We start from the raw sequence: 54,447 nt of genomic DNA, 5'->3' as shown, positions 1-54,447 counted from the left end.
GTGCTCGAGTTCGTTGGGGCGCCACACGTTCAGCACGTCCGCGCCGTGCAGCGCGAGCGCCCGGCCCACCCCGGCGCCCGCGATGACGTGCCCCATCCCGAGCGCCCGCACCCCGGCCAGCGGGTCCTCCGCCGGGCCGAGCGGTTCCGGCGCGCTGTCGCCGATCTTCGTGATCTCCACCAGCGGCAGGTCCGCCAGCACCTCGCGGTAGTGCGGTTCGGCCATCAGCTCCGCGGGCGTGCGCAGCATCGGCAGCACCGCGCCCGCCGTGACCGCCGCGTTCTCCAGGTCCCGGCCCCGCCACTTCGCGATCGCCGCGGCGACCGCCTCGGTGTCGTCGGGCACGCCGAGCAGTTTCTGCGCCGCCAGTTTGATCTTCGGGTACGGGTTGAGCGGCATCACCCACTCGTCGTCCGCCGTGCGGTAGAAGCGGAAACCCAGCGCCTGCGACGGGTTCGCCGGGGCGCTCGCCGGGTGACCGTTGAGCAGCTCCCACTTCCGGTCGTAGAACGGGCACAGCCGGTGCGGCGCCACCCGCAGGTCGACCGCGATGTCCTGCCCGTCGCCGCCACGCGACCGCCACAGCTTCGCGATCGCGGCGGACTTCGCGGCCAGCGCGATCGCCGCCGACCCGCCCAGCCGCAGCGTGCTCGGCACCACCGGGTCCGCCCCGCGGAACGTGATCGCGCCGCCGGTGTCGGCCGGGCTCATCCCGATCCCGGCCAGCACCTCGGTCAGCTCGGCGTGCGGGTCGAACTCGTCGCTCGTGGCCGGCTCGGCCACGGCGGCGGTGATGCGGTCAGTGAGCGACATCGTCGAGCAGCTCCTCGGGGATCGGGACGTGCTTGGCGCGCAGGTACTCGCCGACGGCCTTGCCGACCTGGTCGGCACGCAGGTTCGCCGACCCGCCGGTGCCGAGCAGGCCGCGCAGGACGAAGTGGACGGCCCGCAGGTGCGGGAACTCGTGCCGGACGATGTCCAGTTCCGCCGCCTCCGGCAGCAGCTTCCGCAGCTCCGCCGTGGACAGCGCCTGCCGCAGCCACGGCCACGCGCGCTCGTCGGGCACCCACACCCCGACGTTGCTGTTGCCGCCCTTGTCGCCGCTGCGGGCGTAGGCGACCGTGCCCAGCGGCGCCTTCCGGACCCGGTCCGGCAGCGGCCGCTCCGCGGGTTCGGGATGCACCGGCTGCGGCTGGACCGGCGCGGACGGCGGCGGCCCGATCGGCAGCGTGCGGCCGTCGTCGAGGACGACGCGGTGCGCCACCTCCGACATCGGCAGCAGCGCGGGCCAGTAGTCGATGCGGGGCCTGCTGCGGCCGGTCAGCCCGGCGCCGCCGTCGTGGTAGAAGCCCGGGATGCTCTGCAGGTACAGCGATCCCAGCCGCGCGGGCAGGTTCAGCTTCGCCAGCGGCTCCGGGGTCGCGGCGACGGCCATCACCCGCAACGCGACCGTCGCGTCCCACTGCGTCTCGGGGTCGGTGGCCGCGGTGCCCAGGCGCGTGATGTCCAGCTCGACGCCCTCGGGCAGGTCCCGCGTGATCTGCGCGCGCAGCAGGGCGACCTTCGCGTCCACGTCCGGCGCGGTGACGTAGACGGTGTTGACGAGCGTGTGGCCGATCGCGGCGAACACCGCGACCTTCGTCGTCGGCGGGGGCGGGGAGCCGGTGGCGCCGGTGACCGCGACCCGGTCCGGGCGGGCCGCGGTCAGCCGCACGGTGTCCAGGTGCACCGTGACGTCCGGGTTGAGGTAACGCGGGCCCTGGATCTCGTAGACCAGTTGCGCCGTCACGGTGTCGACGGTGACCGCGCCGCCGTGCCCGGCGTGCTTGGTGATCACGCTGCTGCCGTCCGCGGCGACCTCGGCGATCGGGAAACCCGGCACCAGCATGTCCGGGATGCGGGTGAAGCCGGAGAAGTTGCCGCCCACGGCCTGCGAACCGCACTCGATGACGTGGCCGGCGGTGACCGCGCCGGCGAGCGCGTCCCAGTCGTCGACCGCCCAGCCGTGCCACCACGCGGCAGGCCCGGTGACCAGGGAGGCGTCCGCGACGCGACCGCACACCACGATGTCCGCGCCCTCGGCGAGCGCGGCCGCGATGCCCCAGCCGCCCAGGTAGGCGTTCGCGGCCAGCGGCTCGTGCCCCCAGGACGCCAGCGGCTCGCCGGTGTCCAGGTTCTCCAGCCGGTGCCCGGCGTGGGCGTACTCGCCCAGCCGGGACAGCACGTTGTCGCCTTCGACTTGCGCGATCCGCAGCGGCACCCCCTCGTCGGCGGCGACCTTGCGCAGCTTCTCCGCGAGCGCGGCGGGGTGGAAGCCGCCCGCGTTGGTCACGACCTTCACGCCACGCCGCGCGATCGCGGCCAGGTGCGGGCGGATCTGGTCGACGAAGTACTCGACGTAGCCGCGCTCGGGGTCGCGCCGGTAACCGGTCGCGAGGGCGGCCAGGGTGACCTCGGCGAGGTAGTCGCCGATCAGGACGTCGACCGGGTCACCGCTCATCGCCTCGTCGATCGCCGTGAAGCGGTCCCCGAGATAGCCGGAGAAGTTCGCGATCCGGACAGCGGTCATCGGCGGCACCTCCAGTGGTCCGGTCCCGACGATAGCTCATTAGCGATCGTTAGGTAACGGCCTCAGGCGATCTTCGACACGGCGAGGAAGACTTCGGTGCAGTGCTCCACCAGGTCCTCTTCGGACAGTTCGAGGTTGCCGTCCAGCCACGAGGTCAGTGCTTGGGACAGCCCGCCGACCAGCATCTCGGCGAGCAGGTCCAGCCGGGCCGTGGAAGGCATCCCGTAGAACTCGCGGGCCTGCAGGCCGAGCAGGCCGGCGAACCACCGCGCGGACGCGGCGCGCCGCTCGGCCAGCACGGTGTTGTTCAGGCTGGGGGAGAAGAGCAGGAAGCCCTTGCGTGGATCTTCGGCGATCGTGCGGACCAGGCGGCTCAGCCCGGCATGGGTCTTGGCGCGCGCGTTGCCGGGCGCGGACTGGACGGCCTGCAGGGTCGTGGCCGCGATGCCCTCGACCACGGAGTCGTACACCGCGACCGCCAGCGCGTCCCGGTCGGCGAAGTTCTCGTAGAAGTACCGCGCGGCCAGCCCCGCCTCGCGGCACACGCCCCGCACGGTCAGGTTCCGGTCGCCGTCGCGCGCGCCGAGGAGTTCCAGGCCGGCCTCGACGAGCTGGGCGCGGCGCTCGGCCTGCCGGTCCTCGCCCGCGACGCCGCCGTAGGTGCGCAGCGATGTCGATTCCACACCCCCATCTTGACAGGCGCGCGCCGGCCGCGCTGCAATATCTGCGAACATGCGTGAGCAGAATTGGAGACCGACGATGGCCCAGGCTGCCGCCACCCGCCTCGACGACGCGATGATCGGGGCCGGCCTGCTGGCCGGCGGCGCGAACGTGATCATGCAGCTCGCGCACCCCGCCGTCGGCTACGGCGTGTACGAGAGCCGCGTGGACAGCGGGAACCTGTTCAAGCACCCGATCAAGCGGAGCCGGACCACGGTCACCTACCTGGCCGTGGCCGCGCTGGGCACCGACGAGGAGCGCAAGGCCTACCGCAAGGCCGTGAACGCCTCGCACGCGCGGGTCCGCTCGACCCCGTCCAGCCCGGTGTCCTACAACGCCTTCGACCCGAAGCTGCAACTGTGGGTCGCCGCGTGCCTGTACCGCGGGTTCGAGGACGTCTACGAGGCGTTCATCGGGCCGCTGACGCCCGAGCAGACCGAGGAGATCTACCGGAACTCCGCGCGGCTGGGCACCACGCTGCAGGTCAAGGAGGACATGTGGCCCGCCGACCGGCGGGCCTTCGAGGAGTACTGGAACGAGGCGCTGGCCGAAATCTCGATCGACGACAAGGTGCGGCAGCACCTGCTCGACATCGCCGACCTGAAGTTCCTGCCCACCTTCGTGAGCCGCACGCTGGGGCCGGTCAACCGGTTCGTCACCACCGGGTTCCTGCCCGGCCGGTTCCGCGAGGAGATGAAGCTCGACTGGACGCCACGCGACCAGCGCCGGTTCGAGCGGGTGCTCAAGGCGGTCGGACTGGGGGTGCGGCTGTCCCCGAAGCTCCTGCGGGAGTTCCCGTTCAACGCCTACCTCTGGGACCTGCGCCGCCGCCTGCGTTCGGGACGACCGCTGGTCTGACTGCCGGCGGTCCGGCGGGACCGCGCGCGGGCAGCGTCCGCCGGTACACCACGCTCGTCGTCGTGCTCCCGAACTGCGCCAGCTGGTCCGCGACCTCCTCCAGGTGCTCCATCGAGGCCGCCGCGACCTTCAGCGTGTAGCAGTCGTCGCCGGTGGTGCGCAGGCACTCCAGGATCTCGCAGCGCTCGGCGAGCAGCCGGTGCAGCGGCTCGTGCCTGCTGCCCGGGTACTTCAGCCGCACCACGGCGAGCACCGGGTACCCGACCTTGCCGAGGTCGACCTCCGCGCGGTAGCCGGTGATCACGCCCGACGCTTCGAGCCGCTTGACCCGTTCGGTCGTCGCGGAGGCGCTGAGGTTGACCCGGCGGGCCAGCTCGGTCAGCGGCACCCGGCCGTCCCGCTGCAGCTCGGTGAGGATCGCCCAGTCGGTCGCGTCGAGAGTCTCGGTCATAAGCCGAAAATACCGGGAGATCCACGGTGGACGGCCGGGAAGACCGCAAGGAATCGGTGTGCGTGCCGGTGATCGCTGCCTAACCTGGATGCCGTGCGAATCGGTGTGAATGTTCCGAACTTCGGCCCCGGCACGGATCCGGGCGTGCTGCGCGACTGGGGCCGGACGGTGGAGGGCCTGGGTTACGACCTGCTGATGGTGTCCGACCACGTGGCGATCACGGCGGACGTGGCGGAGCAGTACCCGGCGCCGTTCTACGAGCCGTTCACGACGTTGTCCTGGCTGGCCGGTGTGACCGAGCGGATCCGGCTCGGCACCACGGTGCTCGTCCTGCCCTACCGGCACCCGCTGCTGACCGCGCGCATGGCGGCGAACCTGAACGCCCTCAGCGGTGGGCGGCTGGTGCTCGGCGTCGGGGTCGGCTGGGCGCGCCAGGAGTTCGCGGCGCTGGGCGTGCCGTTCGAGCGGCGCGGCGCGCTGACCGACGAGTACCTCGACGCGCTGCGCGAGGCGTGGGCCGATCCCGGTTACCGCACCGCGCAGATCCCGTTGTGGATCGGCGGGAACAGCCCCGCGGCGATGCGGCGGGCGGTGCGGCGAGGTGAGCCGTGGCACCCGCTGCGGTTCGCGCCCGAGTGGTTCCGGTCGGCGACCGGGAAGCTGAAGGCCTTGGCCGACGAAGCGGGCCAGCCGGTGCCGTCGCTGGTGCCGCGGATCGCGCTGCGCCTGACCGGCCGTCCGATCACCGGGGAGCGGCTGGCCGGTGAGGGCACCATCGAGCAGATCGTGGCCGACCTCGAAGAGTTGCGGGTGCTGGGCGCGGAGACCGTGGTGCTCGACCCGTTCAGTGGTGACCCGGCGGAAACGTTGCGGCCGCAGGCCGCGTGGCAGGCGCTGGCGACCGTCCGCGCCCATCTGGAGGGCTGATGTCCGACGACGAGAAGTACTTGCGGCGCGCGATCGAGCTGGCGGGGGAGGCCCGGGCGTCGGGCAACCCGCCGTTCGGGTCGCTGCTGGTCGGTCCCGACGGGCGGATCCTCGCCGAGGACCGCAACACGACGATCACCGACCGGGACATCTCCGCCCACCCCGAGCAGAAACTGGCCCGGTGGGCGGCGCGTGAGCTGGACCCGGAGACGGCGGCCGGCACCACGATGTACACCAGTTGCCAGCCGTGCGGGATGTGCGAGGGCGCGCTGGCGCGGTCCGGGCTGGGGCGCGTGGTGTTCGCGTTGTCCGGTGAGCAGCTGGAGAGCCTGAAGGAGCCGACCGCGCCCGTCGTGGCGAAGCCGGTGCCGCAGGAGGGCCCGTTCCTGTTCGAGGAGGCGCGCGTGCCGGTGGAGGGCTACTACCGCTGAGTGAGCTCGGCGTCCGGCCGGAAGGACCGGACCAGAGCGGAGTCCTGGTGCTCGGCGAGGGTGAGCGCGAAGCCGACCTCGTCGGCCCACTCGTCGCCCGAGCAGTCCTCGCCCGGCGGGGGCGCCGTGCGCGGGTGCGCGCCGCGTCGTTTGGCAGCTTCGGCCAGCGGGAGCCAGCAGGCCGTGGCGAGGGCTTCGGAGCCGGCGTGCGCGCGGGCCGCCGCGAGCGTGGCCGGGGCGACGTAGTCGCGCAGGACCAGGACCGCGTCGCGGATCTCGATGACCCGGCGGTACAGCCGCAGGTCGCTGGCCCAGCGGCCGTTCTCCGGCAGGTGGACCTGCGGCACCGCCGCGACCAGCCGCCGCCACAACGGTTCCAGCCTGCGCAAGGTGCGGCGGTCGTGCACGGACCGGTGCAGCCGCAGCAGTTGCGGCAGGGCCGTGCCGAGCGCCATCACCCACGCGGTGACCGCGACGTTGAGCGGGAACGTCGCGGCCACCCACGGTGAGCGCGTGACCAGGTAGGCGGGCGCGACCAGGCCCCAGAAGACGGTCGAGGACGCGAAGCCGGTGGCGAGCACGTACAGGCCGGCGCGCAGGGGACGGGTCGTGGCGCGGCGGCCGTAGCGGGCGCACAGGACCGCGGCGGGGCCGGTGCCCAGCACGTGCGCGAGGCAGAGCAGCAGCCAGAACAGGTCGAACCACGGCGCGTCCGCCTGGGTGACGCAGGCCGCCGCGGTGGCGCCGGTGTTGAGCAGCAGCAAGGCGGCGCTCACCAGCGCGGCGGCGCCGTAGACCAGCAGCGGGCGGCGGCGGGAGGTGGCGGCGAGGACGAAGTCGAGGATGAGCGCGGAGCTGACCACGCCCCAGACGTTGACCACGATGCCGCACGTGTCGCCGAGCCGGAGCGCGCGGTTGACCAGGCCGGTGACCGGATCGAGGGCGACCGTGATCGAGGTGGCGAGGCTGGCGATCGCGATGAGCATGCGCCGCCGCGGAGGCGAGCGCCGGGCGGCCGGGGCGCGGATCAGCAGCGAGACCCAGAGGAGCAGGGTGCCGGCGACGAGGAGGTCGGTGCTCGCGCTCTGCAGGACGGCCGGGTTCACGGATGGCCTCCACGGCGTGGCGCGGGGCAGTGGCGCGGATCCGGTGCGGTGCTGGGACCGGCGCGGTTGCTGGTAGCGCGACCGGTCGCGGCGCCAGGGACGCTTGCCGGAACCGCCGGGAGCCGGGCAATCCCGCGCAGCACACCGCCTGCTCCCACCGGCCCCGGCCGCGCGCCGGTCACTCCCACGTCCCGCGCAGGCCGAGCGCCGTTTCGAACTCGCGGAGTGCTCCGGTCGTCGTCCAGGTGGCGCGGGCCTGCGCGGCGGTCCGGATGAGGCTCGCGACCAGCTCGGCCTCCTGTTCCTCCTCCGTGGTGTACCCGGTGCGGGTCAGCAGCCGCTCGATCAGGTCCGGCGACAGGTCGGGCAGCACCCGCGCCAACGGGTGCGCCCCGCCGCCGGTGCCGCTGTGGTCGCACAGCAGGTGGCCGATCTCGTGCAGCACGATGTGGTCGCGGTGCACCCGGCTCGTCTTCTCCTCGACGTAGATCACGTCCGCCGTCGCCAGCCGGATCCACGCCCCGCACGCCAACCTGCCGGACCCGGGCGGCAGCGTGCGCACGTGGATCGGGCGGCCGCGCCGCGCCGCGAGGGCGTCCACCAGCGCGGGCACCGAAAACGGCTGGGGCAGCGGCAGGTCGGCCACCAGGGCCTGGCACCGTCGCAGGTCGCGTCGCGTCACCATCGCGCTGCCGTCACCTCCGCTCGCGCGTCGTCCGCGAGCCGGCGCGGCGCCTGCCCGGTCTACGCGCCCGGCTCGTCCTCCGGCTGCTCGGCAGGCGGCCCGAGCCGCTCGATCTTGCGGGCCTCGGTGACCATGGCCAGCAGCGCGTCCAGGGTATCGTCGGACAGCCCGTCCGCGCGCAGCGCGATGGACCGGACCTTGTGGTTGCGCAGCGCCTGCGCCAGCTCGAGCTGGGCGTCGACACGGGAGGTCACCGCGTCGTCCAGGAAGTACTCCGCGGGCACGCCGAAGAACGCCGCGAGCGTGCCCAGCGTGTCCTGCGTCAGGTTGCGCTTGCGGCCGCTGGCCAGCTCCCACAGGTAGGTGCTCGACAGCGTCGCCCCCGTGCGCTCGCGGATCTGCGCCGCGAGCTTCGCGTACCCGGGCCTGCCCTCGGGGTAGAGGGTGGTGATCAGGTGCGTGATCTTGGCGGCGAGTGAGCCGCCCTCCTGCCCGCCCTGGTCCATGAAGTTCCTCGTGCTCGAAGGGATCGTCCGCCTTGGCGGACGGCCGGTGGTCGGCAGCCATTCTGAGTCAGCCGGGAGCCGTTGACAAACTGAGGTGTCCAGCCCCTATTCTGGCCCACGTCATCCGCTGAAGCGGATGCGCGGCCGGCGGGGCCTGGGGGCTCGCCGGCCTTCTTCGTGTCCGGATCCGTTCACCCTGCACGCCCCGCCGGGAAGCGGCTATGATGGTGGAGGCGTCGTTCTCCCAGTGACCCCCAGGCTGGTCGAGGACGACGCCCCTTTTTGCGGCTTGACTTTTGTTCACGGTATGCATTAGATGATTTCAGTAGTGCAGAAGACCTGTCGACAGGGGGAGAAGTGAGCATGCCGTTGCGGGCCGGGATCATCGGCGCCGGATTCATCGGAGCCGTGCACGCCCGTGCGGTGCACACGCTGGGGCAGGACCTGGCCGCGGTGGCGGCGTCCACGCCCGCCCGCTCCCGCGAAGCCGCGGCGGAGCTGGGCGCGCGAACCGCCGTCGACAGCGCCGAGGAGCTGGCGGCCGCCCCGGACATCGACGTCGTCCACGTCTGCACCCCGAACGCCCTGCACGCACCGCTGACCCGCATCGCGCTCGACGCGGGCAAGCACGTCGTGCTGGAGAAGCCGGTCGGCACCAGCAGCGCCGAGGTCGCCGACCTCGTGCGGCGGTGGCGGGACACCGACCGGGTGGTCGCCGTCCCGTTCGCCTACCGCTTCTACCCGGTGGTGCGCGAGGTGCGGGACCGCGTGCGCGGCGGGCCGGTCCGGCTGATCCACGGCGTCTACCTGCAGGACTGGCTCTCCCGCGACAGCGACACGAACTGGCGCGTGCAGGCCGGGCTCGGCGGGCCGTCGCGCGCGTTCGGTGACATCGGGGTGCACTGGTGCGATCTGGCGGAGTTCGTCACCGGGCAGCGGATCGCGCGGGTGCACGCGGTGCTGCCGCGGGTCGTGCCGGTGCGGGCGGGCGTCGAGGTCGACACCGAGGACGCTGCGCTGCTGCAGTTCGAGACCGAGCAGGGCGTGTTCGGGTCGGCGGTGATCAGCCAGATCTCGCCGGGGCGGCGCAACCAGCTGCAGCTGCGGATCGACACGCCGGACACCGAGTACGCGTTCGACCAGCAGGATCCGGAGGTCCTGTGGATGGGCGGGCGCGAGGAGACGCGGATCCTGCACCGCGGCGACCCCGCCCTCGGCGCCGACGCGACCTCCCGCAACCTCGTCCCGGCCGGCCACCCGCAGGGCTACCTGGACTCCTTCACCGGCTTCATCGCCGACGCCTACGCCGCGATGCGCGGCGAAAAGCCCGACGGCCTCCCGACACTGGCCGACGGCGCCCGCGCGACGGCCATCACCGAGGCGGTCCTGAGCTCCGCCGCCCGCCGCGACTGGGTGGAGGTCACGCCCGGCTGAGCGCCGGGCCTGGTACGAATTTCCGGGTAGTGCGAGCGAAGGGACCCCCGTGACCGCAACCATCCCGTCCGACCAGCTCGACGATCTGGTCCTGGTGCTCGACCTGGTGCGCTCCGGCGCCGCGCGGACCCGGCCGGAGCTGGGCAGGCGGTCGGGCCTCGGGCGGACCGTCATCAGCCAGCGTGTCGGTCACCTGATGCGCGCCGGGCTGCTGGAGGACGGCGAGCTGGGGCCCTCCAGCGGCGGGCGCGCGCCGCGGGAGCTGCGGTTCCGCTCCGGCGCCGGGGTGATCCTCACCGCCGAGCTGGGCGCGACCAGCATCAGCGCCGGGCTCACCGACCTCGCCGGGAACCTGCTCGCGCAGCGCACCGAGGCCTCCGACGTCGCCCGCGGGCCGGAACCCGTGCTCGCCCAGGTCGGCGCCCTCTTCGACGACCTGCTGGCCGGCCGGCCGGACGCCGAGGTGTGGGGTGTGGGCATCGGGCTGCCCGGACCGGTCGAGTTCGCCACCGGGCGGCCCAGCGCCCCGCCGATCATGCCGGGCTGGGACGGCTACCCGGTGCGCGACCACTTCGCCCGGCGGCACAACGCACCGGTGTGGGTGGACAACGAGGTGAACGCGATGACGCTCGGCGAGTTCCGGGCGGGCGCGGCGGCCGGGGCGCGGGACTACCTCTACGTCAAGATCGGCACCGGGATCGGCGCCGGGCTCATCTCCGGCGGCCACCTGCACCGGGGCAGCCAGGGGTGCGCCGGCGACATCGGGCACACGGCGGCGCGCGCCGACACCTCGGTCGTGTGCCGGTGCGGCAACGTCGGCTGCTTGGAAGCGCTTGCCGGCGGCGCCGCGCTGGCCAGGGACGGCGAGGCCGCGGCGAAGGACGGCGGCAGCCCCATCCTGGCCGAGCGCCTCGCGGAGAACGGTGTGGTCACGGCGGAAGACGTGGCGTGGGCGGCGCAGAACGGCGACCGCGCGGCGCTGGAGCTGATCCAGCGCGCGGGACGGCTGATCGGCGACCAGCTGGCGATGCTGGTGAGCTTCTTCAACCCGTCGCTGCTGCTGATCGGCGGTGGCGTGGCCGGCGCGGGCGACCACCTGCTCGCCACGATCCGCGAGGTGATCTACGGACGGTCCCTGCCACTGGCGACGCGGGACCTGCGCATCGTGCGCTCGTCGCTGGGCGACCAGGCCGGGGTGGTGGGCGCCGCGTTCATGGTGCTGGACGAGCTGTTCACGCGCGACCGCCTGGCGAGGTGGATCGACGCGGGCACACCGGCCGGGCTGCCGGACCTGACGGCGGCCTGACGGTAGGGGCGGTGAGCCCGCCGGAAGCGGCGGCGGGCCGACGGAGTGGGTCTGGTGGCGGGCGGTGCTGCGCGAGCAGCGTTCCGGAGGCCCGTGCGCCTGCCCGGGGCGGGAGGCGGGTTTGGGGGGCGGCAGCAGATGGTCCGCTCGGGCGGGTGGGCTGTGGCACGCTAGTGGGTGCGCCTGCCTGGCCGCGGCGGGGTTGCTAGGCGGCGCTGGTGATCATTCTGCGTGAGCGGCAATGGACCGGCAGTGCCCGCGAACGGCAACGGGCCGGTCCCCCGTGGGGAACCGGCCCGTTGAACAGTCGCGCGAGGGTCAGACGATGCTGACGCGGCTCGCCTGCGGGCCCTTGGCGCCCTGCGTGATCTCGAAGGTCACCTGCTGGTTCTCTTCAAGGCTGCGGAAGCCGTTGCCGTCGATCTCCGAGTAGTGGACGAAGACGTCCGGTCCGCTCTCCTGCGCGATGAAGCCGAAGCCCTTTTCGGCGTTGAACCATTTGACGGTGCCCTGTGCCATGTGTTTCTCCTTGATATTTTCTCTAACAATCAGAGCGCGGAGGCCGCGCTCTTCGTGGTGAGCCCGAGCATGTCGAGCAGCTCGCGGCAGTCGTGGACGTCCAACGCGTGGTCGGCGACCGTGCGCGCCGCGCGGTGGTTGGCGATCGCCTCGTCCTGCGCCATCCGGGCCCGTGCCTCGGCGATCGGGCCGGTCTCGGGTTGCTGTTCGGAAGCGTGGCGAGCCCAGGTCATGACGATCCCTTCGACGGTGCGGACGACTTCACGGCCAGCCGGGCCAGCCGTTGCTCGGTGGGCCAGCGCACCTGCCAGGCCCAGCCGAGACGTTCGAACGCCCAGATCACCCGGGCGGACACGTCGATCTGCCCGCGGCGCACGCCGTGGCGGGCGCAGGTCGGGTCGGCGTGGTGGGAGTTGTGCCACGACTCGCCCATCGACAGGATCGCCAGCGGCCAGAAGTTGGCCGAGCGGTCGCGACTGGCGAACGGGCGGTCGCCGATCATGTGGCAGATCGAGTTCACCGACCAGGTCACGTGGTGCTGGAACGAAACCCGCGCCAGACCCGCCCACAGGAACCCGGTGAGCGCGCCCTGCCAGGACATCGTGGCCAGCCCGCCGATCAGCGCCGGCAGCAGCACGGACAACGAAACCCAGAGCGGGAACAACCGGTCCACCGCGCGGATGTCGGGGTCCGCGGCCAGATCCGGCGCGAAACGGTCCACATTGGTCCGGTCGCGGCCGAACAGCCAGCCCATGTGGGCGTGCCAGAAACCCTTGGCCAGCGCGGCAGGCGAGGTGCCGAACAGCCACGGCGAGTGCGGATCGCCCGCACGGTCGGAGAACGCGTGGTGGCGGCGGTGGTCGGCGACCCAGCCGATCACCGGTCCCTGCGCGGCCATGCTCCCCGCGATCGCCAGCGCGATCCGGAGTGGACGGTTCGCGCGGAACGCACCGTGCGTGAAGTAGCGGTGGTAGCCGATCGTGATGCCCAAAGTGGACACCGTGTAGAAAGCGGCGGCGACGGCGAGGTCGAGCCAGCTCAGTCCCCAGCCCCAGAACACGGGAACGGCCGCGATCAGCGCGACGAAGGGGATGATCAGGAACGCCCGGATGACCACCATCTCGGTCATCGACGCTTGTTCCGACAGCAACGGCTTGGGGCTCTTCCGGTCCGGGACGACGGAAGTGGGAGAGGTCAAAAAGGAAACTTCTCTCGTGGAGGATCAACCACGAAGGGCCAACCGAAGGGAACGAAACCGGCCCGGTTGCCAGCCTGCGAAAAACTCCCGACAAGAACGACCTTACCCCATCGGATCCGGTACGTCACGATTCCCGGGTGGGAAACTGTTCTTCATGATCATCGTCGGCCTGGTCGCGCTGGTGGCCTGGCTGTGGCTGGCCGCCACCCGGTTCTGGTGCACTGACCAGCGGTTACCGCCCCGCCGGACGCCCGCGGCGTGGCCCTCCGTGGCGGTCGTCGTACCCGCCCGCGACGAGGCCGGAATCCTGCCGGAAACACTGCCCGCGCTGCTCGCCCAGCGCTACCCGGGGCCGCTGAGGCTGATCCTCGTCGACGACGGCAGCGGCGACGGCACCGCCGGCGTCGCGCGCGCCCTGGGCGGCGGCCGCCTCACCGTCACCGCACCGGGTGACCGGCCGCCCGGCTGGACCGGCAAGCTGTGGGCGCTCGCCCACGGCGTCGAGCAGGCCGGCGAGCCGGACTTCCTGCTGTTCACCGACGCCGACATCGCGCACGGCCCGGACTCGGTCACCGCGCTGGTCGAGGCCGCGGGCGAGCGCGATCTCGTGTCCCAGATGGCGCGCCTGCGCACCCGCACCGGCTGGGAGCGGCTGGTCGTTCCCGCTTTCGTGTACTTCTTCGCGATGCTCTACCCGTTCCGCCGGGTGAACGGCCCCGGCCGCACGGCCGCGGCGGCCGGCGGGTGCTGCCTCGTCCGGCGCGTCGCGCTGGAGCGGGCGGGGGGAGTGGCCGCGATCCGGGACGCGGTGATCGACGACGTCGCCCTCGGCAGGCTGCTCAAACGCGCCGGGGGCCGGATCTGGCTCGGCCTGGCCGGCGACGTGCGCAGCGTCCGCCCGTACCCGTCCCTGCGCTCGCTGTGGGACATGGTCGCCCGCAGCGCCTACACCCAGCTGCGGCACTCCCCGGCGCTTCTGGCCGGCACCGTGCTCGGACTCGCGCTGGTGTTCCTCGCGCCCCCGGTCCTGACCCTCGCCTGCGCCGGCCCCGCACGCCTCCTCGCCCTCGCCGCGTGGCTCGTGATGACCCTCACCTACGTCCCGATGCTGCGCTACTACCGGCAGCCGTGGCCCGCGTCGCTGCTGCTGCCCGTCACGGCGACGCTGTACCTGCTGATGACCGTCGACTCGGCCGTGCGGCACTGGCGCGGGCGCGGCGCGGCCTGGAAGGGGCGCAGCTACTCGCGTGGACCGGGTTGATCGCGGGTAGGTTCGGACCCGGACACCGGAACGAGGAGAACACCATGGCCGACCAGGACATCATCGCCAACATCGACAAGCTGATCGCCGAGGAGCACGAGCTGCGGTCGCGTTCGGTCGGCGACGGCCTGAGCGACGAGGACCGCACCCGGATGCGCCGGGTCGAGGAGCAGCTGGACCAGTGCTGGGACCTGCTCCGCCAGCGCCGGGCCGCGCGCGAGTTCGGGGAGGACCCGGACCAGGCGCAGGCCCGCCCGGTCAGCGAGGTCGAGTCCTACCGCCAGTGATGGCGAGGGCGCCGCCGGAACGCCGGTGGCGCCCCACTGTCAGTGCGGGACCTTCTCGTCCCACTCGATGCGGGGATCCCACCTGAACCGGTTCGGTTCGTCGGACCCGATGGGAAAGTGCCGGACCACGCGACCGACCGGTCCGGCCGCTGTCGCGTCGCCGCTCCGCTTGCTCTGCTTGGCCAGCGCCTCGCCCCGGCCTCGGCGCAGGCGCTCGTAGGTCTGGGGTGATCACGCACGAGTCGGCGGCGCGTGCCGAGCACCCGTGACCGCCGGAATATCCGACCCTTCCCAGCCGTTGGCGTATCTAGTTGAACGCACAACTACCTGAGCAGGGTGAGGTCCATGTCCCGCACACTCGTGGTCGTTTCGGCCGGCCTGAGCAGCCCTTCCTCGACGCGGCTGCTGGGTGACCGCCTGGCGCAGGCCGCCGCACGCGAGACCGGCGCCGCGGTCGAGGTCGTCGAGCTGCGCGACCTCGCCACCGACATCGCGAACAACCTGGTCACCGGCTTCCCGAGCCCGAAGCTGGGGGACGCCGTCGAGACCGTCACCCGCGCCGACGGGCTGATCGTGGTGACGCCGATCTTCAACGCCTCCTACAGCGGCCTGTTCAAGTCGTTCTTCGACGTGATCGAGGCCGGCTCGCTGCAGGGCAAGCCGGTCCTCATCGCCGCGACCGCGGGCACCGCCCGGCACTCGCTCGCGCTGGAGTTCGCGCTGCGGCCGCTGTTCGCCTACCTGCGCGCCGACGTCATGCCGACCGCCGTCTTCGCCGCCTCGGAGGACTGGGGCGCCTCCGACGGGCCGGACGGCGACCTGACCGCGCGCATCGAGCGCGCCGCCGGTGAGCTGGCCGCCGCGGTGAGCGGGCGGCCCGCCACGCCGGCCGTGGCCGCGGAGGACGAGTTCGTCCCCTTCGACCAGCAGCTGGCGCGGCTGGGCATCACGTCATCGCGTTGACGCCGGTCAGGTCCCGGCCGATGATCAGCTTCTGCACCTGGCTGGTGCCTTCGTAGAGGGTGAGCACGCGGGCGTCGCGGACGTACTTGCCGACCGGGTACTCGTCGATGAACCCGTACCCGCCGAACACCTGCAGGCAGTTGTTCGTCACGCGCACCGCGGTCTCGCTCGCGTGGTACTTCGCCGCCGAAGCGTCGGTGGCGTACTCCTTCGGCTTCATCCCGGCGTCGGCCATGCGCGCGACCTGGTGGGTGAGCAGCCGCGACGCCTGCACATCCACCGCCGCGTCCGCGAGCAGCTCCTGGACCAGCTGGAACGACGCGATCGGCTTGCCGAACTGCTCCCGCTCGGTCGCGTAGCGGGTGGCCGCGTCCAAGGCCGCCTGCGCCACGCCGACCGCGCCCGCGGCCACCGAGATCCGGCCGCGGGACAGCGTGCCGAGCGCGATGCCGAGGCCCTTGTCGACCTCGCCGAGCCGCGCCGAATCGGGCACGCGGACGTTGTCGTAGGTCAGCTCGGCGGTCGCCTGGCCGCGCAGGCCCAGCTTGCCCTTGATCTCCGTCGCCGTGAAGCCGGGGGAGTCGGTGGGCACCAGGAACGCGGTGATGCCGCGGTCGCTGGTGCGTGCGAAGGTCAGCGCGACCTTCGCCCACGTGCCGTTGGTGATGAACATCTTGCTGCCGTTGATCACCCAGTCGGAGCCGTCGCGCTTGGCGCGGGTGCTCAGCGACCCGGCGTCGGAGCCGGTGCCCGGTTCGGTGAGGCCGAAGCAGCCCAGCGCCTCACCGCTGATCAGCCGCGGCAGCCACTCCTGCTTCTGCTCGTCGGTGCCGTGCGCGGCGATCGTCTTCGACACCAGGCCGAGCGACACCGACACGATCCCGCGCACCGCGGAGTCGCCGCGGCCCAGCTCCTCGGTGACCAGGACGTAGGACAGCATGTCGGCGTCCACGCCGCCGTACCGCTCGTCCAGGGTCAGGCCGAGGAACCCCAGCTCGCCGAGCCGCCGCACCACGGACTGGTCGACGTGCTCGGCGCGGTCCCACTCCCGGGCGTTGGGCGCGATCTCGGCGTCCACGAACTCCGCCGCCATCCGGCGGAAGTCGCGCTGGGTCTCGGTGAGACCGAAATCCCGTGCCAGCATTGGCTTTCTCCTCCTCAGACGTCTTCGGGCACGGTGCCCGCGGCGGTCAGCGGCAGGCCGAGCTGCGCGCGTTCGGCCAGCCACCGCGTCGGGCGGTAGCGCGAGTCGCCGGTGGCTTCGTGCAGCGCGCGCTGCAGCGTGAGCAGCCGGGCCGGGCCGACCTCGTCGCCCCAGGCCAGCGGGCCGCGCGGGTAGCCGAGCCCGAGCCGCACGCCGAGGTCGATGTCGGCGGGCGCGGCGATGCCCTGCTCGGCGATCGAGGCGGCCACCGAGACGATCGACGACACCAGCCGTTGCGCCACACCGCCTTCGACGTCCCGCACCACCGACACCGCTTTGTCGCCGCGGGCCAGGACCGCTCGCGCGTCCCGGGCCGCGGCCGGGTCGGCGGCCGGGGTGATCGCCAGCACCCGGCGCGCGGCCCGGATCGACAGCGGGTCGACGCCGAACGTCCGCTCCGGCGGCAGCCCCTGCGCGGCGATCGCGGTGGCGACCGTGGTGCCCCACGTGGTGACGAGCGCGACCGCGTCCTCGGCGAGCGTGTCGGCGACCTTCGCCCCGGCCTCGCTCAGCGCGGCGCGCAGTTCGTCGTCGTCCGTCCACACCGGACGATCCGCGTCCCCGGTGATGGGCTTCTCGACGGGCTTTTCGGCGCCCTCGGTGTAGTCGAACCAGCCCTGCTTCGTCTTGCGGCCGTGCAGGCCGGCGGCGACCCGGTTCGGCGTGAGGAAGGACGCGCGCAGGCGGTCGGAGTAGCGGAACCCGGCCCAGATCGACTCGATGACCGTCGCGGTGACGTCCAGCCCGGTGAGGTCCATCAGCTCGAACGGGCCCATCTTCAGGCCCAGCACGTCACGCGCGATGCGGTCCAGCTCGGCCGGCTCCGCGGCCTGGCGCTCCAGCAGCGCGAGCGCCTCGGTGACCAGCCCGCGGCCGGCGTGGTTGATCAGGAAGCCCGGCGTGTCCGACACGACGACCGCGCTGTGCCCGGTGTCCCGGACCAGTGCGGACACCGTGTCCACCACCTCGGGCCGGGTCCGGGCGCCGGGGATCACCTCGACGATCTTCATCAGCGGCGCCGGGTTGAAGAAGTGCAGCCCGACCAGGCGGGACGGATCGGACAGCCGCGCCGCGATCTGCGTGACCGGCAGCGACGAGGTGTTCGTGGCGAACACCGTCGTGGGCGGCAATGCCTTCTCCAGTTCGGTGAACAGCGCGGCCTTGGTGTCCAGGTCCTCCCGGATCGCCTCGATCACCAGGTCCGCCTCGCCCGGCTGTGCGGGGGAGTCCAGCGGCACCAGGCGCGCGCCGATCGCGGCGGCCTCCTCGGCGGTGCTGCGGCCCTTCGCCACGGCCCGGTCGAGCATGCCGCGGACGAACTCCACGGCCTCGCCGACCGACTCCGGCCGGGCGTCGGCCAGCTCCACGGTGTGCCCGGCGGTCGCGGCCCACTGGGCGATCCCGCGGCCCATCACCCCGGTCCCGACGATCCTGATGCGCACGGTCCTCTCCTTCATCGCAGATACACCCGCTCCGGGTCGACATCTTCGCGCAGCAACCGTAGTTCGGCCTCGCTCGGCGGTTCGATCACCGTCAGGTCGCCGCCCACCTCCAGCGGCCAGCCGGTGCACTCGCGCGCCTGGTCCACGGTGACGCCAGGGTGCAGCGCGACCAGCTTCAGCTCCTCTCCCGGGCCACTGCGCGCGAGGATGCCGAGTTCGGTGATCACCCTGGTGACGCCGAGCCCGGCGGGCCGCACACCGTCGGCGAGGGCCCGGTCGGGGCCGGGCGAGGTGCAGAAGTCCAGTTCGTCCACAAAGGACCGGGGGTCGTGGCGGCGCATCACCACGAACACCTCGCGCGAGTTCGCCATGACCTCCATCGCGCCGCCGGAACCGGGCAGCCGCACCTTCGGGGAGTGCCAGTCGCCGATCACCGAGGAGTTCAGGTTGCCCCAGCGGTCGATCTGCGCGGCGCCGAGGAACCCGACGTCGATGTGCCCGCCCTGCAGCACGTAGCCGAACAACGCGGGCATCGACAGCACCGCCTCGGCACCGGTGATCAGCACGGCGTCGGCGATGGTCTCCGGCAGGTGCGACGGGTGCGCCCCGCACACGCCCGACTCGTAGACGATCTCCAGGTCCGGCGCGACCGTCAGGTGGGCCAGCGACGCGGCCAGCGTGGGCAGGCCGATGCCGGCGAACACCGTGCGCTTGCCCGCCAGCTCGCGGGAGGCGACGACGGACAGGATTTCACTCGAGGTGGTCATGTCAGAGCCTCCGTCCGTAGTTCACCGGTTCGCTCAGCGCTTCGCCGACCGCGAGGCCGGCCCAGAACTCCTCGCCCAGCTTGGCGACGTACTCGGCGTGGTCGGCCGTGCCGTGCACCCACTCCGCCATCCACGCGGCCAGCTTCTCCTTGTCCCTGCTGATGCCCGACCACGCGCGGTAGAAGGCGTTGTCGCGGTCGTAGTAGCCCTGCGCGAACGACGGGTGGGCCCCGCGCGGGACCTCGACCACCGCGTCCACGGCGTGCGCGGGCACCACCGTGCGGTTCGGGTCGGAGCGGACCACCTCGTCGGCCACGATCTCCTCGACCACGACGATCGCCTTGTCCGCGGCGAACACCGCCTCGGCCTGGATGCCGGTCAGGCCCCAGATCTGGGTGTTGCCCGCCCGGTCGGCGCGCTGGGCGTGGATGATCGTGACGTCCGGGTTGACCGGCGGGACGACGTAGATCTGCTCGTCGCCGTAGGGGGAGGCGACCTTGCGGATGTTCGGGTTGACGCCAGGCAGGTCGGAGCCGGCGTAGGAGCGCAGCGGGTAGAACGGCAGGCGCTGCGCCCCGGCGAGGTAGCGGCAGATCAGGCCGTAGTGGCTGTACTCCTCGAACTCCAGCGGCTCGGGGTCGGCGTGCTCGATCCGGCGGCGCAGCTCGCCCAGCGACCCGGCGGAGGAGTTGCCGACGAACGAGGACACCAGCTTGCGCACGCACCCGCCGGCGAGCATCTGGTCGACGACGATGTCCGCGGTCATCCGGACGACGGTGAGGTCGCGGCGGCCCTGGCGGATGATCTCGTGCCCGGCCGCGGTGGGGATGAGGTGCGTGAACCCCTCCAGCGCGACGGTGTCCCCGTCGTGCACGAAAGCCGCGACCGCGTCGCGCAGGCTCATCGTCTTGTCCGGACCCGGGCGGGGCATCGTCGCGCTCCTGTGCTGCTCGTGGATGGGGCGGTCTTCACCGTGCCACCGAGATTGATTAGTGTCCAATACCGAATCGGAGTCAGATCAAGACGGAGCTGGTAATAATGGAGCTGCGTTACCTCACGTCCTTCCTGGCCGTGGCCGAGGAGCTGCACTTCGGGCGCGCCGCCAAGCGGCTGCAGATGGCGCAGCCGCCGCTGTCGCAGCAGATCCGGCAGCTGGAGAAGGAGCTGGGGGTCCAGCTGTTCGAGCGCAACACCCGCTCGGTGCGGCTGACCAGCGCGGGCGAGTCGTTCCTCGCGCCGGTCCGGCGGGTGATGGAGGACCTGGACATCGCCACGAAGGCGGCGCGCGCGGCCGGCCGGGGCGAGTACGGGCGCGTGACGGTGGGGTTCGCGGGCGCATCCAGCCACGAGAGCCTGCCGCTGCTGACCCGCGCCGTGCGGGCCGCGCACCCCGGGCTGGAGCTGGTGATGCGCGGCCAGACGTATGCGAACGTGGCGCTGGCGCGCGTCGCGGACGGCTCGCTGGACCTGGGGTTCGTCCGGCTGCCGATCACCCAGCCCGGCGTCGAGGCACGGGTGATCGACGAGGAGGAGATGATCTGCGCGCTGCCGTCGGACCATCCCCTGGCGCGGCTGGACGAGGTGCCGGTCGAGGCGCTGGCGGAGGAGGCGTTCGTGAGCTTCCCGGCCAACGCGGGGTCCAGCGTGCGGGACGCGACCGTGCGGGTGTGCGTTTCGGCCGGGTTCAACCCGCGGGTGGTGCAGGAGGCGCCGGACTCGTACACGATCCTCGCGCTGGTGGCGGCCGGGGTCGGGGTGACGCTGACGGTGTCGTCGTGCCAGCACATCCAGCAGACGGGGCTGGCGTACCGGCCGCTGGCGGGTGAGCCGGTTCGGTTGCAGGCCGCGCTCGCCTGGCGGCCGGACAACCCGTCGGCGGCGTTGCGGACGGTGCTGGCGATCGCGGAGCAGGCCTTGCCTACGCCTGCTTAGGGGTCCTGGCGGATTGCGCGCCGTGGGGTGACACGCTGAGCAGGGGAAGCCACACGGTGTCCACGATCTCGACGATCGCCTCGTCCGGGACCGCGCCCATGCGCATCAGCATGTCGTGGCGCAGCAGGTCGAAGGGCAGGTTCACCAGGCGCGCGGACCGCGGCTCGTCCGCGAGCTCGCCGCGTTCGACGGCGCGCTCGACGAGCGCCGCGAAGGGGGGCGTCTGGTCCGCGGGGCGGAGGCGGCCGCGCAGGTCGTCGAAGGTGGTTCCGGTCTCGCGGAAGTAGTCCGCCAGCTGGATGCGCAGGAGCACCACCGCGCGGGACCGCTCGGCGTTGATCGTGCGCAGGAGTGCGAGGGCGTCCTGGCGCAGGCTGCCGGTGTCGGGAGGGATGTCGAGTGGACGCCAGTGCCGGGCGAGTGTGGCGACGAGGAGGTCCTCGCGCTGTGGCCAGCGGCGGTAGAGCACCGGCTTGCTGGTGCCGGCGCACGCTGCGACTGCCTCGTAGGTGAAGCCGTGGTAGCCCTGGTCGACCAGAACCTCCCAGGCGGCATCGGTGATCGCGTTCTCCAGGGTGGCACCCCTGCGTCGCGTGGCAATGCCCTCCGTCCGCCGCTCACTCATCACTGCCCCCTGTCGTCAGCCATTCGGTTAGATCCGCTTGCGTATCTTAACCCGCGGACGTAGTCTCGGACCCATAAGATACCAAGACGTTTCTAAACGGGGGGAGATCCGCATGTCCACGATCAACGCCGCGCTTGTCGAGTCCTTCGACGAGCCGCCGCACTTCCGCTCCGTCCCGGCTCCTGAGGCTGGTCCCGACCAGGAGGTGGTGGACGTCCTCGCCGTCGGCGTGCACCCCGCCACGCGCGGCATCGCCGCCGGCAAGCACTACACGAGTCCCCAGGCACTGCCCGCCCTGGCGGGTGCGGACGCCGTCGTCCGCCGGGCGGACGGCAGCCTCGGCTACGTCATGCTCATGGGCGCAGGCACCCTGGCCGAGCGCATCGTCGTCGATCCGGCCGCCGTCATCCCGGTTCCGGACGGAGCCGATCCCGCGCTCGTGGCCGCCACCATGAACCCGGCGCTGTCCTCATGGACTGCGCTGCGCACCCGCGTGCCGTTCCAGGCCGGGCAGTCGGTCCTGGTGCACGGCGCGACCGGCAACGCCGGCTCGACGGCCGTCAAGGTCGCCAAGCACCTCGGCGCGGGGCGGGTGATCGCCGCCGGACGCAACCGCGCCCGCCTCGACGAACTCCTCGACCAGGGCGCGGACGCCGTCGTGCAGCTCCGCCCCGACGAGGACGCCACCGCGGCCGCGCTCGCCGAGGCCGCCGCCGAGGTCGACGTGGTCCTGGACTACGTGTGGGGGCAGCCCACCGAACTCGCCATGCGTGCCGTCCTCGGAGCGCGGACCCAGCACACCCGCCTGCTCGACTGGGTGCAGATCGGTGGCATGGGCGGCGACGGGATCACCCTGTCCGGGCACCTCCTGCGCTCCAACGCTTTCCGGGTCCTGGGCAGCGGCTTCGGCGCCGTGGACACGCAGGTCATGCAGGCGGAGTTCACCGAGCTCGTCGCCGCGATCGCGGCGGGCGGCATGGCCGTGCGCCCGCACCCGTTCCCGCTCGACCAGGTCGAGGCGGCCTGGGCCCACCGGGACGCGCCCGGGGAGCGCACCGTCATCCTCCTGCGTGATTGAGACGACCGCCGTCTTACCGGCCCCGCGATTCGGTATTGGACTCTTCTAGGTCCCGTTTGGCACGGTGTCCGAGCAACACGGGATCTCAAGGGAGAGAAAATCACCATGAGCACGGCCACGGCGGCCAGACGAGCGGGCATCGGGTCGTTCATCGGCTCGACCATCGAATGGTTCGACTTCTACATCTACGGCACCGCGTCGGCGCTGGTCTTCGACGAGGTCTTCTTCCCCGAGCTGGACGGGGCGCTCGGCACGCTGGTGGCCTTCGCGACGTTCTGGGTCGGCTTCCTCGCCCGCCCGCTGGGCGGGGTGATCTTCGGCCACTACGGCGACCGCCTCGGCCGCAAGAAGACACTGGTCATCACGCTGCTGATGATGGGGATCTCGACCACGCTGATCGGCGTCCTGCCCTCCTACGCACAGATCGGCGTCGCCGCGCCGTTGCTCCTCATCGCGATCCGCATGGTGCAGGGCATCGGCCTCGGCGGGGAGTGGGGCGGCTCCGTCCTCATCGCCTCCGAGCACGCGCCCAAGGGCAAGTCGATCCTCTACGGCGCGTTCGCCCAGCAGGGCTCGCCCGTCGGCAACACCCTGAGCACCGTCTGCTTCCTGGCGATCAGCCAGCTGCCCGACGACGCGTTCACCTCGTGGGGCTGGCGCCTGCCGTTCCTGTTCTCCGCGCTGCTGGTGATCGTCGGCCTGTTCATCCGGCTGCGGGTCGCCGAATCGCCGGCGATGGCGAACCTCATCGAGAAGAAGGAGGTCGCCAAGCTGCCGTTCACCGAGGTGCTCCGCACGCAGCCGCTGCTGATCGTCCTCGGCATCGGCGCCTGCACCATCGGCCTGTCGGCCACCTATTTCAAGTCGACGTTCGCGTTGTCCTGGGCCACCTCGGACCTCAGCTTCGACAAGAGCTCGTTCCTGACGATCATCCTGGTCGCCAACATCACGCAGATCCTGGTGCAGCCGTGGGGCGCGGTGATCGCGACGAAGATGCGCAGCTGGTCCCGCGCCGTGATCGTGATGCTGGTGCCGGAGATCCTGCTGATGCCGCTGATGTTCCTGTTCATCGGCACCGAGAACTACGCGCTCGCGATGATCGGCACCGCGGTCGCGACCGTGCCGCACTGCCTGTACTACGCGGCGCTGGCCGGGATGCTCGCCAGCCGCTTCCCCGCGAACGTGCGCTACACCGGCATCTCCCTGTGCTACCAGCTGTGCGGCACCCTGCTCGGCGGCACCACCCCGATCGTGGGCCAGTTCCTGCTGAACCAGACCGGGTCGATCGTCGCGGTGATCGTGTACGCGGTGTTCCAGGTCGTGCTGACGCTGGGCTGCATGCTCGCGTTGCTGCGCAAGCCCAACTACGACGAGCGCGCCGGCGAGCCGACCGGTGCGCAGGCCGTCGCGGCCTGAGGGGAGTGACTTCGATGCCGGTGGTGGCGAACGGGATCCCGGAGATCCTGGCGCTCGCGGGACGAGACCTGGGCCGCTCGTCGTGGCGGGAGGTGACGCAGGAGCTGATCGACGCCTACGCCGAGGTGTCCGGGGACCACCAGTGGATCCACACCCACCCCGCCCGCGCGGCGGACGGCCCGTTCGGCCGCACGATCGCCCACGGCTACATGACGCTGAGCTGGGGCATCCCGATGGTCGCCGAGCTGCTCCAGGTCACCGGCGTCGGCATGGCGCTGAACTACGGGGTCAACAAGGTCCGCTTCCCGGCGCCCGTCCCGGTCGGCAGCCGGGTGCGGCTGCACGCCGTGATCGCCGCGGTCGAGGAGGTCGGCCGCGGCGGGGTGCAGGTGACGCGGAACTTCACCTTCGAAATCGAGGGCTCGGCGAAACCGGGCTGCGTGGCGGAATCCCTGACCCGCTACTACCCGTAAGACATATCGCGGGGACATATCGCGGGCGTATCGGAAAGCGCAGACGCCGTGGCAACAGCCTCCCGCCTTCAGTGGAGGTATGAACCACACCCTGCCACTGCCCGCGCCCGCCCGGCGCGTCCGCCGGATCGTGCTCGCCGGCCTCGCGATCGCCGGGGTGGTGATCGCCGCGCCCGGGGTGCGGCGGCTGTTCGTGGCCGCCGCGCCGCCGGTTCCGTGGACCACCCTCGGCGAGGCCGACGGTGTCGTCCCGGACGGCGCGCCGGTCTCGGTGTGGGACGAAACCCCGGCGGTGGGCAAGCTCGACGCCGACCTCCTCGACGCGCTGCGGCGTGCGGCGAAGGCCGCCGAAGCGGACGGCGTCCAGCTCCGCGTCAACAGCGGCTGGCGCTCGCCCGAGTACCAGGAGGAGCTGCTGCGGCGCGCGGTCGCCCGGCACGGCTCCCGGCAGGAGGCCGCGCGCTGGGTCGCGACCCCGGAAACGTCGCCGCACGTGGCGGGCGAAGCCGTCGACATCGGCCCGGCCCGCGCCGCGGCGTGGCTGTCCGCGCACGGCGCCGCGTACGGGCTGTGCCAGATCTACCGCAACGAGCCCTGGCACTACGAACTCCGCCCGGACGCGGTGCGCCACGGCTGCCCGCCGATGTACCCGGACCCGTCGGAGGACCCGCGGATGCGGCCGTGATCCGCTCCGGATATGCGGGCGATATGCCGCGCTGCCTACGCTGCCGATATGCGCGTGCTGATCGTGGAGGACGAGCCCTACCTGGCCGAAGCAGTCCGGGACGGCCTGCGGCTGGAAGCGATCGCCGCCGACATCGCCGGTGACGGGGACACCGCGCTGGAGCTGCTCAGCGTCAACTCCTACGACCTCGCGGTCCTCGACCGCGACATCCCCGGCCCCTCCGGCGACGAGATCGCGCGGCACATCATCGCCTCCGGCAGCGGCACCCCGATCCTCATGCTCACCGCCGCCGACCGGATCGACGACAAGGTCTCCGGGTTCGAGCTCGGCGCCGACGACTACCTCACCAAACCGTTCGAGCTGCGGGAACTGGTCCTGCGGTTGCGGGCGCTCGACCGCAGGCGCGCGCACGCCCGGCCGCCGGTCCGCGAGATCGCGGGCCTGCGGGTGGACCCGTTCCGCCGGGAGGTCTACCGCGACGGCCGCTACGTCGCGCTCACCCGCAAGCAGTTCGCCGTGCTGGAAGTCCTCGTCGCGGCCGAAGGCGGGGTGGTGAGCGCCGAGGAGCTGCTGGAGCGGGCCTGGGACGAGAACGCCAACCCGTTCACCAACGCCGTCCGCATCACCGTGTCCGCGCTGCGCAAACGGCTCGGCGAGCCGTGGCTCATCGCCACCGTGCCCGGCGTCGGATACCGGATCGACACCGGCGGAGACCGTGGATAGGCGTCGCGGGCTGAGCCTGCGGCTGAAACTCACCCTCAGCTACGCCGGGTTCCTCCTGCTCGCCGGCGCGCTGCTGATGGTCTTGCTCTGGGTGCTGCTCGTGCGTTCGTTCCCCGACCGGGCGCCCGGGCCGCCCCGGCGCCCTCCCGGCCTGCTCGCCGTCGGCGGGCCCGCCGCGGCCACCGCGGTGGCCTTCCTGCTGTTCTTCGGCCTGCTCGGCGGATGGGTGCTCGCCGGGCGGATGCTGGCGCCGCTGAACAGGATCACCGACGCGGCGCGGCGGGCGTCCGACGGCTCGCTGTCCCACCGCATCCGCATGGACGGCCCGGACGACGAGTTCCACGAGCTCGCCGACGTGCTCGACACGATGCTGGAACGGCTCGAATCCCAGGTCACCGAGCAGCAGCGGTTCGCCGCCAACGCCTCGCACGAGCTGCGCACGCCGCTGGCGATCTCGCAGACGCTGCTCGACGTCGCCCGCAAGGACCCGACGTGGGACCGGGACGAGCTCATCGAACGCCTGCACGTCGTCAACACGCGGGCCATCGACCTGACCGAGGCGCTCCTGCTGCTCAGCCGCAGCGACCGGCGCAGCTTCACCCGCGAGCCCGTCGACCTGTCCCTCGTCGCCGAAGAAGCCGCCGAAACACTCCTGCCCCTCGCCGAACGACGCGGGATCAAGCTCGGCGTCGCCGGCGAGGCGGCGCGGGTCACCGGTTCGGCCGAGCTCGTCCTGCGGATGGTGACGAACCTCGTCCAGAACGCGATCGTGCACAACCTCCCCGCCGGCGGCACCGTCACCGTCCACACCGGACCGGCCGGGGACGCGAGCGTGGTGCGGGTGGAGAACACCGGGCCGCCGTTGCCGCCGGACCTGGTGCCGACGCTGACCGAACCCTTCCACCGCGGCACGAAACGCACCCGCACCGGGGAGCACGCGGGGGTCGGCCTCGGGCTCGCCATCGTGGCGAGCATCGTCCGCGCCCACGACGGAACGCTCGAACTCGCTGCCCGGCCGGAGGGCGGACTCGTCGCCACCGTCCGGCTGCCCCGCTGACCGGTCCGACGGGGAAGGGCTGCGAGGATCGGAGGTGTGATCGAAGTACGCGCTGCCCGCCCGGAGGAGTTCGAGGCCGTGGCCGCGTTGCGGTGGCGGTGGGTGGCCGAGCGGGACGGTCCGCCGCCGGGGGTGGACCGCGGCCGGTTCGTCCGGGAGTTCGCCGTGTGGGCGCGGGAGCACGCGACCACCCACCGGTGCCTCGTCCTGGTGCGGAAGGGTGCGGTGATCGGGATGGGGTTCCTCGCGATCACCCCGCGCGTGCCGGCGCCCCAGTCGTTCTCGCGCACCTCCGGTGACGTGCAGTGCGTGTACGTGGTGCCCGAAGCGCGGGACGCCGGCCTCGGCGGACGGCTCATCGACGGGCTGCTGGAGCTGGCCGTGGAGCTGGGGGTGGAACGGGTGACCGTGCATTCGTCGTCGCGCGCGGTGAGGGCCTACGAGCGGCACGGTTTCGCCGTCTCGCCGCTGTTGCTCCAGAAGGTGGTGCTTTTCCGACCGCGCCGTTGACCGCGAACAAACTTCACGTTATGGTCCATATCACGTGGTCTAGACCAAAAGTCATCCGGGTTCACGCAAGGAGCCGACATGACCATCAGACGACGCATCGCGACCATCGCCGCCGGGGCGGCCCTCGCTCCCATCGCCCTCGTGGCCCTCCCGGGCACCGCCAGCGCCCACGGCTACGTCAACTCCCCGCCGAGCAGGCAGGCCCAGTGCGCACAGGGGATCGTGCCCTGCGGCGACATCAAGTACGAACCGCAGAGCGTGGAAGGCCCGAAGGGGCTGCGCAGCTGCAGCGGCGGCAACACCCGCTTCGCCGAGCTCGACGACGACAGCAAGGGCTGGCGCGCCACCCCGGTCGGCAACACGGTGACCTTCACCTGGAGGCTGACCGCCCAGCACCGCACCAGCACGTGGGAGTACTACATCGGCGGCACCCGCGTCGGGTTCGTCGACGACGGCGGCGCGCAGCCCCCGGCGACCGTCTCGCACCCGGTCGACCTCAGCGGCTTCAGCGGGCGGCAGAAACTCCTGGCGGTGTGGAACATCGCCGACACCGCCAACGCCTTCTACGCCTGCGTGGACCTGCAGATCGGCTGACGGCGCGTCTGTCCACCCCGGACGGTTGCCGCGCACCCGCCCGGGGTGGATCATGGCGGGGTGAACCGCTGGAACCCCGACACCGTCGCGTCGCCCGCCGGGCGCTACAGCCACCTCGCGTCCGTGCCCGAGGGGCACGAGATCGTCTACCTCGCCGGGCAGCTCGGCGTGCGGCCGGACGGCACGCTCGCCGGGCCGGACGCGCGGGCCCAGGGCGAGCAGATCTTCGCCAACATCGAGGCGCTGCTCTCCGCCGCCGGTGGCGGGCCGGAACACCTGGTGAAGCTGCTGACGCTCGTCGGCGGGGTGGAGCACCTCGACGGCTACCGCGCGGCGCAGGCCGAAGCGTTCAAGCTCTGGTTCCCCGGCGACGACTTCCCGGCACAGTCGCTGGCCGTGGTCGCGGCTCTGGCCGCGCCGCAGTACGTCGTCGAGGTCGAGGCGATCGCCGCGATCCCGCGGAAAGGCTGACCCTCAGCCCAGGTCGTTCGCGATCGCCGTCGCCGCCGCCGACAGCGCGCCGACCCAGGTGGGCAGCAGGTCGTGGTCGAACCGGGCCGACGGCAGGGCCACCGACAACGCGGCCGCGGGCTCGGCCCCGGCGGGCCACGGGATCGCCACGCCGACCGCGGTCAGGCCGGTCTCCGTCAGCTGGTCGTTGACCGCGAAGCCGCGCCGCCGCACCAGGCCAAGCTCACGCCGCAGGCGGACGAGGTCCACGTCCGTCCCGGCGTACCGGCGCGTCAGCTCGGCCGGCGGCAGCGCGGCCAGCAGCGCCTTGCCGCCGGACACCTGGTGCGCGGGCAGCGCCCGGCCCGCCCGGTCGCCCACCCGCAGGATCTGGTCGCACTCCACCGACGCCACGAACCGCGTCTCCGTGCCTGCCAGGACCTGCAGGTTCACCGTCTCCCGCACCCGCGCCACCAGCGCGCGCAGGTGGGGCATCGCAGCCTGGCGCAGCAACGCCACCGGCGCGCTGACCGGATCCGCGGGCCGCAGCACCGGCCCGGCCTGGTAGCGGCGGTCCGGGCCCTGCTCGGCGAAGTCCCGGTACACCAGCATCTGCAGCAGCCGGTGCGCCGTCGAACGGGACACGCCCAGCCGTGCGGCCGCCTCGGACACCCCCATCGGCCCCTCCTGCTGCAGCACCGTGGCCAGGTGGAGCGCGTGGTCGACCGAGTCGATCGCGTAGGATGGCTTGTTCTTCACAGCAGAATTCTAGATCCCTGCTGACAGAACATCGCCTAGCGTCCTCCTCGACCCGCCGTCCCCGAGGAAGGAGTGGCCAGGCGATGACCGCCAACCAGCCCGATCCGTCCCCCGAGCTCGACGAGCTGTACCGGGGGTTCGCGGAGGAACTGCTCGTTCCACTGTGGACCGAGATCGGCGACCTGATGCCGATGAGCCCGTCCCCGGCGATGCGCCCGCACGCCTGGCGTTGGAAGACCCTGCTGCCGCTGGCGGAGAAGGCCGGCGAGCTGGTGCCGGTCGGCCGCGGCGGGGAGCGGCGCGCCATCGCGCTGGCCAACCCGGGCCTCGGCGGCGCGCCGTACGCGACGCCGACCCTGTGGGCCGCAATCCAGTACCTCGGCCCCGGTGAGAACGCGCCCGAGCACCGGCACACCCAGAACGCGTTCCGGTTCGTCGTCGAGGGCGAAGGCGTGTGGACCGTCGTGAACGGCGACCCGGTGGCGATGCGCCGCGGCGACTTCCTGCTCACCCCCGGCTGGCACTTCCACGGCCACCACAACACCGCCAGCGAGCCGATGGCCTGGATCGACGGCCTGGACATCCCCTTCGTGCACTACACCGGCTCGGCGTTCTTCGAGTTCGGCCCCGAGCAGGTGTCCAGCACCGAAACCCCGCAGCGCTCCCGCGCCGAGCGGCTGTGGGCCCACCCCGGCCTGCGCCCGGTGTCGCAGACCGCGCCTGCGGTGAACTCGCCGATCGCCGCCTACCGCTGGGAGCACACCGACGCCGCGCTGACCGATCAGCTCGCGCTGGAGGACGAGGGCCACCCGGGCGTGGTCGAGCCCGGTCACGCCGCGGTCCGCTTCACCAACCCGACCACCGGCGGCGACGTCATGCCGACCATCCGCGCCGAGTTCCACCGGCTGCGCGCCGGCGCCGAGACCGCGCCGCGGCAGGAGGTCGGGTCGGCCGTGTGGCAGGTCTTCGACGGCTCCGGCACGGTCCGCGTCGGCGATCAGGAGTGGACCGTCGACCACGGCGACCTGTTCGTCGTGCCGTCCTGGGCCGAGGTGACCCTCGCCGCCGACACGCAGCTGGACCTGTTCCGCTTCAGCGACACCCCGATCTTCGAACGGCTGCACGCCGACCGCGTGCGGGTGGGAGGGCAGCGGTGAAGCTCGCGACCCTGCGCACCGCCGAGGGCACCCGCGCCATCCGAGTCGAGGGTGAGCGCTACGCCGAGCTCGGCGCGCCCGACGTCGGCGCGTTCCTGGCCCAGGAGGACTGGCGCGCCCAGGCCGAGACGGTCACCCCGGAGCGGCCGCTGGCCGGTGCGGACCTCGCCCCGGTCGTGCCGCGCCCGGGCAAGATCCTGTGCGTCGGCCTGAACTACCGCAACCACATCCTGGAGATGGGCCGCGAACTGCCGCGGTACCCGACGCTGTTCGCCAAGTACCCGGAGGCGCTCGTCGGCCCGGCCGACCCGATCGCGCTGCCGCCCGAATCGGACGCGGTGGACTGGGAGGCCGAGCTGGCGCTCGTCGTCGGCGCCACCGTGCGCCGCGCGAGCGAGACCGAGGCGGCCGCGGCGATCGCCGGGTTCAGCGTCCTCAACGACGTCACCACCCGCGACTGGCAGTACCGGTCGCCGATGTGGTTGCAGGGCAAGACCTTCGAGGGCACCACGCCGTTCGGCCCGTACCTGGTGACCCCGGACGAGCTGCCCGGCGGCACCAGGCCCGAGCTGGACCTGAGCTGCGCGGTCGACGGCGAGCAGGTGCAGAAGGCCAACACCGGCGACTTGGTGTTCGACCCGGTCGAGCTGGTCCGCTACGCCTCCACGATCCTCACGTTGCGGCCCGGCGACGTCATCGCCACCGGCACCCCCGGCGGGGTCGGCCACGCGCGGAAACCACCGCGGTACCTGTCCCACGGCGCCCGGCTGGTCACCGAGATCAGCGGACTGGGCAGGCTGGAGAACGTGGCCCGCGATGAGTGACTGGATGGACGACGGCACGCGGCTCGTCCTCCGGGCGGTCGACGAGCTGCCCGACGACGCGTTCGACGCGCCGACGCTGCTGCCCGGATGGACCCGCCGCCACCTCGTGGCGCACCTGCACTACAACGCCGAAGCGCTGCGGCGCCTGCTGAGCTGGGCCCGCACCGGCGTCGAGTCGCGCATGTACGAAAGTGCCGAGCACCGCGCCGCCGAAATCGAGGCGGGGGCGAAGCTGCCCGTGCCCGAACTGCGGCGGCTGGTGCACGGCTCGGCGGACGCGCTGGCGGCCGACGTGGCGGCCCTGCCCGCGGACGCCTGGGCCAACGAGGTGGTCACCGCGCAGGGCCGGACCGTGCCCGCCACCGAGATTGTCTGGATGCGCACCCGCGAGGTCGCCGTGCACGCCGTCGACCTCGACTGCGGCGTCGGGTTCGAGGACCTGCCCGCGGACCTGGTCGAGGCGCTGATCGCCGACGCGCTCCGGCGGCGGACCGCGCAGGGCCACGGCCCCGCCCTCGCGCGCTGGCTCACCGGACGTGCCGAGCAGGCCCCTGAACTCGGCCCCTGGCTGTAGGAGGAAGACATGACCGACACCGATGTCGTGGTGGTCGGCGGCGGGATCGGCGGGCTCGCCAACGCCCTCGCCCTCGCCGCGGCCGGGCAACGGGTCCGGGTGCTGGAGCGGGCCCCGGCGTTCGCCGAGGTGGGCGCCGGGCTGCAGCTGGCCCCCAACGCGACCCGGATCCTGCGTGAGTGGGGTCTGCTGGACGAAGTGGTCGCGCGCGGCGTGCTGCCGCGGCGGCTGGTGCTCAAGGACGCGCTCGACGGCGCCGAGCTGACGTCGATGGACCTCGGGCCGGGGTTCGTCGAACGCTACGGCGCGCCGTACGTGGTGATCCACCGCAGCGACCTGCTGACCATCCTGCACGACGCTTGTGCCGATGCCGGAGTCGAGTTGCTGGCCGATCACAAGGTCGACGACGTCGAGGTGCGGCCCGACGGCGTCCGGCTGCGGGTGGGGGAGCGGGAGTTCGCGGCGGGCGCCGCGCTGGCCGCCGACGGGCTGTGGTCGTCGCTGCGGTCGCGGCTGTCCGGCGACCAGCCGGTGTGCTCCGGGTACGTCGCCTACCGCGGCACCCGCCCGGTGTCCGAGGTGACTGGGCTGGATGCTGATGTGCTGACCGACGTGGTCGTCCACTTCGGACCGAAGTGCCACCTCGTGCAATACCCGTTGCGGGGTGGGGAGTTGCTCAACACGGTCGCGGTGTTCGCCTCGCCCGCCTACGAGCGCGGCGAGACCGAGTGGGGCGGCCCGGAGGAGCTGGACGCGGCGTTCGAGGATACCTGCGACGCGGTGCGGCGCGGGCTGGCGTGGCTGTGGCGGGACCGGCGGTGGCCGATGTACGACCGGCTGCCGGTGCCGCGCTGGGTCGACGGACGGCTGGCGCTGACCGGCGACGCGGCGCACCCGATGCTGCAATACCTCGCGCAGGGGGCGTGCCAGGCGCTGGAAGACGCGCACAGCCTCGCCGGCGAGGTCGCCAAGCAGCAGGCCGCCGCCGCGCTGGACTGGCCGGCCGCGCTCACGGCGTACGAGCAGGCCCGCACGGCGCGGACCGCGCGCGTGCAGTCCAGCGCGCGGGTCTGGGGCGAGCTCTGGCACTGCGACGGCCTGGCCCGGCTGCTGCGCAACCAGTACCTGACCGAACGCCCCCTGGACGACTACCGCTGGACCGACTGGCTCTACCAGCTGTGAGGCGCTGACGGGGCACCTCCGCCGTGCGGGGTGCCCCGCCGGGGCGGTTGCGCCCGCACGGCCCCTGGGGGACGCTGGTCCCCCTGGGAGGAGCGACGATGGGGACGACCTACCTGCACGCGGTGGCCTCGCTGGACGGCTACATCGCCGACGAGAACGACGACGTGGGACCGCTCCACGACTGGTACTTCAACGGCGACCACCCGCTCGTCGACGAGGACCACCCCGACATCCACGGTTCGCCGTTCCGGGTCTCGGCGGCCTCCGCCGAGTACGTCCGCGGCATGTGGTCGCGCCAGAAGGTCCTGGTCGTCGGGCGGCACCAGTTCGACCTGACCAACGGCTGGGAAGGTCATCCGCCCGCGAGCGAGCACGTCGTGGTCGTGTCGCACCGGCCGCGGCCGGAAGGCTGGCACCCGGAGGCGCCCTACCACTTCGCCGGCTCGGTGGAGGAGGGGATCGCGCGAGCGCAGGAACTGGCGGGCGACGGCGAAATCGGGGTGGGCGCGGGCGACGTCGGCGGGCAGGCGCTGGCGCTCGGGCTCATCGACCACGTGGCGATCGACGTCGTGCCGGTCGTCTTCGGCCGGGGGAAGCCGTACTTCGGACCGCTCGCCGGCGGCGACCTCATGCTCGGCGACCCCGAGGTGGTCGTCCAGGGCGACGGCGTGCTGCACCTGCGCCTCCCGGTGCGCCGCGGCTAGCCGGCCGTTGGCCGTCTTCTACAAGGGCGAGTGACCAGGCTCTCACGATCCGCGCGGTCCCGCGTGCGCGCGAGCCGTGGGCATAGTCCCGGGTCAGAGCGGTCCTTTGGAGGGTTCCGACAAAAAACCGCCGTCGGCACGGTGCGGGTGCGACGATCACACTACCGGTGGGTACGCGCGATGCTGGACCAGCGGCCAGGGGAGGCCGCGCAGTCCAACCACCACAACTTGTGAGGCTCGATTCGGTGTTCAGTCGTGTCGCGATCGTCAACCGGGGAGAAGCCGCGATGCGGCTCATCCACGCCGTCGGTGAGCTCAACGCGGAGGGCGGGCCGCGCATCGAAACGGTGGCCCTCTACACCGACGCGGACCGCAACGCCACGTTCGTGCGGGAAGCCGACATCGCCTACAACCTGGGTCCCGCGGCCAACCGCCCCTACCTCGACCTCGCCGTCCTGGAACGCGCGCTGACCGAGACGAAGGCCGACGCCGCCTGGGTCGGCTGGGGCTTCGTCGCCGAGGACCCGGCCTTCGCCGAGCTCTGCGAGAAGATCGGCGTCACCTTCATCGGCCCGAACCCGGAGGCGATGCGCAAGCTGGGGGACAAGATCGGCGCGAAGCTGATCGCCGAAGAGGTGGGCGTGCCGGTCGCGCCGTGGAGCCGCGGCCCGGTCGAGGACCTCGACGCCGCGCTGCGCTCCGCCGAGCAGATCGGCTACCCGCTGATGCTCAAGGCCACCGCAGGCGGTGGCGGCCGCGGCATCCGGGTCATCCACAACGCCGACGAGCTGCGCGACGCCTACGAGCGCACCAGCCAGGAGGCCGCGCGCGCCTTCGGCAGCGGCGTGGTGTTCCTGGAGCGCCTGGTCACCGGCGCCCGGCACGTTGAGGTCCAGGTCATCGCCGACGGCCAGGGCACCGCGTGGGCGCTGGGCGTGCGCGACTGCTCGGTGCAGCGCCGCAACCAGAAGATCATCGAGGAGTCCTCCTCGCCGCTGCTCGCCCCGGACCAGGTGGCCGAGCTGAAGGCGTCCGCCGAGCGGCTGGCCGTCGCGGTCGGCTACCGCGGCGCCGCCACCGTGGAGTTCCTCTACCACCCCGGCGAGAAGCTGTTCGCCTTCCTCGAGGTGAACACCCGCCTGCAGGTCGAGCACCCGATCACCGAGGCCACCACCGGCATGGACCTGGTCAAGGCCCAGCTGCACGTCGCGTCCGGCGGCAAGCTGGAGGGCGCCCCGCCCGCCGAGCTGGGGCACGCCATCGAGGCCCGGCTCAACGCCGAGGACCCCGACCGCGACTTCGCGCCCGCCCCGGGCCGCATCGCGCTGCTCGACCTCCCGGCAGGCCCGGGCATCCGCGTCGACACCGGCGTCAGCGAGGGCGACACCATCCCCGCCGACTTCGACTCGATGATCGCCAAGATCATCGCCTACGGCCGCGACCGCGACGAGGCGCTGTCCCGCCTGCGCCGCGCGATGCGCGAGACCACCGTGCTCATCGAGGGCGGCACCACCAACAAGAGTTTCGTCCTCGACCTGCTCGACCAGCCCGAGGTGATCGACGCCAGCGCAGACACGGGCTGGATCGACCGCGTCCGCGCGCAGGGCCGCCTGGTCTCGCACGCCCACTCCGGCATCGCGCTGGCCGCCGCCGCGATCGAGGCCTACCAGGACGAGAAGCAGGTGGAGCTGCAGCGCCTGCTGTCCACCGCGCACGGTGGCCGCCCCCAGGTGCAGCACGAGGTGGGCCGCCCGATCGACCTCAAGCTGCGCGGCGCGACCTACCGGCTGACCGTCGCCGAAACCGGGCCGGGCCGCTACCGGATCGGGTTCGTCACCGGTGACGACGTGCAGACCGTCGACGCCGAGCTGGAGCGCTACGACTCGCACACCGGGCAGATCCACGTCAACGGCCGCCGCTTCCGGCTGGTGACCGGCACGCACGGGCCGATCCACCTCGTCGAGGTCGACGGCGTCACGCACCGGATCAGCCGCGACGAGGGCGGCGTGGTCCGCTCGCCCGCCCCGGCGCTGGTGGTCGCCACGCCGCTCGCCGTCGGCGACGAGGTCGAGGCCGGCGCGCCGGTGCTGGTGCTGGAGTCCATGAAGATGGAGACCGTCCTGCGCGCGCCGTTCAAGGCGCTGCTCAAGGAGTCGATGGTCTCCGTCGGCAGCCAGGTCGAAACCGGCGCCGCCCTGCTGCGCCTGGAACCGCTGGCCGAGGACGCCGACGCCGCGCCGGAAACCGCGGGAGTGGACCTGGACCTGCCGTCCGAGCCGGACGGGCTGACCGCGGCGCACCGCGTCGAGCGGGGCCTGGCCGACCTGCGCAGCATGCTGCTCGGGTTCGACGTCGACCCGCGCGACGGCGGCCGCACCCTGGCCCGGTACCTGGCCGCGCGCGCCGAGCTGCCGCAGCGGCCGCTGGCGGCCGAGACCGCGCTGCTGGAGGTCTTCGCCGACCTGTCCGAGCTGTCCCGCAACAAGCCGGACGGCGAGGAGACCAAGGCCGAGACGCGGGTGCACAGCCCGCGCGAGCACTTCCACACCTACCTGCAGAGCCTGGACGCCGAGCGCGCCGGGTTGTCGGAGACCTTCCAGGGCCGCCTGACCCGCGTGCTGGGCCACTACGGCGTCGAGGGGCTGGACCGCACGTCCGAGTTGGAGGAGGCGGTCTTCCGCGTCTTCCTCGCCCAGCAGCGCGCGGCTTCCGACGTCGCCGTGATCACCGCGCTGCTGCAGCAGTGGCTCACCGAGGCCCCGCCGCACAACGGGCTCCGGCAGACCGTCGGCCAGGCGCTGGAGCACCTGATCCGCGCCACCCAGCTGCGGTTCCCTGTGGTCGGCGACCTCGCCCGCAGCCTGGTGTTCCGCTGGTTCGCCCAGCCGCTGCTGCGCCGCACCCGCGCCGAGGTCTACACGAAGGTGCGCCGCCACCTCAGCTACCTCGACGCCAACCCGGAGGCGCCCGACCGCGAGCAGCGCATCGCCGAGATGGTCGCCAGCCCCGAACCGCTGGTGCGGCTGCTCGGCCAGCGCATCGGACGGCCCGGCCTGGACCCCGGCCCGCTGCTGGAGGTCCTCAGCCGCCGCTACTACCGCGAGCACGGCCTGGAGGGCGTGGAGACCGGCACCGCGGGCGGGCACGCGTTCGTCACCGCCGGGTACGACCTGGACGGCCAGCGGCAGCGGCTCATCGCGACCGTCGCCGACTTCGACGACCTGGCCGACGCGGTGCGCACGGTCGCCGACGTCGCGGCGAAGGCCGAGCCCGGCGCGCTGGTCGCCGACATCTACCTGACCTGGACCGGCCAGCCCGCCGACGCGGACCTGATGGCCGCGGAGCTGCGCGAGGTGCTGTCCCGCGTCGCGCTGCCGGGCAACCTGCGCCGCGTCACCACGACGGTCGCCGGGCGCAGCGGATCGGCGATGCACCACCACTTCACGTTCCGGCCGTCGTCGGCGGGCCTGGCCGAGGAGCGGCTGATCCGCGGCCTGCACCCGCTGATCGGTCAGCGGCTGCAGCTGCGGCGCCTGCAGAACTTCGACCTCACGCGGCTGCCGTCGGCCGACGAGGACGTCTACCTGCTGCGCTGCGTCGCACCGAAGAACCCGTCCGACGAGCGCCTGGTGGCGATGGCGCAGGTCCGCGACCTGACCCCGCTGCGCGACGACGAGGGCCGCATCCTGGCCCTGCCCGCGGTCGAGGGCGCGCTCGGCGCGTGCCTGGACGCGATCCGCAAGGTGCAGGCCCAGCGCCCGGCCAAGAAGCGGCTCGACACCAACCGGATCTTCCTCTACGTGTGGCCGCCCAGCGACCTCACCGCCGAGGACCTGAACACGGTCGCGCAGCGCGTGGTGCCGACCACCGCGGGCGCCGGTGTCGAGGAGGTGCTGTTCCTCGGCCGCCAGCGCGACAAGGAGACCGGCGAGCTGCGGCCGATCGCGGTGCGGGTGACCTACGACGTCGCCACCGGTGTCCGGCTGACCATCACCGACCCGCCGACCGAGCTGATCCAGCCGCTGGACGACTACGGCCAGAAGGTGCTGCGCGCGCGGCGCCGCGGCACGGTCTACCCGTACGAGCTGACCGGCATGCTGGCCGGGGATGGCGGCTCGTTCACCGAGTACGACCTCGACGACTCCGGCGCGCTGGTGCCGGTCGAGCGCGAGCGTGGCCTGAACAAGGCCGGGATCGTCGCCGGCGTGGCGACCACGCCGACCGAGCGGTACCCGGAGGGCGTGACCCGCGTGGTGCTGCTCGGCGACCCGACGAAGGCGCTGGGCGCGCTGTCCGAACCGGAGTGCGCCCGCGTGATCGCCGCGCTGGACCTCGCGGAGCGGTTGCGGGTCCCGGTCGAGTGGTACGCGCTGTCGGCCGGCGCGCGGATCGCGATGGACTCCGGCACCGAGAACATGGACTGGATCGCCGCGGCGCTGCGCCGCATCGTCCAGTTCACCCAGGACGGCGGCGAGATCAACATCGTGGTCGCCGGCATCAACGTGGGCGCGCAGCCGTACTGGAACGCCGAAGCCACGATGCTCATGCACACCAAGGGCATCCTGGTGATGACGCCGGACTCGGCGATGGTGCTGACCGGAAAGCAGTCGCTGGACTTCTCCGGTGGTGTGTCGGCCGAGGACAACTTCGGCATCGGCGGGTACGACCGCGTAATGGGGCCGAACGGGCAGGCGCAGTACTGGGCGCCGAACCTCGGCGCCGCGCACGGCGTGCTGATGACCCACTACGACCACACGTACGTGCTGCCGGGGGAGAACGGCCCGCGCCGGGCGACCACGACCGACCCGGTCGACCGGGACGTGTGCGACTACCCGCACGCGATCGTCGGGTCCGACTTCACCACGGTGGGCCAGATCTTCTCGCGGGAGACCAACCCGGACCGCAAGAAGCCGTTCGACATCCGCACCGTGATGCGCGCGCTGGCCGACCAGGACCACGCGATCCTGGAACGCTGGGCAGGCATGGCGGACGCGGAGACCGCGGTCGTGCAGGACGTGCACCTCGGCGGGATCCCGGTGTGCCTGCTGGGCATCGAGTCGCGGTCGGTGCCGCGGCGCGGGTTCCCGCCCACCGACGGCCCGGACACCTACACCGCCGGCACGTTGTTCCCGCGCTCGTCGAAGAAGGCGGCGCGCGCGATCAACGCGGCGAGCGGCAACCGGCCGCTGGTGGTGCTGGCGAACCTGTCCGGTTTTGACGGTTCCCCGGAGTCGATGCGCAAGCTCCAGCTGGAGTACGGCGCGGAGATCGGGCGGGCGATCGTGAACTTCCGCGGGCCGATCGTGTTCTGCGTCATCTCGCGCTACCACGGCGGGGCGTTCGTGGTGTTCTCGAAGACGCTGAACCCGAACATGACGGTGCTCGCCGTGGACGGCTCGTACGCGTCCGTGCTGGGTGGTGCCCCCGCGGCGGCCGTGGTGTTCGCGCAGGAGGTCAACGCCCGCACGGCGAACGACCCGCGGGTGTCGGAGCTGGAGGCGCGGATCGCGTCGGCGGACAGCGCTTCGCGGGCCGCGTTGGTGACGCAGCTGGCGGACGTCCGGGCGTCCGTGCGGGCCGAGAAGCTGGGCGAGGTGGCCGCCGAGTTCGACGGGGTGCACTCGATCCAGCGGGCGCAGCGCGTCGGCTCGGTCGACGCGATCATCCGCCCGGAGGAGCTGCGGCCACAGATCATCGCGGCGGTGGAGCGGGGTCTGGCGCGCGCTTGATGCCGGGGGCGCCCGGCGTTGGCTGGGCGCCCCTTCGGTTTTTCGACGCTGGCCGGGCGCGTCTTCGGGCTCGGCGTTGGCTGGGTGCCCCTTCGGCTTCGGCGTTGGCCGGGCGCTCGTCGGCTTCGGTCTTGGTTGGGCGTCTCTTCGGGCTCGGCGTTGACTGGGCGTCTCTTCGGGCTCGGCGCTGGCTGGGTGCCCCTTCGGCTTCGGCGAGGTTGCTGGCGGCGGTGCTGCCCTCAGATTCCCGCGCAGCACGAGCCGCGCACCGCGCGGCGAGTGCTGCCTCCGGGGATTCCTCACGCAGGTGCTGCCCCAGCGGCACGGGCGACCGAGGGCTCGGGACCGGCCAGCGGCACGGGCCGCTGGGGCTTCCTCGGATTCCCGCGTGGCGGGTGCCCACGCCGCGCCGCACTGGCTTCCAGGGGCGTCAGATTCCCGCGTGGCGGTTGCGGGCCAAGGCGCGCAGCACGCGCCGTGCCGCGCGCTCCGGGGAGCCGTCCCCGGCCACGATCACGTTCAGGCCGGGGAAGTCCCGTCGCAGGCGGGCCGCTTCCGCGGGGTCGTGCAGCACGAGCTGCCCACCCTCGCCGCGGTCGGCCATCCGCGCCGCGAAGTCCCGCGCCGTGCCCCGGCTGTCCACCACCACGTCCGGCACGTCCGGCCCGTCGCCGCGCACCTCGGCTCCGGCCCCCGCGAACGCGGCGGCCGCCGCCCGAGCGAACCGGCTCTCCCCGGTGACCACCACCAGGTAGCCGTCGAACCTGGGCGTCCGCGCTCGCCGCGGTGCGCGGCGATCCGGTGCCGCCTCGGCGGAATCCACCGGCTCGGTCCCGTCGAGCCGGGCTGTCCGCGCTCGCCGCGGTGCGTGGAGTTCCGGTGCCGTCTCGGCCGCGCCCGCACGCGCGCGCCGCAGCCCCCGGCTCTCCGGCGCTCCCTCGGCGAAATCCACCAGCTCGGCCGCGCACCGCGCGATCACGTCCGGCCTCTCGCGCGGGATCCAGTGCCCGCCGGGCAACCGGCGCACCCACAGCCGCGGCGCCCACCGCGCCACGTCCGTCTGCAGCGCGGGCGTCACGTACGGATCACCCAGCGGCGCGAGCACCTGCACCGGCACCTCCGCGGGCCGCGGCCGCGGGCGCGACAGCCGCATGCCGACGTTCGCCCGGTACAGCTCCAGTCCGTGCACCGCGTCCGCCACCGCCGGGCGGCCCGCCGCACTGCCCGAAAGCCGCCGCAGCACCCGGCGGCCCACCCCGGACCGCCAACTCAGTTCAGGAACCAGCGGGATCTGGAAGAACACGATGTAGCTCGAATGCACCAGCTGCCGCAGCGCGGGCCCCCACCCCGACGGCCGCCGCAACCGCGTGCGGAACCAGTGCCCGGCGTGGTCGAGCGACGGCCCGGAGATCGACGTGAACGACGCGATCCGCCCGCGCAGCCGGTCCCCGGTCACCGCGTGCCAGCTCTGGATCGACCCCCAGTCGTGCGCGACGAGGTGCGCCGGGCGGTCCGGGCTGACCTCGTCGAGCACGGCGGCCAAGTCCTCGGTCAGCCGATCGAGCGCGTACCCGTCGCGCCGCGGCGGCCGGTCCGACTCGCCCGCGCCGCGGACGTCGTAGGTGACCACGTGGAACCGTTCCGCGAGCCGGGCCGCCACACCGTCCCAAACGGACCGGTCGTCGGGGTAGCCGTGCACGCACACCACGGTCGGCGCGGCCGGATCACCGGCTTCCGCGACCGCGATGCGCGTGCCGTCCCGGGACACCACTCGCCGGACCACGCCGCCTCCTCGCTGAAGCTATTACCCGAAGTAACAGTTACTGCGATGAGCATCGGCGGCCGGGCGAGCCTTGTCAAGCGCCGCGGTCTGGTCCAGTCCACACGCGTGAGTGACGCACCAAGGGTGGATGCGCTGCGCGGCAACGGAATTCGCGACGTCCGCCGTGACGGATCGGTTTCGCGGGGCCGACCAGCGGGAGTTCGCCTGTCACGTCGCCACGCCGTGATCGCAACGTGTCCTGCGTCACATCTGCGTGCCGGATTTGCCCCAGCCGTCCCGGGCACCCGGTCCGCGGAGCCGCAGAGGTTCCGGCCCGGAATCCGTTGATACGAAGGGAATTCAGAACAATGAACGTTCGTCGCTTCGCGATCGCCAGCCTGCTGGCCATCCCGCTGTCGTTCGGTGCCGCGGGCATCGCGTCGGCTGACAGCTACGGCGACTCCGCCGCGTCCGCCGGCCCGGACGGCGCCGCGATCTCCAGCACCGGCTCGGTCGCGGGCCACCACTACGGCTACGACGACGACGGCTACGGTCACGGTCACGGCTGGGGCTACGCGGGCTACTACGACGCCAACCTGTCGGCAGGCCCGGAGGGGGCGGGTGGCGACTACACCGTTTCCGGCACCAACGGCCACACCTCCTTCTACGGCGAGGGCTGCCAGTGGGCGGGCCCGGAGGGCGCGCACTCGAGTGAAACCTGGTCGGTCGCGGGTCACCACCACCACGACCACGACTGGGACGACGACGAGGACGAGGGCGACGACGACTGACGTCACCCGCACCGCCTCTCTCCCTGACGGTGACCCCCGGTCCGGCCGGGGGTCACCGTTTCCCGGTGTCCGGGGTCAGGTCGTGGCGCACCGCGAGGATCGCCAAGTGCACGCGGCTGGGGCTGCCGGTCTTGTCCATCAGGTTCGCCACGTGCGTCTTCACCGTGGTGACGCCGACGTGCATCCGCGCCGCGATGTCCGCATTGGACAGTCCCATCCCGACCAGCCCGAGCACCTCCCGCTCGCGCGGGGTCAGTGGCAGGTCCGGCCGTTCCGCCCTGGACCGCACCGCCTGCCCGACCAGGCGCCGCAGCACGTCGTCGCTGAACGGGCTGCCGCCCGCGGCCGCCCGGCGGATGCCGTCGAGCAGTTCGGCGGGCGTGGCGTCCTTCGCCAGGAACCCGCACGCGCCCGCGGCCAGCGCCGGGTACAGGTGCTCGTCGTCGTCGAAGGTCGTCAGCACCACGATCCGCGTCGCGGGCCGTTCGCCCAGGATCGTCTTCGTCGCGGTGATCCCGTCCGTGCCGGGCATCCGCAGGTCCATCAGCACCACGTCCGGCTTGACCCGGCCGGCCAGCCGGATCGCCTCACCGCCGTGCGGCGCCTCGCCGACGACCTCGATGTCCGGTGTGGACTCGCACAGCATGCGCAGGCCGGCGCGGACGAGTTGCTGGTCGTCGACGAGCAGGGTGCGGATCACGGGACCTCCGAATCGACCGGGGCGGACGTCTCCGCCGGGAACAGCGCACGCACCCGCCAGCCGTCGCCGTGCGGGCCCGCGTCGAGGGTGCCGCCGACCAGGTCGACGCGTTCCCGCAGGCCCACCAGTCCGTAGCCCGGCTCGCCGTCGCCGTCCCGCGCGCCACCCGTGTCGGTGACCTCGACGAGCACCTGCCCGGCGCCGGCGTCCACCCGCACGCTCGCCCGCGCGCCGGGGCCCGCGTGCTTGGCGACGTTGGTCAGGCTCTCCTGCACCAGCCGCAGCACGGCCAGGCCGCGCAGCGAGTCGAGCGCCGCGATGGCGGGGTCGACGCGGCAGTCGATCGCCAGCCCGGCCTGCCTGCTGCGCCCGATCACCGACTCCACCGCGGCGGGCAGCGAGGCGGTCTCGATGAGCACGCCGTGGTCGCGCACGCTGGCCGGGTCGCGCAGCGCGGACACCAGCTCCCGCAGGTCCGCCAGGGTCCGGGTGGCCGAGGCGTGCACGTCGTCGAGCACCTCGCCCACCCGCGGATCCAGGTCCGGCACCACCGCCCGCGCCACACCGACGCGCAGCGCCATCGACGCGACGTGGTGGGCGACCAGGTCGTGCAGCTCGCGGGCGATCTCGGTGCGCTCGGTCAGGCGGGCGCCGCGCGCGGCCAGTTCCCGGCGCGCCTCGGCCTCCGCGGCCCGCGCGCTCGCCTGCGCCACCGCTCGCACCCCGGCCCGCAGGTAGGCGCCGAGCAGAAGCGGGCCGCCGACGACCGTGAGGACCCGGTAGCCGACGGCGAGCACGCCGGTCAGCACGTGGTCGTAGGTGCCGAGCACGAAGTACACCGCGGTGAGCACCCCGGCGCCGACCAGGGCTTCGCGCATCGGGCGGCGGATGGCCAGCTCGAACACCGCGACGCTGGCCAGCACCTTCACCGCCACCGGTGTGGCGTCGGCCCACTGGTGCGCGGCCAGGATGAGCAGGGACTCCACCCCCGCGACCGCCAGCGGCCACACGCCGCCCGCGAGGAACACCCCGGCCGCGGCGAACACGACCACCCAGTCCGCCGGCGTCGGCTCCGGCCGCTGCACCAGGAGCAGGTAGCCGGGGCCGATCACGAGCGGCAGCAGACGCGCGGGCCCGAACCGGTCGCCGACCGCCCGCCCAACCCACGCCAGAAGCACAGAACCGACACTAACGGGCGGGCGCACCGGGCGGCTCCTCCCTGGGAAGGAGGTTCCGCCGATTTCGGATGGCTGGTGCGCGGGGTGGTGGCGGTCGGGTGGTCGGGCCGGGTGGTTCCTCTGGGGGAGGGGATCCGCCTGGGCTGGGTGGCTGGTGCGCCGGAGTGCGGTGGGGCCGAGGTTGGTGTGCGGCGGTGGTTGTGCGGCGGTTGGGCCGGGTGGTTCCGCTGGGGAGGAGGGTTCGGCTGGGCTGGGTGGCTGTGGGGCCGGGGTTGGTGTGCGGCGGTTGGGCCGGGTGGTTCCGCTGGGGGAGGAGGGTTCGGCTGGGCTGGGTGGCTGTTGGGCCGAGGTTGGGGCGGGGCGGTGGCTGTGCGGCGGTCGGGACGGGAGTTTCCTCCTGGGGGAGGGAGGTCTGCCTGGGCTGGGTGGCTGGTGCGCCGGAGTGCCTGGGGCTGTCCGGTAGCGCCGGGCGGCGCCTCCAACGGAGATCCGGCCCCGGGTGGCCGCCGGGCTCGGTGCGTGGCGGCGTTCCGGAAAACCCCGCCGAGCGCCTCCTCCCCGGGAACGAGCGACCATCCGCCGCGAGGCCACCGCCTCCGGCGCGCGGGACGAGGCCGCGACCTGCTCACACACGCAGCCTGGAGGGGTGACCGACGAAACCGTCCTCGTGACCGGCGGCACCGGCTACCTCGCGAGCTGGTGCATCGACCTCCTCCTGACCCGCGGCTACCACGTGCGGACCACCGTCCGGGACCGCTCCCACCGTCCGGTGGTGGCGGCCCAGCTGCCGCCCGGGCACCCCACGGCCCGCCTCACCGTCGTCGAGGCCGATCTCGGCTCCGACGCCGGCTGGGCGGAGGCCGCGGCGGGCTGCGACTTCGTCCTGCACGTCGCGTCGCCGTTCCCGGCCGTGCCGCCGCGGGATCCCGCCGCCCTGGTCGGCCCCGCCCGGGACGGCACCCTTCGCGTCCTCGCCGCCGCCCGGGCCGCGGGCGCCCGGCGGATCGTGGTGACCTCGTCGTCCTCTGCGGCCGCCTACCCGGCAGGCCCCCGGCCCGACCCGATCACCGAGGACCACTGGACCGACCCCGGCCACCCGCTGGCCCGCGCCTACGTCCGCTCGAAGACCCTCGCCGAGCGTGCCGCGTGGGCGTACGCTCGCGAGCACGGCATGACGGACCGGCTGACCGTGATCGCGCCCGGCACGCTGCTGGGACCCGTGCGCGGCCGCCCGTCCTACTCGCTGTCGGTGGTCGAGCGGCTCGTGACCGGCCGGATGCCCGGGCTGCCGCGCCTGGGTTTCCCGTTCACCGACGTGCGCGACGTCGCCGCACTGCACGTCGCCGCCATGCTCAGCCCGGCCGCGGCTGGGGAGCGGTTCCTCGCCACCGGCCCGTTCCACTGGATCGAGGACATCGCGGCCATCCTGCGCGGGCAGCCCGGCGCGCGAGTGCCGTCCCGGCGGCTGCCCGGCCCGCTCGTCCGCGCCGCCGCCCTGTTCGACCCCGCGCTGCGCCAGGTCGTGCCCGAGCTCGGCGAGGAGTTCCGCTTCGCCACCGGCAAGGCCCGCGACGTGCTGGACTGGAACCCGCGGCCGCTCGCGGACACCGTGCTCGACTGCGCCCGCTGGTTCGTCAGGGCCCGCTCGTTCGTCAGGGCCCGCCCGCTCGTCAAGGCCTGAGCAGCCCGCGCCGCGGCAGTTTGTGCCACGGCAGCCGCGCCCCGGCGAGCGCCGTGCTCAGCGACTGCAGCACCACGAGGTACATCAGCTGCCGGTAGACGAACTGCTGCAGCGGCAGCGCGAGCAGCGGCCGCAGCGGTTCCCGGTCCAGCCGGAACGCCACCACCGCCGGGATCGCCTGCAGCGCCAGGAACGCCAGCCACGCCCCGAGCACCAGCCACCGGTCGCCGGTGAACAGCCCGAACACCGCGGCCACGTCGACGAGCGGCGCGACGATCGGCAGCAGCACCTGGAACAGAAGCAGGTACGGCAGCCCGCGCCGCCCCAGCCGTCCCGCGCTGCCGCGCTCGGCGACCGCGTGCCGGTGCTTCCACACCGACTGCAGCGTCCCATAGCACCAGCGGTACCGCTGCTTCCACAGCTCCGCCAGCGTCGCCGGGGCCTCGGTCAACGCCCGCGCCTCCTCCTCGTACACCACGCGCCACCCGCCGCGCTCCAGCGCCATCGTCAGGTCGGTGTCCTCGGCGAGCGTGTCCGTGGGTACCCCGCCGACTCGCAGCACCGCCGACCGCCGGAACGCGCCCACCGCGCCCGGCACCGTGGGCATGCACTCGAGCACGTCGTAGAGCCGCCGGTCCAGGTTGAAGCCGCACACGTACTCGATGTGCTGCCACCGCCCGAGCAGGCGGCCGCGGTTGCCGACCTTCGCGTTGCCGGACACCGCGGCCACGGCCGGATCGGCGAAGTTGCGCACCAGCGCGGGCACCGAACCCGGCTCCAGCACGGTGTCGCCGTCCATCAGCACGACCAGCTCGGTGCGCGCGGCGGCGAGACCGGTGTTCAACGCGGCCGCCTTGCCCGCGTTGGCCTGCCGGATCAGGCGCACGCTCGGGCGGCGGCGGGCGATCCGCTCCACCAGCGCGTCGGTGCCGTCGGTGGATCCGTCGTCGACCACGATCACCTGCACGCGCGGGCCCGCGGCGAGCGCTGAGCGAACAGCCCACTCGATGCCTTCGCGTTCGTTGTAGGCGGGGATGATGACGGTCACCGGCTGGTCCGGCGCCTCCCGCGGACGCCGCCGCCGCACGTGCAGGCTCGTCGTCACGCCGAGCAGAACCGTGCGCAGCAGCGCCAGCACGGTCGCCACCACCGTCAGCGCGAACAGCGCGCCCGCCACGAACTCCCCGGCGCCCACGGCGAACACGAGCAGCCAGCCGCCGATCCGCGCGCGGACCGGCGCCGCCGCCTGGGTGCCGGACAGCCCGACGGACTCGCTGACCGTGCCGAACGTCCAGCCGCGCGACCGAAGTTCCGGGATCAGCCGGTCGAGCGCCTCGACGGTCTGCCCGCGGTCCCCGCCGCCGTCGTGCATCAGGACCACCGCGCCGGCGTTCCCGGCCGGGGTCACGCCGGCGACGATCGCGTCGGCACCGGGGCGGCGCCAGTCCTGAGAGTCCACATCGGACAAGACCACGATCTTGCCGTCCGCGCCCAAGCGCTGTGCCGCGGCCCAGTCCCGATCGTCCAGACTGTCCGGAGTGGACGAATAGGGCGGCCGCACCAGGGCCGGGAGGACGCCCGCGGTGCCGGCGAGGACGAGGTCCGTCGTGCGGATCTCCAGATCGGCCCGGAAGTCGCTCGCCGCGCTCAGGTCGGTGTGGCTCGCGGTGTGGTTGCCGATCTCGTGGCCGCGGGCCAGGATCTCGCGGACCAGGTCCGGGTGTTGCGCGGCGCGCGCGCCGGTCACGAAGAACGTCGCCTTCGCGCCGTTCCGGTCCAGCGCGTCGAGGATCCGCGGCGTCCACACCGGATCCGGCCCGTCGTCGAAGGTCAGGGCGATCGTGTGGTCCCGCGCCCGCGCGGTGGCTGGGGAAGGCGACCGCGGGTCGATCACCGCGCCGCCGCCGCGCACCTGCGCGGGCACGGTCGTCGCGGGACCCGGCGGTGACGTGTCCTCGCCGCCGTCCGCGCCCTTGACGACCGTGTCGAGCGCGAGCAGGCCGGCGACGACCGCGAGGATCGCCGACAGCAGCAGCCAGTGGGCCTTCGGCGGGCTCGGCCGCCGGTGCCGGGTCACCGGCCGGGTTCCGGCTGGCCGTCCTGCCCGCGCCCGGGTGGATCGGGGCGGGCACGCGGGTTGCGCGGCTCCTCGGAGAACACCGGCGGTTGCGGCGTGGCCGGCGTGGTCACGGCCGGAGCCTGTGGCGGCGGTGCCGTCGAACTCGACTCCGGGGCCTTCGACGCCCGGTCGGTGCCGCGTGGGGTGGTGGTGTCATCGGCGACCGACGGACCGCCCTGTGGCGGCGGCGTCGGCGACGCGGCAGGCGCGTCGGGTGCCGGCAGGAGCACGGAGGCGGGGATCGGCGCGCCCAGCAGCGAAGCCACCAACAGCACGGCGTAACCGCTGACCAACACGCACGCCGCGATGCTCACGCGGCGCACGATACGGCGTCTTCGCCCGGACGGATCGACGAAAACGGATTTCTCCCGCGGAATTTCGACAGTGTCGTCGCTAATTGTCTTCATCACCAGGGCATCGCGTCGGGGGGACCGGTCGGGGGGCCTTCACCCTAGACACATCCGGTGCGCCGACCAAGCCTCACCCCGGTGGTGAATGTTCCGCGGTTTCCGTGCGGGGCCGGGGAAAAGTCAACCGCCCGCCATCGCGCCCATCACGAGGAACGGTTCGGTGCCCGCGACCACCGGCGCGGGCAGGGGGGCGTCCGGCTCCTCGTGCGACAGGTCCTCCTCGCAGGCGAAGAACCGGACGAACGCCCGTCGTTTCCCGGTGCCGTGCTCGCGGATCGTGCCGCGCAGCATGGGATAGCGCTCTTCCAGCGCGTCCAGCAGGGCACGCTGGGTGACGGCGCCGTTCAGGTCCAGTTCGACCTCGCCGTCGATGTGGGCGATGGTGCGCAGGTGCGCGGGCAGGTGGACGCGGATCATGGCAGCGTCTGGACCTCCACCGACAGGACCGCGGGCAGGTCGCGCACGATCGGCGCCCAGGTGTCCCCGGAATCGGCCGACGCGTACACCTGACCGCCGGTCGTGCCGAAGTAGACGCCGCACGACTCCAGCGAATCCACCGCCATCGCGTCGCGCAGCACGTTGACGTAGCAGTTCTCCTGCGGCAGCCCAGCCGTCAGCGGCTCCCACTCCTCACCGCCGCCGCGGCTGCGGTACACGCGCAGCCGCCCGTCCGGCGGGAAGTGGTGCTCGTCGCTCTTGATCGGGACCACGTAGACGGTGTCCGGCTCGTGGGCGTGCACGTCGATGACGAACCCGAAGTCCGTCGGCAGGTTCCCGCTGATCTCGTACCAGTTGTCGCCGCCGTCGTCGCTGCGCATCACGTCCCAGTGCTTCTGCATGAACAGCACGTCCGGGCGCTGCGGGTGGCGCGCGATGTGGTGCACGCAGTGGCCCACCTCGGCGTCCGGATCGGGAATCTGGCCCGACTTCAGGCCGTGGTTGATGGCCTGCCAGGTCTTGCCGCCGTCCTCGGTGCGGAACGCCCCCGCCGCGGAAATGGCGATGATCAGGCGGTTCGCGTCGCGCGGGTCCTGGATGATCGTGTGCAGGCACAGCCCGCCCGCGCCCGGCTGCCACTTCGGGCCGGAGCCGTGCCCGCGCAGGCCCGGCAGCTCCTGCCAGGTCGCGCCCGCGTCGTTCGAGCGGAACAGCGCGGCGTCCTCCACCCCGGCGTAGATCAGGTCCGGGTCGGTCAGCGACGGTTCGAGGTGCCACACGCGGGCGAACTCCCACGGGTGCGGTGTGCCGTCGTACCACTGGTGGGTGCCCGGCACGCCCTCGTAGGAGAACTCGTTGCCCACCGGCTGCCACGTCTTCCCGCCGTCGTCCGAGCGCTGGATCAGCTGGCCGAACCAGCTCGTCGACTGGGCGGCGAAGATCCGGTCCGGATCGGCGGGGGAACCCTTGAGGTGGTAGATCTCCCAGCCCGGGAAGTGCGGGCCGGTGACCTCCCAGTCGGCGCGCCGTTCGTCGGACGTCAGGACGAAAGCACCCTTGCGTGTGCCGACCAGCACGCGAACCCCGCTCATCGCCGCTCCTTCCCGTGTCAGGTGGTTAGACCGTAAGGAGCAAGGGGGCCGCGCGTCTTCTCCAATCTTGCGCGGTTCGCTGGGCGGGCCACGGGTACCCGCCCGGGAAACGGAAGGAGGACGTCGTGCCGGAGACGCTGTCGGACACCGAAATCGCCCGGGCGCTGGATGGGCTCGCGGAGTGGCGCGGGGACGCCGGCCACCTCTCGCGCACCGTGCACGTGCCGGAGCAGGCGCACGGCGCGCTGATCGGCCGCGTGCAGCGGGACGCGGCGGAACTGAGCGACCACGCGCAGTTCGAACGCCGCCGGGGCGAGCTGACGTTCACCGTCACCACGGGCTTCCCGGGCCGGGTCACCGAGCCGGACCTGTGGCTGGCGCGCCGCATCGAAGCGGTGCTGGCGGAACTGGCCTGACGCCGCGAATCCCACGTTCACGCCCGCGGAACACGGGCCGCGTCAGATCTTGCGCCAGCTGTTGTCGCCGAGGCCGGAGGCTCCCTGGGGGCCCATGAGGAGCATCCCGCCGTCCACCACGTACGACGATCCGGTCACGTAGCCGGCCGCGGGGGTGGTCAGGAACGCCACCACGGCGGCGACCTCGTCCGCGTGCCCGGTCCGGCCCAGCGGCACGCCGGGGCGTTCCTGGTCGCGCGGGTTCACGTCGGTCTGGCCGGTCATCGGCGTGGAGATCTCGCCCGGGGCCACCGAGTTGACCGTGATGCCGTGCTCGGCCAGCTCCAGCGCCAGCACCTTGGTCAGCATGCCCATCCCGGCCTTCGCCGCGCAGTACGGCGCCGCGCCGACCTTCGGGGCGTGCTCGTGCACGCTGGTGATGTTGACGATCCGCCCGCCGCCACCGGCGTCGATCATGTGCCGCGCCGCCCGCTGCGCGCACAGGAACGCGCCGTCCAGGTCGACGCTCAGCACGTGCCGCCAGGTGTCGAAGTCCATGTCCATCACCCGCTGGCCGGTGCCCGTGCCGGCGCAGTTGACCAGGACGTCGACGCCGCCGAGCGCCTCGGCGAGCTCGTCGATCGCGGCCGCCGCCGTGGGCAGGTCGCCGAGGTCGAGCTGCCGCACCTCGGCGCGCGCGCCGGCTTCGCGCACCTGCGCGGCGGTCGCGTTGGCGCCCTCTTCGTCCCGGTGCCAGGTGATGCCGACGTCCACGCCGCCACCACCGAGCGCGACGGCGATCGCCCGCCCGATACCGGAGTCGGAACCGGTCACGATCGCGGTCCTCGGCCGTCCGCCCTGCTCCGCGGGCAGGGGAGCTGTGTTCGTCATACCTCCCAGCTACCCCGGCCCCGCGGCGGCTAACCCACCGGCCCCTCGACCAGGGTGGCGGTCGCGCTGCGCTGCTGCCCGGACTGATCCAGCCACGTCACCGTGACCCGGTCGCCGGGGTGCAGCGTGTCCAGCACCGCGGTCAGGTCGGTCGCCGAGCCGACCGCGCGGCCGTCCAGGGCGACGATGACGTCACCGGCGACGAGCCCGGCGTCGTCCGCCGGGCCGCCGGGCACCACCTGCTGCACCAGCGCGCCCGAGCCGCCCGCGTCGCTCACCGACACGCCGACGAACGCCGACGGTCCGATGTGGACGGTGTCGGAGCCCTGGCCCGCCTCGATGCGCTGGGCCAGGCTCAGCGCGTCGTCGATCGGGATGGCGAACCCGCTCACCCCGGCGGTGCGCTCGTTCTGCCCGAACTGGTAACCGGTCGAGGCCGCGGTGTTCATCCCGATCACCCGGCCCTCGGCGTCGGCCAGCGCACCCCCGGAATCGCCGGACTGGATGTTCGCGTCCACCTGGATGAGCCCGGTCAGCTGCTCGGAACTGCCCGTAGACTCGTCCGTCGCGGTGATCGACTGGTTCAGCGCGGTCACCTTCCCGGGTGACACGCTGGGCTCGCCGCCGTCGCCGCCCGCGTTGCCCAGCCCCACCACCGGATCGCCGACGGACACCTCCGACGAGTCGCCCGTGGTGACGGTGCCCAGCCCGGAGGCGTTCTGCACCTGCAGCAGCGCCACGTCGCGCGAGCGGCTGTATCCGAGGACCTCGGCGCGGTAGGTGCGGCCGGTGTCCACGTCGGTCACCTTGATGCTGGTCGCGCCCGCGACGACGTGGTTGTTCGTGAGGACCTTGCCGTCCCCGGTGAGCACCATCCCGGTGCCCGCGGCCTGCTGCCCGGAGTACCCGAGCGTCGAGTACACGTCGACCAGCCCGGGCTCGACCTTCTCCGCGACGTCGGCCACGTCGAGCGTCGAGTTGCCGGTCTGCTCGTTGCGCAGGCTCCGCTCCAGCGGCGACGAGGCGCTGCCCGGCGACAGGGACCCGCGGCCGAGGTCCCACGCGACGAATCCCAGCACGACCAGCACCACCAGGCCCAGCGTGGCGAGCGCCGTGCCCAGCCCGCGCTTCCGGCGTGGCGGCGGCGGGGGTGGCGGCGCCCAGGGGTCGTACTGCGGTGGGTAGTAGCTCATGAGTGCCCCTCCTCCGCCGTCCAGTGAACCCCGCTTCTCTGAGAATCGCCTGCGGCGCGGCCGTGAAACCCCTGAGAAGCACCCCTGTTTGCGGAGTTGACCAAGGGGTACACCGCCCTTGATGCGGAAGAGGACGGCTTTCGCGGGTCTCGCGCTCGCGGTCACGCTCACCGCCTGTTCCGGCAGCTCAGCAGCGAGCTACGAGGACAGTGCGGTCGTCCGCGCGCAAGAGGGCCTCTCCGCCGTCGGCACCCTGCACCAGATCATCCGCGCCCACACCGAGGGCAGGCTGTTCCCCACCTACGCCACCGCGGCCACCGACGACGTGCTCGCCACCGCCACCAAGGCGCTCGAGGAGCTGGACAGCCGGCCGCCCACCAGCCCGGAGACCCAGCAGCTCTACGACGAGCTGCACCCCCGCCTGCAGGACGCGGTCGCGCGCGTCACCGAGGCCAGGGATGCGCTGGACTCGGGCGACACCGGCCGGATCGCCGCGGCGGACACCCAGCTGGTGCGGGCCGCCGACGAGCTGACCACGTTCGTGACGAGCCACCAGTGAAGAAGCTCATCGCCGTCACGCTGGGCATCCTCACCGCCATCGGGGGGTTCGTCGACATCGGCGACCTGGTCGCCAACGCCCAGTCCGGCGCCCGCTTCGGCATGCGGCAGGCGTGGATCGTGGTCGTCGGCGTCGTCGGCATCTGCGTGTTCGCCGAGATGGCAGGCCGGGTCGCCGCGGTCAGCGGCCGCCCCGTGTTCGACCTGGTGCGCGAGCGCCTCGGCCCGCGCATCGCGATGACCAACCTCGTCGGGTCCTACCTGGTCACGCTGCTGACCCTGACCGCGGAGATCGGCGGCATCGCGCTGACCATCCAGCTCGCCAGCGGCCTGCCGCACGTGCTGTGGGTGCCGCTGGCCGCGTTCGCCGTGTGGATCGTGCTGTGGCGCGTGAAGTTCCAGGTGATGGAGCAGGTGTTCGGCGTGTTCGGGCTGGCGCTGGTGGTGTTCGTGGTCGCCCTGATCGCGCTCGACCCGCCGTGGGGCACCTTCGCCGAGCAGCTCACGCACGCCGGCCCGCCGCAGGGCGAGAACTGGGGCACCTGGGGCTACCTCGCCGTGTCGCTGTTCGCCTCCGCCCTCACCCCGTACGAGGTGTTCTTCTTCTCCTCCGGCGGGGTCGAGGAGAAGTGGACGACGAAGGACCTCGCGACCGAACGCAGCAACACCTTCGTCGGCTTCCCCCTCGGCGGGCTGCTCGGACTGGCGATCATGGGCTGCGCCGCGACGGTGTTCTTCCCCGCCGGAGTCCAGGTCGACCAGCTCAGCCAGACCGCGCTGCCGGTCGCGCTGGCGCTGGGAAAGCTGGGCCTGGTCGTGGTGATGATCGGGTTCTTCGCGGCCACGTTCGGCGCCGCGCTGGAGACCGGGCTGTCCACCGGGTACTCGATCGCGCAGTACTTCGGCTGGCAGTGGGGCAAACTGGTGAAACCCCGCGAGGCGGCGCGGTTCCACACCGTCGTGCTGGTCAGCGTGCTGCTCGGCACGGCGGCGCTGCTGACGACGATCGATCCCGTGCAGATCACCGAGCTGTCGCTGCTGTTCAGCGCGGTGGTGCTGCCGCTGACCTACCTGCCGATCCTGGTCGTCGCCAACGACCGGGACTACCTCGGCGACCACGCGAACGGGCGGGTGCAGAACTTCCTCGGCGTGACGTTCCTGATCATCATCGTCACCGCCGCGGTCGCGGCCATCCCGCTCATGATCATCACCGGGATGGGGCAGACATGACCCACGGCCGCCCGGACCCGCTGCGGGTCGAATTCCACCTGCTGGACCGCCAGATCGTCGACGTCGACGGGCACCCGGTCGGCAAGGTCGACGACGTCGAACTGGCCCGCGGCCCCGACGGCACCTACCACGTCGTCGCGTTGCTGGTCGGGCAGTACGCGCTGGGGCAGCGGATCGGTGGCCTGCTCGGGAAGGTGCTGTGCGGGCTGGCCGCGCGGCTGGGCGGCGGGCGGACGGAGCCGCTGCGGATCACCTACGACCACGTGAAGCAGGTGAGCAGCGAGGTGACGCTGTCGCTGCGCGCGGAGGTGCTGGAGGTGCCGCCGCTGGAGAAGTGGTTGCGGGACAAGCTGATCTCGCGCATCCCGGGAGCCGGACATGCCGGGGGATGAGGTGCGGGCGAGCGACCTGCTGGGACGCCGCGTGTACGACGCGAGCGGCCGCCCGCTCGGGAAGGTGACCGACCTGATCACGCGGCTGGACGAGCTCGGCCGGGAACGGACCGTGGCGGTGCTGGTGACTCCTCGCCGGCGGGGCCGGTTGCTGGGGTACGAGCGGTCCAGCCAGCGTGGGCCGTGGCTGCTGGCGTGGCTGGCGAAGGTGCTGCACCGGGGCACGCGGGAGGTGCCCTGGGCGGAGGTGCGCTGGGAACGCTAGGCCCGTGCCCGGTGGTTCCCGCCCGCGGGGCGGAAGGGGAGCGGCCGGGTGGTGGTTCGCGCCTGGCGGCGTGGCGGTGGGGCGCGGTGGCGAGGCGGGAGGGCCCGCAGGTGCTTTGCGGCCGGCGGGCGCGGTGGCCGCCGGAGGGTGCAGGTGGGTGGTGATTTCCGCCGGTGGGGGTGGGTGCCCGGGTGCGCTGGGGCTCGGTGGCGGCCGGAGGGTGCAGCTGGGTGGTGATTCCCGCTGG

The 54,447-nt window shown here is 72.8% G+C and carries 56 protein-coding genes (1 of these 56 only partly in view); 31 read left to right on the top strand and 25 right to left on the bottom strand.

The features are described from left to right. The 3 genes from AMY39116_RS0330285 to AMY39116_RS0330275 form a co-directional block, all read right to left on the bottom strand. Positions 1–813, bottom strand: the 5' portion of a protein-coding gene (locus AMY39116_RS0330285) for a CoA transferase (protein WP_020421361.1). Its footprint begins 666 nt before the window's first position; 813 of the gene's 1,479 nt are visible here — the first part of the coding sequence; its start codon is at positions 811–813; its stop codon lies off the left edge, out of view. Next, positions 800–2,569, bottom strand: a complete 1,770-nt coding sequence (locus AMY39116_RS0330280) for an acyclic terpene utilization AtuA family protein (protein WP_020421360.1) — start codon at positions 2,567–2,569, stop codon at positions 800–802. The genes AMY39116_RS0330285 and AMY39116_RS0330280 overlap by 14 nt, the downstream gene beginning before the upstream one ends. Positions 2,570–2,631: 62 nt before the next feature. Continuing rightward, positions 2,632–3,252: a TetR/AcrR family transcriptional regulator gene (locus AMY39116_RS0330275; protein WP_020421359.1), complete on the bottom strand. Its 621-nt coding sequence runs from the start codon at positions 3,250–3,252 to the stop codon at positions 2,632–2,634. 76 nt (positions 3,253–3,328) lie between these two features. On the opposite strand from AMY39116_RS0330275, the gene AMY39116_RS0330270 reads away from it, so the two are divergent. Next, positions 3,329–4,147, top strand: coding sequence for an oxygenase MpaB family protein (locus AMY39116_RS0330270; RefSeq protein WP_020421358.1), 819 nt, complete (start codon positions 3,329–3,331; stop codon positions 4,145–4,147). On the opposite strand, the gene AMY39116_RS0330265 is transcribed toward AMY39116_RS0330270, so the two are convergent. After that, entirely contained in the window at positions 4,089–4,598 is a 510-nt protein-coding gene (locus AMY39116_RS0330265) for an Lrp/AsnC family transcriptional regulator (RefSeq protein WP_020421357.1), read from the bottom strand. The two genes, AMY39116_RS0330270 and AMY39116_RS0330265, sit on opposite strands and share 59 nt — an antisense overlap. A gap of 93 nt (positions 4,599–4,691) precedes the next feature. On the opposite strand from AMY39116_RS0330265, the gene AMY39116_RS0330260 reads away from it, so the two are divergent. Then, entirely contained in the window at positions 4,692–5,525 is an 834-nt protein-coding gene (locus AMY39116_RS0330260) for an LLM class flavin-dependent oxidoreductase (RefSeq protein ID WP_027936345.1), read from the top strand. Further along, entirely contained in the window at positions 5,525–5,956 is a 432-nt protein-coding gene (locus AMY39116_RS0330255; protein ID WP_020421355.1) for a deaminase, read from the top strand. The genes AMY39116_RS0330260 and AMY39116_RS0330255 overlap by 1 nt, the downstream gene beginning before the upstream one ends. On the opposite strand, the gene AMY39116_RS0330250 is transcribed toward AMY39116_RS0330255, so the two are convergent. The 3 genes from AMY39116_RS0330250 to AMY39116_RS0330240 form a co-directional block, all read right to left on the bottom strand. Continuing rightward, positions 5,947–7,062 (bottom strand): MAB_1171c family putative transporter, encoded by a 1,116-nt coding sequence (locus AMY39116_RS0330250; RefSeq protein ID WP_020421354.1) that lies wholly within the window; start codon positions 7,060–7,062, stop codon positions 5,947–5,949. The two genes, AMY39116_RS0330255 and AMY39116_RS0330250, sit on opposite strands and share 10 nt — an antisense overlap. A gap of 178 nt (positions 7,063–7,240) precedes the next feature. Beyond that, positions 7,241–7,747: a hypothetical protein gene (locus tag AMY39116_RS0330245; RefSeq protein WP_020421353.1), complete on the bottom strand. Its 507-nt coding sequence runs from the start codon at positions 7,745–7,747 to the stop codon at positions 7,241–7,243. Positions 7,748–7,806: 59 nt separating this feature from the next. Next, entirely contained in the window at positions 7,807–8,253 is a 447-nt protein-coding gene (locus AMY39116_RS0330240) for a hypothetical protein (RefSeq protein WP_020421352.1), read from the bottom strand. A 363-nt stretch (positions 8,254–8,616) separates the two neighbouring features. Here AMY39116_RS0330240 and AMY39116_RS0330235 point away from each other — a divergent pair, with 363 nt between their 5' ends. After that, entirely contained in the window at positions 8,617–9,687 is a 1,071-nt protein-coding gene (locus AMY39116_RS0330235; protein WP_020421351.1) for a Gfo/Idh/MocA family protein, read from the top strand. Between the two features lie 49 nt (positions 9,688–9,736). Continuing rightward, positions 9,737–10,993: an ROK family protein gene (locus AMY39116_RS0330230; protein ID WP_020421350.1), complete on the top strand. Its 1,257-nt coding sequence runs from the start codon at positions 9,737–9,739 to the stop codon at positions 10,991–10,993. A gap of 318 nt (positions 10,994–11,311) precedes the next feature. Here the strand turns inward: AMY39116_RS0330230 and AMY39116_RS0330225 are convergent, their stop codons facing one another. From AMY39116_RS0330225 to AMY39116_RS0330215, 3 genes are read right to left on the bottom strand one after another with little or no spacing between them, the layout of a single operon-like run. Next, positions 11,312–11,512 carry a cold-shock protein gene (locus AMY39116_RS0330225; protein WP_020421349.1) on the bottom strand — a complete coding sequence of 67 codons (201 nt, stop codon included), beginning with the start codon at positions 11,510–11,512 and terminating at the stop codon, positions 11,312–11,314. 29 nt (positions 11,513–11,541) lie between these two features. Further along, positions 11,542–11,745 carry a hypothetical protein gene (locus AMY39116_RS0330220; RefSeq protein ID WP_020421348.1) on the bottom strand — a complete coding sequence of 68 codons (204 nt, stop codon included), beginning with the start codon at positions 11,743–11,745 and terminating at the stop codon, positions 11,542–11,544. Beyond that, complete coding sequence (locus AMY39116_RS0330215) at positions 11,742–12,641, bottom strand: acyl-CoA desaturase (RefSeq protein ID WP_020421347.1); 900 nt, start codon at positions 12,639–12,641, stop codon at positions 11,742–11,744. Before AMY39116_RS0330215 ends, AMY39116_RS0330220 begins: the two co-directional genes overlap by 4 nt. Positions 12,642–12,864: 223 nt before the next feature. Between AMY39116_RS0330215 and AMY39116_RS0330210 the strand changes: the two genes are divergently transcribed. The 3 genes from AMY39116_RS0330210 to AMY39116_RS0330195 all read left to right on the top strand — a co-directional run bounded on the left by AMY39116_RS0330210 (position 12,865) and on the right by AMY39116_RS0330195 (position 15,221). Next, a complete protein-coding gene (locus AMY39116_RS0330210; RefSeq protein ID WP_020421346.1) occupies positions 12,865–13,971 on the top strand; it encodes a glycosyltransferase in 1,107 nt (368 codons plus the stop codon). Positions 13,972–14,015: 44 nt separating this feature from the next. Continuing rightward, complete coding sequence (locus AMY39116_RS0330205; RefSeq protein WP_020421345.1) at positions 14,016–14,258, top strand: DUF2630 family protein; 243 nt, start codon at positions 14,016–14,018, stop codon at positions 14,256–14,258. Between the two features lie 345 nt (positions 14,259–14,603). After that, the gene (locus tag AMY39116_RS0330195) at positions 14,604–15,221 is read left to right on the top strand and encodes an FMN reductase (protein ID WP_020421343.1); all 618 of its coding nucleotides are present in this window, start codon (positions 14,604–14,606) and stop codon (positions 15,219–15,221) included. On the opposite strand, the gene AMY39116_RS0330190 is transcribed toward AMY39116_RS0330195, so the two are convergent. Genes AMY39116_RS0330190 through AMY39116_RS0330175 form a run of 4 tightly spaced genes read right to left on the bottom strand, consistent with a single transcriptional unit; the run spans position 15,205 to position 19,565 of the window. Further along, on the bottom strand, positions 15,205–16,365 hold the full coding sequence (locus AMY39116_RS0330190; RefSeq protein ID WP_020421342.1) for an acyl-CoA dehydrogenase family protein: 1,161 nt from the start codon (positions 16,363–16,365) through the stop codon (positions 15,205–15,207). The genes AMY39116_RS0330195 and AMY39116_RS0330190 overlap by 17 nt on opposite strands. 14 nt (positions 16,366–16,379) lie before the next feature. Then, the gene (locus AMY39116_RS0330185; protein WP_020421341.1) at positions 16,380–17,882 is read right to left on the bottom strand and encodes a 3-hydroxyacyl-CoA dehydrogenase; all 1,503 of its coding nucleotides are present in this window, start codon (positions 17,880–17,882) and stop codon (positions 16,380–16,382) included. Then, complete coding sequence (locus AMY39116_RS0330180) at positions 17,879–18,634, bottom strand: 3-oxoadipate--succinyl-CoA transferase subunit B (RefSeq protein WP_020421340.1); 756 nt, start codon at positions 18,632–18,634, stop codon at positions 17,879–17,881. Before AMY39116_RS0330180 ends, AMY39116_RS0330185 begins: the two co-directional genes overlap by 4 nt. Position 18,635: 1 nt before the next feature. Next, positions 18,636–19,565 carry a CoA transferase subunit A gene (locus AMY39116_RS0330175; RefSeq protein ID WP_020421339.1) on the bottom strand — a complete coding sequence of 310 codons (930 nt, stop codon included), beginning with the start codon at positions 19,563–19,565 and terminating at the stop codon, positions 18,636–18,638. A gap of 107 nt (positions 19,566–19,672) precedes the next feature. On the opposite strand from AMY39116_RS0330175, the gene AMY39116_RS0330170 reads away from it, so the two are divergent. Next, the gene (locus AMY39116_RS0330170; protein ID WP_020421338.1) at positions 19,673–20,566 is read left to right on the top strand and encodes a LysR family transcriptional regulator; all 894 of its coding nucleotides are present in this window, start codon (positions 19,673–19,675) and stop codon (positions 20,564–20,566) included. Here the strand turns inward: AMY39116_RS0330170 and AMY39116_RS0330165 are convergent. Then, positions 20,553–21,191 (bottom strand): TetR/AcrR family transcriptional regulator, encoded by a 639-nt coding sequence (locus AMY39116_RS0330165; RefSeq protein WP_020421337.1) that lies wholly within the window; start codon positions 21,189–21,191, stop codon positions 20,553–20,555. The genes AMY39116_RS0330170 and AMY39116_RS0330165 overlap by 14 nt on opposite strands. 112 nt (positions 21,192–21,303) lie before the next feature. Here AMY39116_RS0330165 and AMY39116_RS0330160 point away from each other — a divergent pair, with 112 nt between their 5' ends. The 9 genes from AMY39116_RS0330160 to AMY39116_RS0330120 all read left to right on the top strand — a co-directional run bounded on the left by AMY39116_RS0330160 (position 21,304) and on the right by AMY39116_RS0330120 (position 28,198). After that, positions 21,304–22,269, top strand: a complete 966-nt coding sequence (locus AMY39116_RS0330160; protein ID WP_020421336.1) for a zinc-binding alcohol dehydrogenase family protein — start codon at positions 21,304–21,306, stop codon at positions 22,267–22,269. A gap of 105 nt (positions 22,270–22,374) precedes the next feature. Continuing rightward, positions 22,375–23,685: an MFS transporter gene (locus AMY39116_RS0330155; protein ID WP_020421335.1), complete on the top strand. Its 1,311-nt coding sequence runs from the start codon at positions 22,375–22,377 to the stop codon at positions 23,683–23,685. A gap of 14 nt (positions 23,686–23,699) precedes the next feature. After that, positions 23,700–24,158, top strand: coding sequence for a MaoC family dehydratase (locus AMY39116_RS0330150; protein ID WP_020421334.1), 459 nt, complete (start codon positions 23,700–23,702; stop codon positions 24,156–24,158). A gap of 79 nt (positions 24,159–24,237) precedes the next feature. After that, entirely contained in the window at positions 24,238–24,843 is a 606-nt protein-coding gene (locus AMY39116_RS0330145) for a M15 family metallopeptidase (RefSeq protein WP_020421333.1), read from the top strand. Between the two features lie 48 nt (positions 24,844–24,891). Then, positions 24,892–25,566 (top strand): response regulator transcription factor, encoded by a 675-nt coding sequence (locus AMY39116_RS0330140; RefSeq protein WP_020421332.1) that lies wholly within the window; start codon positions 24,892–24,894, stop codon positions 25,564–25,566. Then, a complete protein-coding gene (locus AMY39116_RS0330135; RefSeq protein WP_020421331.1) occupies positions 25,559–26,623 on the top strand; it encodes a HAMP domain-containing sensor histidine kinase in 1,065 nt (354 codons plus the stop codon). Before AMY39116_RS0330140 ends, AMY39116_RS0330135 begins: the two co-directional genes overlap by 8 nt. A 36-nt stretch (positions 26,624–26,659) precedes the next feature. Further along, on the top strand, positions 26,660–27,133 hold the full coding sequence (locus AMY39116_RS0330130) for a GNAT family N-acetyltransferase (RefSeq protein ID WP_020421330.1): 474 nt from the start codon (positions 26,660–26,662) through the stop codon (positions 27,131–27,133). A 78-nt stretch (positions 27,134–27,211) separates the two neighbouring features. Beyond that, complete coding sequence (locus AMY39116_RS0330125) at positions 27,212–27,727, top strand: lytic polysaccharide monooxygenase auxiliary activity family 9 protein (RefSeq protein ID WP_020421329.1); 516 nt, start codon at positions 27,212–27,214, stop codon at positions 27,725–27,727. Between the two features lie 60 nt (positions 27,728–27,787). Further along, positions 27,788–28,198 (top strand): RidA family protein, encoded by a 411-nt coding sequence (locus AMY39116_RS0330120; RefSeq protein WP_020421328.1) that lies wholly within the window; start codon positions 27,788–27,790, stop codon positions 28,196–28,198. A 3-nt stretch (positions 28,199–28,201) separates the two neighbouring features. Here the strand turns inward: AMY39116_RS0330120 and AMY39116_RS0330115 are convergent, their stop codons facing one another. Beyond that, the gene (locus AMY39116_RS0330115; protein ID WP_020421327.1) at positions 28,202–28,936 is read right to left on the bottom strand and encodes an IclR family transcriptional regulator; all 735 of its coding nucleotides are present in this window, start codon (positions 28,934–28,936) and stop codon (positions 28,202–28,204) included. Positions 28,937–29,019: 83 nt separating this feature from the next. Between AMY39116_RS0330115 and AMY39116_RS0330110 the strand changes: the two genes are divergently transcribed. From AMY39116_RS0330110 to AMY39116_RS0330085, 6 genes are all read left to right on the top strand, one after another. Continuing rightward, on the top strand, positions 29,020–30,093 hold the full coding sequence (locus AMY39116_RS0330110; protein ID WP_020421326.1) for a cupin domain-containing protein: 1,074 nt from the start codon (positions 29,020–29,022) through the stop codon (positions 30,091–30,093). Next, the gene (locus tag AMY39116_RS0330105) at positions 30,090–30,917 is read left to right on the top strand and encodes a fumarylacetoacetate hydrolase family protein (protein ID WP_020421325.1); all 828 of its coding nucleotides are present in this window, start codon (positions 30,090–30,092) and stop codon (positions 30,915–30,917) included. The genes AMY39116_RS0330110 and AMY39116_RS0330105 overlap by 4 nt, the downstream gene beginning before the upstream one ends. Continuing rightward, positions 30,910–31,491 carry a maleylpyruvate isomerase family mycothiol-dependent enzyme gene (locus tag AMY39116_RS0330100; protein WP_235716250.1) on the top strand — a complete coding sequence of 194 codons (582 nt, stop codon included), beginning with the start codon at positions 30,910–30,912 and terminating at the stop codon, positions 31,489–31,491. Before AMY39116_RS0330105 ends, AMY39116_RS0330100 begins: the two co-directional genes overlap by 8 nt. A 9-nt stretch (positions 31,492–31,500) precedes the next feature. Next, a complete protein-coding gene (locus AMY39116_RS0330095) occupies positions 31,501–32,673 on the top strand; it encodes an FAD-dependent monooxygenase (protein WP_020421323.1) in 1,173 nt (390 codons plus the stop codon). A 98-nt stretch (positions 32,674–32,771) separates the two neighbouring features. Next, a complete protein-coding gene (locus AMY39116_RS0330090; protein WP_020421322.1) occupies positions 32,772–33,377 on the top strand; it encodes a dihydrofolate reductase family protein in 606 nt (201 codons plus the stop codon). Positions 33,378–33,622: 245 nt separating this feature from the next. Continuing rightward, on the top strand, positions 33,623–39,106 hold the full coding sequence (locus tag AMY39116_RS0330085; RefSeq protein ID WP_027936340.1) for a carboxyl transferase domain-containing protein: 5,484 nt from the start codon (positions 33,623–33,625) through the stop codon (positions 39,104–39,106). A gap of 430 nt (positions 39,107–39,536) precedes the next feature. Here the strand turns inward: AMY39116_RS0330085 and AMY39116_RS43870 are convergent, their stop codons facing one another. Continuing rightward, positions 39,537–40,889 (bottom strand): alpha/beta fold hydrolase, encoded by a 1,353-nt coding sequence (locus AMY39116_RS43870; protein ID WP_369794362.1) that lies wholly within the window; start codon positions 40,887–40,889, stop codon positions 39,537–39,539. Between the two features lie 347 nt (positions 40,890–41,236). Here AMY39116_RS43870 and AMY39116_RS0330075 point away from each other — a divergent pair, with 347 nt between their 5' ends. Continuing rightward, positions 41,237–41,659, top strand: coding sequence for a hypothetical protein (locus tag AMY39116_RS0330075; RefSeq protein WP_020421319.1), 423 nt, complete (start codon positions 41,237–41,239; stop codon positions 41,657–41,659). Between the two features lie 52 nt (positions 41,660–41,711). Here the strand turns inward: AMY39116_RS0330075 and AMY39116_RS0330070 are convergent, their stop codons facing one another. Continuing rightward, on the bottom strand, positions 41,712–42,359 hold the full coding sequence (locus tag AMY39116_RS0330070; protein WP_020421318.1) for a response regulator transcription factor: 648 nt from the start codon (positions 42,357–42,359) through the stop codon (positions 41,712–41,714). Further along, positions 42,356–43,537: a sensor histidine kinase gene (locus AMY39116_RS43865; RefSeq protein ID WP_020421317.1), complete on the bottom strand. Its 1,182-nt coding sequence runs from the start codon at positions 43,535–43,537 to the stop codon at positions 42,356–42,358. The genes AMY39116_RS0330070 and AMY39116_RS43865 overlap by 4 nt, the downstream gene beginning before the upstream one ends. A 646-nt stretch (positions 43,538–44,183) precedes the next feature. On the opposite strand from AMY39116_RS43865, the gene AMY39116_RS0330060 reads away from it, so the two are divergent. Next, positions 44,184–45,218 carry an NAD-dependent epimerase/dehydratase family protein gene (locus tag AMY39116_RS0330060; RefSeq protein WP_020421316.1) on the top strand — a complete coding sequence of 345 codons (1,035 nt, stop codon included), beginning with the start codon at positions 44,184–44,186 and terminating at the stop codon, positions 45,216–45,218. On the opposite strand, the gene AMY39116_RS0330055 is transcribed toward AMY39116_RS0330060, so the two are convergent. The 4 genes from AMY39116_RS0330055 to AMY39116_RS0330040 form a co-directional block, all read right to left on the bottom strand. Next, positions 45,208–47,295: a bifunctional polysaccharide deacetylase/glycosyltransferase family 2 protein gene (locus tag AMY39116_RS0330055; RefSeq protein ID WP_020421315.1), complete on the bottom strand. Its 2,088-nt coding sequence runs from the start codon at positions 47,293–47,295 to the stop codon at positions 45,208–45,210. The genes AMY39116_RS0330060 and AMY39116_RS0330055 overlap by 11 nt on opposite strands. Then, the gene (locus AMY39116_RS0330050; protein ID WP_020421314.1) at positions 47,292–47,651 is read right to left on the bottom strand and encodes a hypothetical protein; all 360 of its coding nucleotides are present in this window, start codon (positions 47,649–47,651) and stop codon (positions 47,292–47,294) included. The genes AMY39116_RS0330055 and AMY39116_RS0330050 overlap by 4 nt, the downstream gene beginning before the upstream one ends. A 216-nt stretch (positions 47,652–47,867) precedes the next feature. Further along, positions 47,868–48,164: a MoaD/ThiS family protein gene (locus AMY39116_RS0330045; protein WP_020421313.1), complete on the bottom strand. Its 297-nt coding sequence runs from the start codon at positions 48,162–48,164 to the stop codon at positions 47,868–47,870. Further along, complete coding sequence (locus AMY39116_RS0330040; RefSeq protein WP_020421312.1) at positions 48,161–49,276, bottom strand: exo-alpha-sialidase; 1,116 nt, start codon at positions 49,274–49,276, stop codon at positions 48,161–48,163. Before AMY39116_RS0330040 ends, AMY39116_RS0330045 begins: the two co-directional genes overlap by 4 nt. A gap of 125 nt (positions 49,277–49,401) precedes the next feature. Between AMY39116_RS0330040 and AMY39116_RS43860 the strand changes: the two genes are divergently transcribed. Then, a complete protein-coding gene (locus AMY39116_RS43860) occupies positions 49,402–49,692 on the top strand; it encodes a 4a-hydroxytetrahydrobiopterin dehydratase (RefSeq protein ID WP_020421311.1) in 291 nt (96 codons plus the stop codon). Between the two features lie 42 nt (positions 49,693–49,734). Here AMY39116_RS43860 and AMY39116_RS43855 read toward each other — a convergent pair whose 3' ends face one another. Then, entirely contained in the window at positions 49,735–50,562 is an 828-nt protein-coding gene (locus AMY39116_RS43855; protein ID WP_051123626.1) for an SDR family oxidoreductase, read from the bottom strand. A 29-nt stretch (positions 50,563–50,591) separates the two neighbouring features. After that, positions 50,592–51,755: a S1C family serine protease gene (locus tag AMY39116_RS0330025; protein ID WP_084506186.1), complete on the bottom strand. Its 1,164-nt coding sequence runs from the start codon at positions 51,753–51,755 to the stop codon at positions 50,592–50,594. A 121-nt stretch (positions 51,756–51,876) separates the two neighbouring features. Here AMY39116_RS0330025 and AMY39116_RS0330020 point away from each other — a divergent pair, with 121 nt between their 5' ends. From AMY39116_RS0330020 to AMY39116_RS0330005, 4 genes are read left to right on the top strand one after another with little or no spacing between them, the layout of a single operon-like run. Continuing rightward, on the top strand, positions 51,877–52,314 hold the full coding sequence (locus AMY39116_RS0330020) for a hypothetical protein (protein WP_020421309.1): 438 nt from the start codon (positions 51,877–51,879) through the stop codon (positions 52,312–52,314). Continuing rightward, entirely contained in the window at positions 52,311–53,543 is a 1,233-nt protein-coding gene (locus tag AMY39116_RS0330015; RefSeq protein ID WP_020421308.1) for an NRAMP family divalent metal transporter, read from the top strand. The genes AMY39116_RS0330020 and AMY39116_RS0330015 overlap by 4 nt, the downstream gene beginning before the upstream one ends. Beyond that, on the top strand, positions 53,540–53,935 hold the full coding sequence (locus AMY39116_RS0330010) for a hypothetical protein (protein WP_020421307.1): 396 nt from the start codon (positions 53,540–53,542) through the stop codon (positions 53,933–53,935). Before AMY39116_RS0330015 ends, AMY39116_RS0330010 begins: the two co-directional genes overlap by 4 nt. Then, positions 53,922–54,200, top strand: coding sequence for a PRC-barrel domain-containing protein (locus tag AMY39116_RS0330005; RefSeq protein ID WP_020421306.1), 279 nt, complete (start codon positions 53,922–53,924; stop codon positions 54,198–54,200). Before AMY39116_RS0330010 ends, AMY39116_RS0330005 begins: the two co-directional genes overlap by 14 nt. Positions 54,201–54,447 lie beyond the last annotated feature (247 nt).

It is taken from the genome of Amycolatopsis sp. ATCC 39116, assembly GCF_000231075.2.
GTDB classification, from domain to species: domain Bacteria; phylum Actinomycetota; class Actinomycetes; order Mycobacteriales; family Pseudonocardiaceae; genus Amycolatopsis_E; species Amycolatopsis_E tucumanensis.
The sequence above is the reverse complement of the archived record's forward strand: the minus strand, read 5'-3'. Positions and strand labels throughout refer to the sequence as shown.

What these genes read in the sequence shown, in the direction of transcription:
- AMY39116_RS0330125 (WP_020421329.1), top strand. Translation starts at nt 27,212, where the DNA reads ATGACCATCAGACGACGCATCGCGACCATCGCCGCCGGGGCGGCCCTC.
- AMY39116_RS0330150 (WP_020421334.1), top strand. Translation starts at nt 23,700, where the DNA reads ATGCCGGTGGTGGCGAACGGGATCCCGGAGATCCTGGCGCTCGCGGGA.
- AMY39116_RS0330175 (WP_020421339.1), bottom strand. Translation starts at nt 19,565, where the DNA reads ATGCCCCGCCCGGGTCCGGACAAGACGATGAGCCTGCGCGACGCGGTC.
- AMY39116_RS0330155 (WP_020421335.1), top strand. Translation starts at nt 22,375, where the DNA reads ATGAGCACGGCCACGGCGGCCAGACGAGCGGGCATCGGGTCGTTCATC.
- AMY39116_RS0330100 (WP_235716250.1), top strand. Translation starts at nt 30,910, where the DNA reads ATGAGTGACTGGATGGACGACGGCACGCGGCTCGTCCTCCGGGCGGTC.
- AMY39116_RS0330160 (WP_020421336.1), top strand. Translation starts at nt 21,304, where the DNA reads ATGTCCACGATCAACGCCGCGCTTGTCGAGTCCTTCGACGAGCCGCCG.
- AMY39116_RS0330245 (WP_020421353.1), bottom strand. Translation starts at nt 7,747, where the DNA reads ATGGTGACGCGACGCGACCTGCGACGGTGCCAGGCCCTGGTGGCCGAC.
- AMY39116_RS0330235 (WP_020421351.1), top strand. Translation starts at nt 8,617, where the DNA reads ATGCCGTTGCGGGCCGGGATCATCGGCGCCGGATTCATCGGAGCCGTG.
- AMY39116_RS0330140 (WP_020421332.1), top strand. Translation starts at nt 24,892, where the DNA reads ATGCGCGTGCTGATCGTGGAGGACGAGCCCTACCTGGCCGAAGCAGTC.
- AMY39116_RS0330240 (WP_020421352.1), bottom strand. Translation starts at nt 8,253, where the DNA reads ATGGACCAGGGCGGGCAGGAGGGCGGCTCACTCGCCGCCAAGATCACG.
- AMY39116_RS0330145 (WP_020421333.1), top strand. Translation starts at nt 24,238, where the DNA reads ATGAACCACACCCTGCCACTGCCCGCGCCCGCCCGGCGCGTCCGCCGG.
- AMY39116_RS0330020 (WP_020421309.1), top strand. Translation starts at nt 51,877, where the DNA reads ATGCGGAAGAGGACGGCTTTCGCGGGTCTCGCGCTCGCGGTCACGCTC.
- AMY39116_RS0330280 (WP_020421360.1), bottom strand. Translation starts at nt 2,569, where the DNA reads ATGACCGCTGTCCGGATCGCGAACTTCTCCGGCTATCTCGGGGACCGC.
- AMY39116_RS0330225 (WP_020421349.1), bottom strand. Translation starts at nt 11,512, where the DNA reads ATGGCACAGGGCACCGTCAAATGGTTCAACGCCGAAAAGGGCTTCGGC.
- AMY39116_RS0330270 (WP_020421358.1), top strand. Translation starts at nt 3,329, where the DNA reads ATGGCCCAGGCTGCCGCCACCCGCCTCGACGACGCGATGATCGGGGCC.
- AMY39116_RS0330180 (WP_020421340.1), bottom strand. Translation starts at nt 18,634, where the DNA reads ATGACCACCTCGAGTGAAATCCTGTCCGTCGTCGCCTCCCGCGAGCTG.
- AMY39116_RS0330005 (WP_020421306.1), top strand. Translation starts at nt 53,922, where the DNA reads ATGCCGGGGGATGAGGTGCGGGCGAGCGACCTGCTGGGACGCCGCGTG.
- AMY39116_RS0330010 (WP_020421307.1), top strand. Translation starts at nt 53,540, where the DNA reads ATGACCCACGGCCGCCCGGACCCGCTGCGGGTCGAATTCCACCTGCTG.
- AMY39116_RS0330075 (WP_020421319.1), top strand. Translation starts at nt 41,237, where the DNA reads ATGAACGTTCGTCGCTTCGCGATCGCCAGCCTGCTGGCCATCCCGCTG.
- AMY39116_RS43855 (WP_051123626.1), bottom strand. Translation starts at nt 50,562, where the DNA reads ATGACGAACACAGCTCCCCTGCCCGCGGAGCAGGGCGGACGGCCGAGG.
- AMY39116_RS0330205 (WP_020421345.1), top strand. Translation starts at nt 14,016, where the DNA reads ATGGCCGACCAGGACATCATCGCCAACATCGACAAGCTGATCGCCGAG.
- AMY39116_RS0330220 (WP_020421348.1), bottom strand. Translation starts at nt 11,745, where the DNA reads ATGACCTGGGCTCGCCACGCTTCCGAACAGCAACCCGAGACCGGCCCG.
- AMY39116_RS0330040 (WP_020421312.1), bottom strand. Translation starts at nt 49,276, where the DNA reads ATGAGCGGGGTTCGCGTGCTGGTCGGCACACGCAAGGGTGCTTTCGTC.
- AMY39116_RS0330170 (WP_020421338.1), top strand. Translation starts at nt 19,673, where the DNA reads ATGGAGCTGCGTTACCTCACGTCCTTCCTGGCCGTGGCCGAGGAGCTG.
- AMY39116_RS0330265 (WP_020421357.1), bottom strand. Translation starts at nt 4,598, where the DNA reads ATGACCGAGACTCTCGACGCGACCGACTGGGCGATCCTCACCGAGCTG.
- AMY39116_RS0330025 (WP_084506186.1), bottom strand. Translation starts at nt 51,755, where the DNA reads ATGAGCTACTACCCACCGCAGTACGACCCCTGGGCGCCGCCACCCCCG.
- AMY39116_RS0330190 (WP_020421342.1), bottom strand. Translation starts at nt 16,365, where the DNA reads ATGCTGGCACGGGATTTCGGTCTCACCGAGACCCAGCGCGACTTCCGC.
- AMY39116_RS0330090 (WP_020421322.1), top strand. Translation starts at nt 32,772, where the DNA reads ATGGGGACGACCTACCTGCACGCGGTGGCCTCGCTGGACGGCTACATC.
- AMY39116_RS0330045 (WP_020421313.1), bottom strand. Translation starts at nt 48,164, where the DNA reads ATGATCCGCGTCCACCTGCCCGCGCACCTGCGCACCATCGCCCACATC.
- AMY39116_RS0330215 (WP_020421347.1), bottom strand. Translation starts at nt 12,641, where the DNA reads ATGACCGAGATGGTGGTCATCCGGGCGTTCCTGATCATCCCCTTCGTC.
- AMY39116_RS0330255 (WP_020421355.1), top strand. Translation starts at nt 5,525, where the DNA reads ATGTCCGACGACGAGAAGTACTTGCGGCGCGCGATCGAGCTGGCGGGG.
- AMY39116_RS0330195 (WP_020421343.1), top strand. Translation starts at nt 14,604, where the DNA reads ATGTCCCGCACACTCGTGGTCGTTTCGGCCGGCCTGAGCAGCCCTTCC.
- AMY39116_RS0330095 (WP_020421323.1), top strand. Translation starts at nt 31,501, where the DNA reads ATGACCGACACCGATGTCGTGGTGGTCGGCGGCGGGATCGGCGGGCTC.
- AMY39116_RS0330110 (WP_020421326.1), top strand. Translation starts at nt 29,020, where the DNA reads ATGACCGCCAACCAGCCCGATCCGTCCCCCGAGCTCGACGAGCTGTAC.
- AMY39116_RS0330185 (WP_020421341.1), bottom strand. Translation starts at nt 17,882, where the DNA reads ATGAAGGAGAGGACCGTGCGCATCAGGATCGTCGGGACCGGGGTGATG.
- AMY39116_RS0330210 (WP_020421346.1), top strand. Translation starts at nt 12,865, where the DNA reads ATGATCATCGTCGGCCTGGTCGCGCTGGTGGCCTGGCTGTGGCTGGCC.
- AMY39116_RS0330165 (WP_020421337.1), bottom strand. Translation starts at nt 21,191, where the DNA reads ATGAGTGAGCGGCGGACGGAGGGCATTGCCACGCGACGCAGGGGTGCC.